This is a genomic window from Chryseobacterium sp. PMSZPI (assembly GCF_002835665.1).
Lineage (GTDB): Bacteria > Bacteroidota > Bacteroidia > Flavobacteriales > Weeksellaceae > Chryseobacterium.
Genome location: NZ_PIZV01000034.1, coordinates 57,672 through 98,309 on the forward strand (window position 1 = coordinate 57,672; position 40,638 = coordinate 98,309).

The 40,638-nt window shown below is 35.5% G+C and carries 29 protein-coding genes and 1 tRNA gene (1 of these 30 cut by a window edge); all 30 read right to left on the reverse strand.

The window, feature by feature from the left end; genetic code table 11:
* Positions 1-12,117: the 5' portion of a non-ribosomal peptide synthetase gene (locus CW752_RS07070; protein ID WP_101239055.1), read on the reverse strand. Its footprint begins 33,558 nt before the window's first position; the window shows 12,117 of its 45,675 coding nt (coding positions 1-12,117); it begins with the start codon at positions 12,115-12,117; its stop codon lies off the left edge, out of view.
* Positions 12,118-12,583: 466 nt separating this feature from the next.
* Positions 12,584-14,353: an FISUMP domain-containing protein gene (locus CW752_RS07075; RefSeq protein WP_101239056.1), complete on the reverse strand. Its 1,770-nt coding sequence runs from the start codon at positions 14,351-14,353 to the stop codon at positions 12,584-12,586.
* Positions 14,354-14,590: 237 nt separating this feature from the next.
* Positions 14,591-15,148, reverse strand: coding sequence for a hypothetical protein (locus tag CW752_RS07080; RefSeq protein WP_133121659.1), 558 nt, complete (start codon positions 15,146-15,148; stop codon positions 14,591-14,593).
* Positions 15,149-15,587: 439 nt separating this feature from the next.
* Positions 15,588-16,808: a cytochrome-c peroxidase gene (locus CW752_RS07085; RefSeq protein WP_101239058.1), complete on the reverse strand. Its 1,221-nt coding sequence runs from the start codon at positions 16,806-16,808 to the stop codon at positions 15,588-15,590.
* A gap of 40 nt (positions 16,809-16,848) precedes the next feature.
* Entirely contained in the window at positions 16,849-17,586 is a 738-nt protein-coding gene (locus CW752_RS07090) for a thioesterase II family protein (protein WP_133121660.1), read from the reverse strand.
* A gap of 4 nt (positions 17,587-17,590) precedes the next feature.
* On the reverse strand, positions 17,591-18,073 hold the full coding sequence (fabZ, locus tag CW752_RS07095; RefSeq protein WP_101239060.1) for a 3-hydroxyacyl-ACP dehydratase FabZ: 483 nt from the start codon (positions 18,071-18,073) through the stop codon (positions 17,591-17,593).
* 1 nt (position 18,074) lies between these two features.
* On the reverse strand, positions 18,075-19,121 hold the full coding sequence (locus CW752_RS07100; protein ID WP_101239061.1) for a beta-ketoacyl synthase N-terminal-like domain-containing protein: 1,047 nt from the start codon (positions 19,119-19,121) through the stop codon (positions 18,075-18,077).
* Positions 19,108-20,352, reverse strand: a complete 1,245-nt coding sequence (locus CW752_RS07105; protein WP_101239062.1) for a beta-ketoacyl-[acyl-carrier-protein] synthase family protein — start codon at positions 20,350-20,352, stop codon at positions 19,108-19,110. Before CW752_RS07105 ends, CW752_RS07100 begins: the two co-directional genes overlap by 14 nt.
* 26 nt (positions 20,353-20,378) lie before the next feature.
* Entirely contained in the window at positions 20,379-21,134 is a 756-nt protein-coding gene (gene fabG, locus CW752_RS07110; protein WP_101239063.1) for a 3-oxoacyl-ACP reductase FabG, read from the reverse strand.
* A gap of 43 nt (positions 21,135-21,177) precedes the next feature.
* Positions 21,178-22,194 carry a diiron oxygenase gene (locus CW752_RS07115; RefSeq protein ID WP_101239064.1) on the reverse strand — a complete coding sequence of 339 codons (1,017 nt, stop codon included), beginning with the start codon at positions 22,192-22,194 and terminating at the stop codon, positions 21,178-21,180.
* Positions 22,191-23,678: a phytoene desaturase family protein gene (locus CW752_RS07120; protein WP_101239065.1), complete on the reverse strand. Its 1,488-nt coding sequence runs from the start codon at positions 23,676-23,678 to the stop codon at positions 22,191-22,193. The genes CW752_RS07115 and CW752_RS07120 overlap by 4 nt, the downstream gene beginning before the upstream one ends.
* 95 nt (positions 23,679-23,773) lie before the next feature.
* Entirely contained in the window at positions 23,774-24,022 is a 249-nt protein-coding gene (locus tag CW752_RS07125) for an acyl carrier protein (protein WP_101239066.1), read from the reverse strand.
* A 462-nt stretch (positions 24,023-24,484) separates the two neighbouring features.
* Positions 24,485-24,558, reverse strand: a tRNA-Asp gene (locus CW752_RS07130).
* A 124-nt stretch (positions 24,559-24,682) separates the two neighbouring features.
* On the reverse strand, positions 24,683-25,000 hold the full coding sequence (gene trxA, locus CW752_RS07135) for a thioredoxin (protein WP_101239067.1): 318 nt from the start codon (positions 24,998-25,000) through the stop codon (positions 24,683-24,685).
* A gap of 85 nt (positions 25,001-25,085) precedes the next feature.
* Positions 25,086-26,261 carry a cysteine desulfurase family protein gene (locus CW752_RS07140; protein WP_101239068.1) on the reverse strand — a complete coding sequence of 392 codons (1,176 nt, stop codon included), beginning with the start codon at positions 26,259-26,261 and terminating at the stop codon, positions 25,086-25,088.
* 106 nt (positions 26,262-26,367) lie between these two features.
* The gene (locus CW752_RS07145; protein ID WP_101239069.1) at positions 26,368-26,955 is read right to left on the reverse strand and encodes an HAD-IB family hydrolase; all 588 of its coding nucleotides are present in this window, start codon (positions 26,953-26,955) and stop codon (positions 26,368-26,370) included.
* Between the two features lie 2 nt (positions 26,956-26,957).
* Entirely contained in the window at positions 26,958-27,683 is a 726-nt protein-coding gene (locus tag CW752_RS07150; protein WP_101239070.1) for an SDR family NAD(P)-dependent oxidoreductase, read from the reverse strand.
* Complete coding sequence (locus CW752_RS07155) at positions 27,683-29,002, reverse strand: FAD-dependent oxidoreductase (protein WP_101239071.1); 1,320 nt, start codon at positions 29,000-29,002, stop codon at positions 27,683-27,685. Before CW752_RS07155 ends, CW752_RS07150 begins: the two co-directional genes overlap by 1 nt.
* Positions 28,999-29,886, reverse strand: coding sequence for a decaprenyl-phosphate phosphoribosyltransferase (locus CW752_RS07160; RefSeq protein WP_101239072.1), 888 nt, complete (start codon positions 29,884-29,886; stop codon positions 28,999-29,001). The genes CW752_RS07155 and CW752_RS07160 overlap by 4 nt, the downstream gene beginning before the upstream one ends.
* A 190-nt stretch (positions 29,887-30,076) precedes the next feature.
* A complete protein-coding gene (locus tag CW752_RS07165) occupies positions 30,077-30,766 on the reverse strand; it encodes an OmpA family protein (protein ID WP_101239073.1) in 690 nt (229 codons plus the stop codon).
* Positions 30,767-30,790: 24 nt separating this feature from the next.
* Positions 30,791-31,282, reverse strand: a complete 492-nt coding sequence (locus CW752_RS07170; protein ID WP_101239074.1) for a lipocalin family protein — start codon at positions 31,280-31,282, stop codon at positions 30,791-30,793.
* 125 nt (positions 31,283-31,407) lie between these two features.
* Complete coding sequence (locus CW752_RS07175; protein WP_101239075.1) at positions 31,408-33,111, reverse strand: S8 family serine peptidase; 1,704 nt, start codon at positions 33,109-33,111, stop codon at positions 31,408-31,410.
* Between the two features lie 165 nt (positions 33,112-33,276).
* Positions 33,277-33,903: a WbqC family protein gene (locus CW752_RS07180; protein WP_410493637.1), complete on the reverse strand. Its 627-nt coding sequence runs from the start codon at positions 33,901-33,903 to the stop codon at positions 33,277-33,279.
* 57 nt (positions 33,904-33,960) lie between these two features.
* On the reverse strand, positions 33,961-35,607 hold the full coding sequence (gene lepB / locus CW752_RS07185) for a signal peptidase I (RefSeq protein WP_101239076.1): 1,647 nt from the start codon (positions 35,605-35,607) through the stop codon (positions 33,961-33,963).
* A 131-nt stretch (positions 35,608-35,738) separates the two neighbouring features.
* Positions 35,739-36,440, reverse strand: a complete 702-nt coding sequence (dapB, locus tag CW752_RS07190; protein ID WP_101239077.1) for a 4-hydroxy-tetrahydrodipicolinate reductase — start codon at positions 36,438-36,440, stop codon at positions 35,739-35,741.
* Between the two features lie 66 nt (positions 36,441-36,506).
* Positions 36,507-37,145, reverse strand: coding sequence for a DUF5683 domain-containing protein (locus tag CW752_RS07195; RefSeq protein WP_101239078.1), 639 nt, complete (start codon positions 37,143-37,145; stop codon positions 36,507-36,509).
* Positions 37,145-38,035 (reverse strand): ParB/RepB/Spo0J family partition protein, encoded by an 891-nt coding sequence (locus tag CW752_RS07200; RefSeq protein WP_101239079.1) that lies wholly within the window; start codon positions 38,033-38,035, stop codon positions 37,145-37,147. The genes CW752_RS07195 and CW752_RS07200 overlap by 1 nt, the downstream gene beginning before the upstream one ends.
* A 72-nt stretch (positions 38,036-38,107) precedes the next feature.
* Positions 38,108-38,881 (reverse strand): ParA family protein, encoded by a 774-nt coding sequence (locus CW752_RS07205; protein WP_101239080.1) that lies wholly within the window; start codon positions 38,879-38,881, stop codon positions 38,108-38,110.
* A 164-nt stretch (positions 38,882-39,045) separates the two neighbouring features.
* Positions 39,046-39,879: an energy transducer TonB gene (locus CW752_RS07210; RefSeq protein WP_101239081.1), complete on the reverse strand. Its 834-nt coding sequence runs from the start codon at positions 39,877-39,879 to the stop codon at positions 39,046-39,048.
* Between the two features lie 245 nt (positions 39,880-40,124).
* Positions 40,125-40,412 (reverse strand): hypothetical protein, encoded by a 288-nt coding sequence (locus CW752_RS07215; protein ID WP_101239082.1) that lies wholly within the window; start codon positions 40,410-40,412, stop codon positions 40,125-40,127.
* Positions 40,413-40,638 lie beyond the last annotated feature (226 nt).

Genomic DNA, 40,638 nt, shown 5'->3' on the forward strand with positions numbered 1-40,638 from the left:
CTGCATTCCCTCAATCATTTGACCCATCATTTCATGATCAAACAGAAACCCTTCATAGTTTAGGGTTAATGAAACTTCACTTCCTCTTTCAAAAGCAACAATTCCCAGCGGATAATCCAGCTTTTCCACGGCATCTCTGAAAACAAAACCGAGTTCATTCTGATCTTCTCCTTCTGGTACAGGATAGTTTTCATACACAAATAAGCTGCTGAAAATCCTGCGCCCATCATGATGCAGTTCTGCCAGGTTAATGTCACTATGGGTATTAATATCACTGATTCTATTCTGAATTTCTTTGATATGATCTACCACTCTTCCTTCTTCATGGCTAACGATTAATGGCAATGTGTTGATGTATAATCCTGCAGAAGACTCTATTCCATCTATTGGCAAGCTTCGTCCTGATACCGTTGTTCCTACAACTGTTGTACTTAACCCGCCATAGATTCTCAGCTGTTGATGCCACAGGTACTGTAATATAGCATTTACCGTTAATCCGTGAGTCTTTGTAAAGGCTTTAAGTAAATCATATTGATCCCCATCAATCGTCATTTTTACCTGTTGATGATCTTGGATATGGCGGTATGTTCCTAAGTCAATATGTCTTTGAGATGCTTTAATGAGCCCGCTTAAGTCTTCCTGATCTTCCAAAGACTTCATATAAGTATTCCAGAATCCTCTGGCTGTTTCTTTATGATCCCGAAGGTATCTTTGGGTATCTGTATAGGCCTGATCTGGTACAACAGTAATTTTCTCCCCTTTGGTAAGGTTCAGATAATGGGTATGGATACTGTTAAGAATTACCGGGATACTCCATCCATCCAAAATAGCATGATGGTTACTGAACAAACAGGTATACTGATCTTTCGAACGTTTAAACAAATATACTCTGAAGAGATCTCCTTTGGAAAGATCATACCCTTCAAAACGGTCTTTTGCTGTACTATCTTTAATGAATGTTTCCTGAACATCTTCAGTCATATCGCTGATATCCTGATAACGCCAGTCTACATTTCCATTTTTATTGATGACCTGAACAATCTCTCCATTCCAGTCGAATCTCATCCTCAATGAAGGATAAGCAGCCTGAGTAAGACTCCAGGCTTTTTTAAGGCTTTCTGCATCCAGAACAGCATTATAATCCCATAATAACTGCACCCTGTAGGCATCATCTTTTTCTCCCTGATTTAAAGCGTGGTATACAAACCCTTCCTGTAAACTGTTAGCAAGATATACGCCTTCTATTTCCGCTGTTTTTTGGATCTCTGTAAGCTGTTCAAAGTCTACCACATGGTCTACATCGGACGGAGTTAGATAACTTTGTGTTTCCTGAGAAAGAGTTTCAACGATAGTTTCAATATTGGCTTTAAAATCTTCTGTTAAAAGTTTAATCTGTTCTTCCGGCAGATATCCTGCAATTTCAAAGCGTAATTGTCCATCCACAACAGCACCATTCATGCTGATATAGTGACTGTCACGATTATTTTTTCCTATTCCCGATCCGGCATCTTCAGCTGCAATAAACCAGTTTTGCTCTCCTGTTTCCTGATCTAATTGTCCTAAATAATTGAAACTTACCTTTGGCAGCGCACGTTCAGTATATCCCACTAAACTTCCATAACCAATTCCATTATGAGGAACACTTCTCAAGGATTCTTTGGTCAAAATGATAGTCTCTGCCAATCCTTTTCCATTTTTCAGGAGTAAAGGGAACATTGTAGTGAACCATCCTACGGTTTCTGTAATATCAAGCTGCGGAAATACTTCTTCACGGCCATGGCTTTCTAAAAGAACAGCATGAGATTCCTCCCCTGTTAATTTTGTAAGCGAAATTGACAACGCTGAAAGCAATAGATCGTTAATCTGAGTCTGATAAACGTGATGCGTATTTCTGATTAAAGCTTCTGTTGTTTCTTTATTTAAAATCAGGCTACTGCGATAAGAATCTTTTATGATGAAACGATCCAGCACTTTATTATGAGCTTCTGTTGTCTCTGCGGATGTATTCCAGTATAGCAATTCTTTGATTCTGGATTCAGTATCTTCAGAGCGATAGTCTTTTACAGCATTTACCCATTGACGATAACTGCTTCCCTTCGTATGGGAAAGAACTTTTTCTCTATCTCCTTTTTCAAGAGACTGATAGATATTCTTTATGTCTTCTGTAATAATCCTCCAGCTTACTGCATCAATAATCAAATGATGAAAAGCGAAATAAAGTCTCGCGCTGCCATCTTCATATCCATTGATGTATCCTATCTGATACAACGGTCCTTGTTCAATATCAAAACCAGACTGCCATTCTGTAAGTATTTTTGATAATTCTTCTTTATTCAGAACGGAAGCATCCAAATACTTAAGAGACGGGAAATTCTGAGTATTTCCATAGGTTTGAGTATATCCACTCTCTCCTCTTTCAAATTTTAATCTGAATGCATCATGTCTTTCTATCAAATGCTGGATAGATTCTTCCAGTAATTCTTTATCAAGCTCTGGAACATTGACAAGGAAAGCCTGATTCCAATGATTGAAATCTGCAAGATATCCCTGTTCTTTCTTGCTAAAGAACCATTCCTGAACAGGAAGTAAGGAAACCTCTCCTGTAAGAAGCCCCTGTTCTGTTGCAATTTGTGTTTGCTCGTTCTGTTTTTTCTCTTCAATAAGTAAAGACAGTGCTGCTGCTGTTCGGGACGTGAAGACCTCTTTCACGCTTATTTTTACATCCAATTGCTGTCTGATTCTTCCTACCAGCTGAATACTTATGATACTGTCGCCTCCTAATCTGAAGAAATCATCATGAATACTGATCGTTTCAACATCAATTCCCAACACGCTGCCATAAATCTGACAAAGCTTAATCTGAATTTCGGTTTGTGGAGCAATATAGTCTTTGCTACCTGTAAATTCGGGTTCCGGAAGTTGTTTTCTATCCAGCTTTCCATTAATTGTGAGCGGTAAAGCCTCCAAATGAACAAAAACTGCGGGAACCATATATTCCGGCAAAGATTCTGATACATATTCAGATAGAAGGTGAGAATCTATTTCGGAATCGGAAACATAATATCCGGCCAGATATTTCAATCCAGCTTTATTTTCTTTAGCTAAAACCGCTGTCTGGCGAATTCCCGGATAACGTACTAATGTATTTTCAATTTCTCCTAATTCAATTCTATATCCTCGGATTTTTACCTGGAAATCATTTCTGCCCAGGTATTCCAGTTCTCCATTAGCAAGCCAGCGTACTAAATCCCCTGTTTTATATAATCGTCCGTTTTTACCATTTTCTTTATCTTCTAAGCTTTGGAAAGGATTGATAATAAAACGTTCTTCCGTAAGTTCAGGACGGTTCAGGTATCCTCTGGTAATACCTGCTCCGCCGATATACAATTCTCCTATTGCTCCAACGGGAACAGGACGAAGGGTTTCATCCAGAACATAAGAGGTCATATTTCCAATTGGACGCCCTATATTCAACGAATTATTATCTTCTTTGTAATAATGAAGAGTAGCACAAACGGTTCCTTCAGTAGGTCCATAGGCATTAATAATATCTACTCCTTCAGTCTGATAAAGAGCCATCAACTGTGGATTGGTTATGTCTCCTGCTACTATCAGTTTCTCTAAAGGTAAAATATAGTCCTTGGTAAGAAGTACAGGCGGAATGGTTGCGATCCGGATATTATTTTCATTGATATAATTTTGCAATGCTGCAATATCAGTCTGTTTTTCTTTATCCAGCAGATAGATGCTATGACCATGAGTAATGAAAGGGAAAAGCTCCGCAACATGGGCATCAAAGACATAGTTAGCATACCACAAACAGTTTTTATAGGTTGAATCCCCCGACACAAGAGACTGATGTTGTTTCGCCAGGTTTACCACTCCTCTATGTTCCACCATAACTCCTTTCGGAAGTCCTGTTGTTCCACTTGTGTAAATCACATAAGCTAGATTCTCAGATTTTGTTTTGGTAGCCGGATTGTTTGAATCTGCTATTTCCAGCTGTGCTTTATGTTGAACCTCATCCAGAGAAATAAGTTCTGCATTTTGATCTTTTAATTTCTCAACTGTACTTTCCTGACCTATTACTAACCTTGCCTGAGTATCTTCAAGAATATGTCTGATTCTGTCTGAAGGATATGATGGATCAACCGGCACATATGCTCCTCCTGATTTCAGAACTCCTAAAATAGCAATCAGCATATTTTCACTGCGTTCCAGACATAAAGGAATAATTTCGTCCGGTTGAATATTATATTTCCCGATCAGATAATGGGCTAACCGGTTTGACTTTTCATTTAATTCCTGATAGGAAAGTTGAATATCCTGATATACCAAAGCTATATGATCCGGAGTCTTTATCACCTGATCTTCAAAAAGCTGATGAATGGTTTTATTGGATGGATACTCTGTAACCGTGTCATTCCAGTCTTCTGTTACTTTCTTATACTCTGTATGAGTAAGGAACTGGAAATCATTAATTGTAGTATTCGCTGCATTTTCAGTACCTATCGCTGCAATCTGTTCTAAAAGCAGAACATAGGTATCTTTCATTTTCAGAATGGTATCTTTACTGAAAAGAGAAACTGAATAATTAAACATCCCTTTTATCTTCTCTTCACCATCATCAATCATCGTAGTCAAATCAAACTTCGCAGCCTGATAATCTATTTCGCCTTCAAAAAGTGAGAATACAGCGTCTTTTTGGGTCTCTCTTCCAAAGCTTTGAACGCCAAACATCACCTGAAATACAGGATGACGGGACATATCCTGTTCTACACCCAGTTCTTCCACCAATTTTTCAAATGGAAGATCCTGATGAGACTGTGCTTCTGCCACAGATTGAGATACCTGAAGAATAAAGTTTTTAAAATTCTGTCCGGAATTCACATTTTCTCTCAGTGCCAGCGTATTAACAAAGAAACCAACAATATCTTCAAGGCCGGCATGGTGACGATTGGAGATCGGGCTTCCCAGAATAATGTCTTTCTGTCCTGAATAAGCAGACAACATCAGATAATATCCACTTAACATCACGCTGTATAAGCTTACTCCAAGATCTCTGGAAATTTTTCTTAATCCTGAAGCTACTTCTGGAGCCAAATCAAAGTAAATGGCAGCTCCTTCATAAGAAATCTGAGCCGGACGTTTGAAATCCAGCGGTAAATTAAGAGACTCAAAGTCTTCTAATATTCCTTTCCAATACTTAATTTGCTTATCTAATACTTCTCCTTTCAGATAATTTCTCTGCCAAAGAGCAAAGTCTTTATATTGAACAGCAAGATCAGGAAGCTGATGAGCCGTTTTGTTAATTAAAGCTTCATATACTGCCTGAATTTCATTTAAAATAATGTCTACAGACCATCCGTCAAATGCGATATGATGGACGACAACAGATAAATAGTACTGATCGTTCAGTCTAAATAAAGTAATATCTACAGGAAGCTCTTCTTCCAGACGGAATACCTTATTAGCCACGGAGTTAATCGCAGTTTCCAGCTCTTCTTCAGTTTTTATATCCACCTTTTTGAATTCCGGCAGAGCCTCTGTAACAACCTGATATCCTATTCCTTCTGCTGTTGTTTTTATTACAGATCGAAGGACTTCGTGTCTTTTAATAACTGTTTCCAGAGATTTTTGAAGTTCCTCCAACTTTGCATCCGGACTCAAAGTGAGTACCATCGGAATATTATAAGCACTGCTTCCACCTTCATATGCTTCAATAAACCAAAGTCTTTCCTGTGCAAAAGATAAACGCTGGTCCTCTGGTGAGGAAACCACTACAGGCTCTATATGTATATTTTCTTCCTGGAATTCCGTTTCCAGAAAAGAAGCAAGAGAAGCAATGGTTTTATGATTAAATACAGAAGTTACCTGAATACGGAGATCCAAATAATTCTTAATCTTACTAATCAGCTTTATCGCCATAATACTGTTCCCTCCCAAACGGAAGAAATCATCATGAATACTGATCTCTCCTGTATCAAGGCCTAATATTTCACCATAAATACGGCAAAGCTTTTTCTGAAGCTCTGTTTGTGGAGCTGTATATTTTTGGATGCTTGTAAATTCAGGTTCCGGTAATGCTCTTCGGTCTAGTTTTCCGTTGATAGTTAAAGGAAGAGCTTCAAGCTGTACATAGACTGCAGGAATCATATATTCAGGCAATGTTTCCAATAAAAATGCAGTAAGTTTATCCTCAGCTACAACCTCATCAGAAACATAATATCCGGCAAGAAACTTCATTCCTGCCTTATTTTCTTTAGCAAGAACCACCGCTTGTTTTACTCCTGTGTATTCCTGAATTCTGGTTTCAATTTCACCTAATTCAATTCTATACCCACGGATTTTTACCTGGAAGTCGTTTCTGCCTATATACTCAATATTTCCATCAGGGTGAAGGCGTACCAAATCTCCTGTCTTATATATTTTTCCATTTTTTCCCCTAATTTCCTGTAGTGAAGTCTGGAAAGGATTCGAAATAAAACGTTCGGAAGTAAGATCCGGTCTGTTCAGATACCCTCTTGCAATGCCGTTTCCGCCAAGATAAAGTTCTCCAATAGCTCCCACAGGAACAGGACGATAATAGGCATCCAATACATATGCTAAAGTATTACCCACAGCACGCCCAATAAGGTGTACATCTCCATGTTCTACCTGTTTATAAGTTGCATAAATGGTTGCTTCTGTGGGTCCGTAAAGGTTGTAAAGATTAGTATATTCTGACCAGTATTTACCGGTTTCATAATCACAAGGTTCTCCAGCGTATAACATTCCTTTCAGAAAAGGATATTCTATTCTTGGCAATACTGAAAGCATCACCGGTGGCAGATAAGCATAGGCAATATCATGATCTAAGAGATATCGGCTTATAGAATCGGCATCTTTTTTAAGGGTTTCATCAAGGAGATGCAGCTCATTTCCGTATAACAGGGCATTAAAAAATTCTGATACAGATACATCAAAAACATAAGAGGTATAAGCGGTTATCTTTTCTCCTTCACTGAAACCATAAGCATCTCTGATCTGTGAAACCACATTAACTACATTCTGATGTTCAATCATTACCCCTTTAGGCATACCTGTAGTTCCGCTGGTATAAATTACATACGAAAGATTCTCCGAAGTAACTTTTGTAACAGGGTTATGAGAAGATGCTGTTTCAAGAATAGCTTTAAATACAAGACCATTTAAGGATATAATCTGTACATCCTTTGCTTCAATTTTATCTTTCGAAACCTCATCTGTAAGAACTACTTTCGCTTGGGTATCTTGAAGAATATGATGGATTCTGTCAGCCGGATATTGAGGATCCATTGGAACGTAAGCGGCTCCTGCTTTTAAGACACCCAAAATAGCTACAAGCATATTTTCCGAACGTTCTAAACATATAGGAATCAGATCATCAGGCTGTACATTATATGCATCAATGAGATGATTAGCCAAACGATTGGCTCTTTCATTCAGTTCTTGATAAGATAATCTGGTATTCTGATACACCAGAGCCGTAGCATCGGGTGTTTTTGCAGCCTGATCTTCAAATAACCTGTGAATGGTATGTCCTTCAGGATAATCATACTCAGTATGATTCAAGTCTTTTGTGATCTTCTGATAGTTTTCATCATTCAGAAGCTGGAGATTCTTAATGGTATTGTTTTTTGAGACTGTACTTCCTGTTTCAATCAATTGGTTCAGGATAAGCATATACGTCTCTTTCATACGGATAATCGTCTCGTCTTTGAAAAGAGCTACTGCATAATTGAATATTCCACGGATATTGTCTCCGTGAACATCAATCATCATGGTAAGATCGAATTTGGCAGACTTATAATCGATATCTCCATCAAAAGGAAGGAGTATTGCCTTGTTATTTTTATGGGAAACTTTTTCTTCAAAGCTTTGAATTCCAAACATCACCTGGAAAATCGGATTTCTCGAATTATCCTGTTCTACACCCATCTCCTCTACTAATTTTTCAAATGGAAGATCCTGATGAGACTGAGCATTGATGATAGATTCTGAAACCTGTACAATAAAATCTTTTATCTGCTGATCTGGATGTATTGTTTCTCTTAAAGCAAAAGTGTTAACAAAGAACCCTATGATATTTTCAAGACCAGCGTGGTGACGGTTGGCAACGGGGCTTCCTACAATAATATCGTCCTGTCCTGAATAAGCAGATAACATCAGATAATATCCGCTCAGCATCACACTGTATAAACTTACTCCAAGATCCCTTGAAAGGTGCTGCAATCCTGACGCAAGCTGTTCCGGAAGATCAAAATAGGTTGTTGCTCCGGTATAGGAAACGTGAGCGGGTCTCTTAAAATCTAAAGGGAGATCCAGGGTCTGAAATCCTTCCAGTTTATTTTTCCAATAAGAGGTCTGCTCGTTAAGTATATCTCCGGAAAGGTAATTTCTCTGCCATAATGCAAAGTCTTTATATTGAATAGATAATACCGGCAGCTGAGGAGCTTTACCCTCAAGTAACGCTTGATAAATTGCATTAAATTCATTGATAAATATTTCCGTAGACCATCCATCAAAAGCAATATGATGAATCACCACAGACAAGTAATCATGCTCCGCCATATTGAAAACAGAAGCACTTATCGGAAGTTCCTGATCCAGATGGAAAACTTTATTCGCCACATAATCTATGGCCTGATCAAGTTCTGTTCTGGTTTCTACCTGTCCGAAATGAATCTTAAGCTTATGGTCTGTTACCTTCTGGTATCCTACTCCATCTTCTGTTGTAAGGATGATACTTCGCAATACTTCATGGCGCTGCATCAACAGATCAAAAGCCTTCTGGAGAAGTTCCAGAGAAACATTTTCTCCCAACTTAAATACCATCGGAACATTGTAAACACTGCTGCTTCCTTCGTAGGATTCTATGAACCAAAGTCTTTCCTGTGCAAAAGACAAACGTTGTTCTTCGGGCTTCGAAACCGGTATTGCATTGATGATTATTGGTTCAGAAACAACATTATTTTCATCAAGTATATGAGATAATGAAGCCACCGTTTTATGTCCAAATACCATAGACACATTTACCGGAATTTCCAGCTCCTGCTTGATCTTACTGATGAGTTTAATAGCCATAATACTATTTCCTCCAAGACGGAAGAAATCATCATGAATACCAATGCTTGCAGGCTCAAGTCCTAAGATTTGGCCATAAATATTACATAATTTCTCTTGTAGGCCGTTTTCAGGACCTGTATACTCTCTTTCTCCACTGAATTCAGGTTCAGGCAGCTGTCTTCTGTCTAGTTTTCCATTAATTGTTAACGGTAAAGCTGTTAGCTGTACAAAAACACTTGGCACCATGTATTCAGGTAATGTTTCTGATAAGTATTCCGTTAGCTTTTCAGCATCCAGCTCTTCTTCAGCAACATAATATCCTGCCAGATATTTCATTCCTGTATTGTTTTCTTTGGCTAAAACTACAGACTGCTTGATATCAGGATGCTGAGATAATCTTTCCTCAATTTCTCCCAATTCTATTCTGTAACCTCTGATTTTTACCTGAAAATCGTTTCTGCCAATGTATTCTATATTTCCATCAGGAAGCCAGCGTACCAGGTCTCCGGTTTTATATAATCTCCCATTTACTCCTTTTTGTTTTTGAAGTTCCGTTTGGAAAGGATTTTTGATAAAACGTTCTTCAGTAAGATCAGGGCGGTTCAGGTATCCTCTTGCAATACCTATTCCTCCCAAATATAATTCTCCAACAGCTCCTACTGGTGACAGTTGTTGGCATGCATCCAGAATATATGCGGAACTGTTTCCTACAGGTTTACCAATCATATGGACATCTCCATGTTCTATCTGCTTGTAGATCGCATAAATAGTGGCTTCTGTAGGCCCGTACAGGTTATAAAGCACCTTTTTTCCCGACCAGTATTTTCCTGTTTCATAATCACACGGTTCTCCCGCATACAGTAATCCTTTTACTGAAGGGTAATCTATTCGTGGTAACACGGATAGCATTACCGGTGGTAAATAGGTATAAGCAATCTTATTTTCTAACAAATATTTACTGATAAGATCTGCATCTTTTTTAGTGCTTTCATCCAATACATGAAGCTCATTTCCGTATAATAAGGCATTGAAAAACTCGGATACGGAAACATCAAAGACATAAGAAGTATAAGCTGTTATTTTTTCTCCTTCAGCAAAACCATATGCTTCTCTTACTTTATCTACAACATTAATGACACTCTGGTGTTCTACCATTACGCCTTTTGGAAGTCCTGTAGTTCCACTGGTATAAATCACATATGCCAAATGATCTGCAGAAGCTTCAGTTACGGGATTTGATGGACTCTGTTCGTCCATCAAAATTTTGAAATTGGAATCATTTAAAGACAAATATTGTACAGGAAGATGATTAATCTTTTCTGCAGTATTCTTTTCTGCAAGAATCACTCTTGCTCCTGTATCTTTGAGAATATGCTCAATTCTGTCTGCAGGATATGAAGGGTCCATCGGAACATAGGCTGCTCCGGATTTCAAGACTGCCAAAATAGCAATCAACATATTTTCTGATCTTTCCAGGCACAATGGTACCAGTTCATCTGCCTTAAGATCAAAAGTATTGATTAAATAATGAGCTAAGCGGTTTGAGCGCTCATTCAGCTCTTTATAAGTGAGTTTAACATTCTGATAGACTAATGCAATATCCTCAGGAGTTTTTGAAACACGATCTTCAAATGCCTGATGAATTGTTTTACTATTCTCATGATCCCAATCTATTGTATTCCAATTACCTATAACTTTCTGATAAGAATCTTCATTTAAAAGCTGATATTGGGAGATCAGCTTGTCAGCGTTTCCTTCTAATAGATCTTCCAGTATTTCAATAAACAGTCTCTGGTAAATATCTACAAAACCGGAAACCAATTCAGCATCAAGCTTTTGATTGGCGTAACGAACCTTATAGTTAATCTGCCCATCTCTTACTTCCTGCTCAAATGAAAGTTTTCCAACCAAATCGACATTCAAATCACTGTTAATGATAACATTACTGGCACCTTCATAATGAATAACCACATCTTTAAGGCTGGTTTGAACAAATCCAAATTCTAATATATTGGAAGTTGGTGCATAACTGATAAGTTCCTCAATAGGTAAATATCGGGCCTTACTTGCCTTTAATTGATTGGTATATTCTATATTTTGATGGATAAGATCCTGAAGAGAAGACTTCTCCTCAAATCTGTATCCTTTTAAAATCGTATTAATATGGGCACCAAAAATAAAGTCCTGCCCTTCTGTAATCCCAACAGGATAATTGATTACCAAATCATTAACTCCTGAAATTCTATGAAGTAAAACGGCAAAAATCAACTGCCCGTAAGTATAGGGGGTTAGTTTATATTTTGAGATCAGCTGTCTTACTTTGAGCGATACCGATTCTGGAAAATGAAAACGAAGTTCACTTATCGGATTAGTCAAAATAAGTTCTTTTTCCTGGGAACCTAGAAGAATTGAGTCTGAGGTTTGTAAAAATTTAAAACCAATATTTTCAACTTCCTTCAAACTGGATTTCCAAAACTCTGACATTTCATTTTTCCCTTTTGCCAGTGTATCTTCAAGCTGATTTCTTAGTTTTTCATATCGAATTTCCTGTTCTGTAAGGCTGATAGGATTTACATAACTAAGATCATTGTAAAAAGTACTGAGCTCAGCATAAATACTATTTGCACTTAATCCGTCAACAAGAATATGGGAAAATATATGAATAATTCTATATCCGCCATTATTCAGTTTAATAGCATAGAACCTTGCCAGCTGCTCTTTTTCCAAATCAAAAGGTTGTAATGCGAGTTGCAAAACTTCATCAGGGCCGGGTTCTTCTGCAATAAATGTTACTATTTGTGCATCTTCAGAAAGCAAAGGTCTGCGTTTCCAAACTAAATTTTCTGACTCACTCACAACATTACTGTTCAACAGTAAGTTATTATTAACAAATCTGACTAAGCTTGAATTCAGTCTCTGGATATCTACATATCCGGACATAGACTGGTCAAAAATTATGTTATAGTCAGTGCGTAATGGGTGTAATACCCATTCATTATAAAATGTGGATTGGTAAGGTGTTAGCTTCATAAGAAATGTATCCCGAAGGATTATTACAGATTAGGTTTATGTGTTTTTTTATTATTCACTTATACTTTGAATACCTATCCAAAATTTCAGAACAACTATAAGCCATACCCTCCTATAGAAACCTGGATTGTCAAAAAGTGAATAAATAGGTCTTATTTATAAGAAGCTTTACATATGAAATGTTATATCGAATAAGTTTAAATTTCATCTAAATCATTATTGAAGCATAGCAGGCTATTTATAACTCTTTTAAATATAGGCTATAATAAGCTGCATAATCAATCCGACAGAATCTAAAACTCTTTTTAGAATGAGATAATTTTTATCTATCTATTTTGTGTTTTATTAAAAATAACATATTAATATGCAATTTTTCTTAAAATGCCTGATGCATTTTTTTCATTATTTAACAGCCACCAGCAAAACAATGCTGGCAGCTATTAAATATTATATTGTAAATGTTATACTATTCTTTTATACAACGGACTGATCTTCCTTCAGCTTTACTCGCACTAAAATCTGCAGAAGGGGAGCCAAATGTTGAAATTTGCATAGTTTGTGCTGCCGGATTTGCATCCATAGGCTCAGCACTTCCACTCCAATAATTTCCAAGAGTTCCTGTTGTGATAGTCGATATATCTCCGTTTGGCATAACTCGTGTACCTGCAGCCGGAAGTGCAAGCTTACTTGTAGCTGCTCCTGTAATTCCATTGGTTATATTGGCAGACGAAAGGTAATTTTTCAACTGAGTTTGAGATGGAACCTTAAATCCATTAGGACAAGGATTATTAGGAGAAATACTTGTTAACCATAGTGACTTGTTGGAAGTTAATCTCCAATCCCCTCCAAAAGGAATAAATCTTGCATCAGTAGGGTTATCAGCTCTTGGGCCATTTCCAGGGGTAACTGGCGCGCCACTATTTGAGGATGTCCATACGATAAGATCATGCCCGTCTGGTTTTCTTCCCCATTGGAATAAAGAACCATAAGCACGATAATCTGTGGCAGAGTTTGCCTGTTTTCCAATATTAAAATTAGGACTATTAATATTAGTATAATCAGCACCCAGATTATTATTCAGCCATACATTTCCATCTTCAGCAGTTACTGGAAGATAAAGGAAATTGTGACTGTAGTTTTTATTAATATCCGGTTCATTAAACATTCTATCTGGAATAGCAGCTATTATACGAACTTCATATCCTTTCTGAGCTCCTGAATTAGGTAACAAGAATTTTCCTAATAATACGCCAAGATAATCATTCCCTATTCCGGCATTTACATCCAACTTACGGGCATTTAATGGTCCAACTTCAGATTTCAGAGTTGCAGTAATTGATTTCGTCGAAGTATTATATGATTGAGAATCCCATGATAGAGTAATATTTCTGGAAATACCATCTTCCGTAAGATTTGCAGGTATATTAATAGTCTGGCTCCAAGCCCCAACAGTTCCGCTTCCTGTAGCTGTTGCAGGGATATAAACAGTGAGACCAGAAGTAGGAATCACTCCTTGCAAATCAACCAATGTTTCATTAATACCATCAGCAGCAACAGGTCTTGCTGTAGTAGCGGGTCCTGTAGGAATCGTAAATGGAGAATAATCCTGATCATAAATAGAAGCTATAAAATACCTTCCTTCTATTGTAATGTTTGTAGGGATAATCGGAGTTCCCGAATTTACAGGAAGAACAAGAGCCGGACATGTACTTCCATTCACCGTAATATTGAAGCTTGCACTTCCGGAGTTAATAGGAAAACCTGTCACAGATAATTGTAACGTTCCATTTCCAACAGCAAAAGTACCTGGTGCTAAAGTAGCTGTCAATCCATTAGACTGAAAGCTTTGCCCCTGATAACTGCTTCCGTCTCCTCCAGTATATGGAATAGTTAGTGTACCACTATAAGCTTGTCCCTGTGTTGCAACATTGGGAGTAAACACTGCAGAGCCACATGTTAAAGTAAAAGCAGGATTATCCTTCCAGAAACATTTTGACCATGCACCACCTTGAAATGCTTTCACGCATTGCTCGGACACATCATAGATCAGCATTCCATTAACAGGATTTGCGATAACCCCTGTATTAGGAACTCTGTTTAATAATAGGCTCTTATTTTTGGATCCTAATTCAAGGTCGGAACTTAGATGAGGATTGGGTTGATTAATCCCTATCTGAGCCATAACAAAAGAACCAATACCAAAAAACATTGGCAATAGAAATAAGTTTTTTTTCATGTCGATTTGTTGTTAATAAAAATTATTTATTGATTTTTTCTCATTGATTTATTATAAAAAAGTAATAGATAGAAAATTTGACGAGTAGATAAAATAAACTTATAATATTAAGTCAACATCAATACTTAATATCTTATACTATAATACTTTATCTCTATAAGAACAACTACTTTATAAAAATAAAATAGTATATCAAATAGACTTCAATTAAACCATTCACTGAAAGTATAAATTATATTATTTTACAGTTACTGAGCAAGTGTTTCCGGCAATATTTATATCAAATATCACATTCTTGGTTGTAGGATTACCGGTAACTGAATATTCCAAATTCCCATTTCCTGAAACAAATTTTCCTGAAGATAGAATAGCATTCAATCCATTACTTACAATAGATTGAGATTCATAAGTACTACCATCTCCTCCTGTATAAGGAATTGTCAGGATACCTTTATAGGCTTTCCCAGAAATTAAAGCAGGAGAAAAATTTGCTGAGCTACATAACAAAGATATAGGGTTGGTTGAACTTCGGCTATTTAAACCTTTTCCAAGGCATTTTGACCATTTATTGGCTTGATACGCTTTTACACATTCTTCCGATATGTCATAGATCATCATCCCGTCGGTAGGGTTTGCAATAGCTCCGGTATTGGGAACTCTATTTAAAATTAGGGTTTTATTGCTGGACCCTAATTCCAGATCAGTACTTAAATGAGGATTTTTTGTACCAATCCCCACCTGGGAAAAGCAAAAGAAACTAAAAAATGAACTAATTAGTAATACGTTTTTTTTCATTGTAAAATCATTTGTTGTTTTGTTGATAGGATAATCATTACAACTACCCTCTATATTAAATTATTATAAATATTATTTAGTATTTTTTACGAAATTATTTATTTAAAAATTCATCCTACTTTTATTCAAAATAAAACCTTTAAAAAACAGACAGATAAGTAAATCATATTTTTATAATTTTACATATCCAAGTTAAATTCAGCAACCAATAAGTCACTTTAAAGAGATTATTTTAATAAATCCGACAAATAATAAGTGTTTTTTTTCATAAAAAAAATCCATTTATTTTAATTATAATTAATATTCGTGAGCTAAAATACGAAATAATTATCAATAAAAATAATAAATTATAATAAAATCATTAATTAAGAAAAACCTAATCAAACACTATTATTGCTTCCGGATATCTTTTAAATTTCAATTATAAAAATATGTTCTATTAATTAATAAATGGATTCGACCATTTTTTATCTTTATAAATATTTTTTCCGGTGAGTGTTTTCATAAAGGCAATAATTGCTTTTTTTTCTTCCGGTGTAGCATTTAAACTTCTTAAACGAAGATTTATGTCTAATTTGTCTGTTCTGGATTCTTTGGGAATATTATTATAATGATCTATTACCTGTTCTAATGTAGAAAATACACCAGAATGCATCATTGGAGCATGTGGTTTACCATTAGAATTCACAAGATCACGCATAGAAGGAGAATTGGTTACAGTAAGATCTTTTTCAGTACTGCCTATTTTATCAATAACTCCATTATTACCGCTCAGGGCAGTCATTCCAAATTCAGGAGCCTGGTGACAAATTGCACAGCCTAATCCACCTCCCGTACGAGTTCCTCCTACCGCAACAGGGAATTCCATATAAAGTTTTTTACCAAAATTCTCTTCGGCAGTGAAGTTAGGAAAATCAAGAAACTCTGAAGCGATCTGCGCTCTTCCTTCATCATATTTTGAATCAAAAGATATAATACTACTTATAAACTGAGCTAATGCTTTTTGTATTTTTTCTTCGGTGATTTCAGGACTTCCATAAGCTTTCATAAAAAGTTCTTTATAGTAATCCAACTCCTGCAATTTGGTAATAAGATTATCAAATGTAGGATCTCCATTTTTGCCACTATATCCCATCTCAACATGGTCTTTGATTGGAATTGTAGTTTGGACATCCAAAGAAGGAGCTCTTTTATCCCAGAACACTTTAAACTCTTGATTATACCTTATATTGATTAATCTCATAGAATGTCTTCCGGTTTTTCCATTTACCCCCTGGCTGGCTATATTATCATCACCAAAAGCTAGTTCCTGTTTATGGCAACTGGAACAGGATACAGTATTATTGCTGGAAAGATTCTTATCATAAAATAAAACCCTTCCTAATGTTGCTCCCTCATTTGTAATACGGTTAACGAATGGAGTATTATCTCTGAAGACATACATAGGAATATTTTGGTTGGCATAATCGGGTAGATTAGTAAAGTCTATATTATTACCAAAATAAGCAGCTAATGATGACGATCTTCCGGACATTGATAATGCAGATACTTTTGCATTAGGTTCAGTAACAGGCTCTAATATTAAATTATCATTATAACATGAATAAGTAATGCTTAGCATTGAAATTGCTAATAAAAAAATTAATTTCTTTGATTTCATTTTTTGTTGTTTTTATCTTATATGATTTATTAAATTATGTCTATTGTTTTTTATTTAACATTTGAGTTAATATACTGGTGAGCAGTATAGCAGTTTCTCCAGGGTGTTGCATTGGAAAAAAATGTCCCCCTTTAATAGAAAATATTTCAAAGGTTTCAGAAGTGTGAAGTTTCCAATTTTCATAATAAGATTGATCAGGATATAAATCATCATCTTCCCCCATTATAGCTATGATAGTAGTAGCTACATAGATGTCCTTCCAATTTTCCATTTGATATTTTTCTAAAATTTCCACATCCTTTTCCATAATTTCGATCCGTTTTTTATAAATTTTTTGGAAAAGAGGAGCTTCTTTATTTTGTTCCTTCTTTACAGGCAGAAAGTTTGATAATAATTTATTTTTGGCCTTTTCAGATAGTATTTTATCGGATAATTGACAGGTAGGAGCTTTCATCCCCGAAACCAATAAACCTGGTACTTTAAATTGATGCTTATATAGTTTGAAAGAAAGCAGTAAAGCCAAAATTGCTCCCATGCTGTGACCCCATAAAAAAACAGGTCTTTGTAAGGAGTCAATATTTTCCTTTACTTGCAAATAAAGATCATCCACCGCCTCCTCCAAAGAAGACAAGAGCGGTTCTTTATGTCGTAAACCTCTTCCGGGAAGTTCAAGATTCTTGATTTCGATAGCATCAATATGAATACGATTTGTTATATTTAGAAATGACATTGATGATCCGCCTGCATAGGGAATACAAAATAGAATAGGACTATTCATTATCTTAAGGAAAAATTTTATTTTGATCAATCAGCATTACCGTTATTTTACCTTTTGCACAGACAGATTCTCCCACAGAAGCTTTCACATTTAGAGAAGTGGCCACACCTTTCTTCCAATCTATTTCAACATCAAGTTCCAATAAGCTTCCGGGCAATACTGATTTTAAGAAGTTGATCTGAACACTCCCCAATACCCCCATTGAAGTTTGTTCTTTTACAGAAACTTCATGATCTGGTTCCCAATTGGCTCCATCTAAAACAGTCATTAATGAAGACGCCTGAGCCAATCCCTCTGTAACGAGAACACCTGGCATGATCGGATAATCCGGAAAGTGTCCGGAAAAATAGGGCTCACCTATAGACACTGCTTTCAGTGCTTTCAATTTATGTCCTTTTTCATATTCTATTACCTTATCTATTAATAAAAAAGGATATCGATATTTCAATATTTGTAAAATTTGATAGGACTCTAAAATAGTCTTCATATTAAGATGTTATTTTTTCGACGATAGTATAGATAATTGTTCCTGAAGGGTCTAATGATAAAATCAATATATTCTTTCTGCTTATCCTGCAATGAGTATTTCCGTTGAATATTGAAATTGCATAGGCGATACCAAACATTCCTCCTGCATTATCAAAATTTCCGTATTGATTTTCAGGATATAATACAGATACTAATGGATAGCTTTCCTTTACCATAATTTCAAAAGCATCGCAATCTATCGCTGATAATCCTCCTGAAACAATGAGAATATCAACATCATACTGAGTGATTGCAGGTCTTATAACACTGTACAAATATGTTTCAAAAGAAACTTCATGATCTATAAATATTTCCGAATGCATCATAACAATTCCAGCCAAAGGACTTTTATTCTCCATATCCATAGACTCCCGGCGTTCCAGAATCATAGAAATTCCCAATTCAGGAGACATATTTCTGTCTCCAAAACTTTTCTGAATTGATTTTTGATAGTTATTCCGTACCTCTGTTGATGCAACTATTCCATAATCAGTAATACCCTGTTTTAAATGCAGGCAGGCGATATCCAAAGCTTGAATACTTCCTGCCATTCCGGCGCACACACTGAAATTAGGACCTTTTATCCCTGCTTGTATGGCCATTTGGCTCGCTGCAGCATTGGCTATTGTATTAGGAACCTTCATAGGACTTACTCTATCAGGTCCTTCATTTTTAGCTGTCAGGTCAAATGCAAAGCAATCTTCAAGATTTGAAAGTTCCGTTCCATTGTAAAGCCCAACCCTTTCAGGAGTATTTTGAATAAATCTCACTAATCCCCTGCTATGAATAGCCTGAAACGCTGTGCTGCAATAAAGTATTGTGGATTTGCTCAGAAATCGCTGACCTTTTGGTTTTAAAAACTTTTGAGGATCATAATCTTCAATAATAAAGGAAGATTCTTTAGGTTTTTCTGAAGAAGAGAAGTATTCATATATTTCCGTTCCATATGAACTATTAAAGCCAATAGCAGAAATTACAATTCTGTTTTTTGAATTAGTTGATATCATACTTACTAAATATTACGCTACAAATATTACCACCAAAGGCAAACGAATTACTTAAGACATGTTTCACGTTATGCTGAATATCCTGAGACGGCTGCAACTGGAAATTAAGATTAAAAGATTCATCAATTTTTTCTGTATTTCTATTTTGCGGAACTTGTTGATTATATAAAGATAATACTGCAGTGACAGCTTCAAACATACTGGCAGCACCCATACAATGTCCAAGCATAGATTTTATTCCATTTACATACAGAGTATCTATTTGTTTTCCAAAAACATTACTCATTGCTTTCACTTCATGAGCATCATTTGCTTTTGTTCCGGTACCATGAGCACTTACATAGGTTATATTCCGGATATCAATATTACTCGAACGTAAAGCATTTGCCATAGACAATGTCGCTCCAGAACCCTCAGGGTCCGGAGCTGTAGGATCATACGCATCACAGGCAAGCCCATATCCTTTAATTTCTCCATAAATTTTTGCACCTCTGGCTAGAGCGTGTTCAAGCTCTTCAAGAACCAAAACAGCTGCTCCCTCTCCTACAATCATCCCTGTTCTGTCTTGATCAAAAGGCTTACAACTATCTTTAGACATTGCACCCAATCTGTAAAAAACAGTATAACAAGATCTTGTAAATGGGTCTGCACCACCAGCGATAATAAGAGGAGTACGTTCATCCTGAATCATAGAAAAAGCTGTTCCTATGGCATAATTTCCGGCTGCGCAAGCCGTGGGAATTACCATATTGGGACCACCCAGATTAAAAAATTTTGCAATACTCGCACTCAACTCTACAGGTCTGAACATTCTTAAAGTTTCTGCTGCTGTTTGGTCTAGATCTTCGTGCTCCATCCCGAGGTTCCATTCATCTATAATACGTTCTATAATATCCTGGTTACCATTGGTGGTTCCTATAATGACTCCATAGTTATTTTTATTGGGTTGCCGGGTTTCCAGCCCTGCATCTCTTAATCCCATATCTACGGCGGCAGCGGTATAAGTAACAGCCATTCCATAGGAACGAAAATGATCTGTAATATTCTTATTCTTATAACCTTTTTCCAGTTCTACTTCTGCAGCTTTTGTTATCCCTTTATACTGTACGGGATCTAATTTGCTAAGATCTCCGACACCGGAATCTCCGTTCAGAATTTTTTTCCAGAAAGTCTCTGTCTCACAAGCCAAAGGGCTTACGACTCCCATTCCTGTAACAACAACTCTTTTCATCTTTATTTTTGTGTCTGTATTTATTTTTATAAAGTCAATCCGCCGTCAATAATGAAAGTCTGGCCGGTAATATAATTGCTATTTTCTGAACAGAGAAAAGTAACTAAATCTGCTACTTCATTAGGTGTTCCCATTCTTTTCATAGGAATCATCTGATCTATTTTTTTTTTATCCTGTTCATTCATTTTAGCAACCATTTCAGTATCTACAAATCCGGGAGCTATGGCATTTACCTGCATATTGAATTTTGCGAATTCTAAGGCCAGCGTTTTGGTAAGAGAATTGATGGCTGCCTTTGACGCTCCGTAATTAGCTTGTCCCATAGCTCCCCGTACACCTGAAACAGATGAAATATTAATTATTTTTGAATTCTTTTTCCGAATAAAAGACGTTACAACTGCTTTGGAAAGGAAATAAGTTCCATTTAAATTAGTATTGATAACATCTTTCCACATCTCATGGGTCATGCTAAAAAATGGGGCATCAGCAGTAATTCCGGCATTATTGATGAGCCCAAACAATGGACCTAATGACGATTCCTCAATGGTCTTAATCAAAGATTTTGACTGCTCTTCATTTTGAATATCTGCGTGATATAAAGCCACTTTATCAGGAAACTCTTCAATAAGCTCATTCAGATACTTTATTGCAGTTTCTTTATGATGATTGTAGGTAAATGATACAGAAGCTTTTGAGGTCAAAAGTTGCCTGACAATTGCTCTTCCAATTCCCCGGCCACCACCTGTTACCAAGAAATGTTTGTCTGCTAAATTAATATGCATATTTAAATTTTGATATGTGGGTAAAATTTAGATTATGATGAATTCAATCATAATTCTTATCCAGGATATTGTCTATATCATTTTCATGTACTGATTTTTTCCTGAAATAAGCAATAGCATCTTCAGCATCTTTATCGAAACCATTGTCTTTCCAAACTTTCATATTTTTCGGGGTACATATTCCTATCTCCACAAAATACCTCATCATGGGAGCCATAATTTTAGAGTTTATTCTTTTTCTGTTTTCGGAATTGAGTAAAGTCGGAATGAGTTCTTTATAATTTCTAAATGCTTTATCTTTAAATCCTACCCGGGAGTAGACCACTATACTGGATATAGACATATCCAACATACTTCGAAGCAAAGGAGCCGTAATTTCTTGTGCTTCCAATAAAAATTCAGGAACCACATCAATAAATTCCCGAATCATATTCTTCCCCCACTCTATATGTCTTGCTTCTTCTTTATGATGTTCTACTGCAACAGCTCTGGATAATCTGGAAATCTCTTTACTATTACAATCTTCCATAGCATTATTTTCTGCAAGCCATTCAATTAAAATAGTCAGATAAATTGCTTTAAGCGGAAATTCTGACATGGAAGCATTATGGCTATATATTTCCCTTAAATTCAATGGAACAGGGAACGGTGTAATATTAAAGTAGTTCATAGCTTTTCTGAACACCATGGCATGAACAATCTCTTCTTTACAAAAATGATGCATATACTTTACCACTTCCGGAAATTTTTTTAGAGAACCATGATTAACAATCTTCATATAATATTCCGAAACCAGATTCTCAAATACAATAAATGTATACCACCATGAACCTGTTTCATAGACAGATAAAAGTCTTCTTTCTTCTTCAGAAGCAAGGTCATAATATAAAGTTCCATAAATTGAAATATTTTCTCTCTTTTTAAGCCATACATTATCAACAGGCTCATCCCATGGATGATCCAGAAGCAAGCTCATCTGTTTTTTTTCAGAAGCTTCATTAAGTTTATGTAAGAGATTTAAAAATTTGGGACTTAATGTTTTTTTCTTTATTTGATTCATACTTTAGTGTTTTTACTCAATAATTTACCTTGTGTAAAGCCAAAACACATTGCGGTTTCATATCCCGGGCCTCCTGCCCAGGTACTGACCAATTTGATTTTATCATTGGGAAAGTTACTCAGCAGATTCAGATTGACTTTGGGAAGCATTTTATAAGCAAAGGCAGATCCTTTAGTAGCAAGGGTGAACTTATAGTTTGTCTTAGGAGTTGACGACTCTATATATATTAATTTACCTTCCAGCTTTGGAAATGTCGCAAGTACTCTTTTAATAAATTTATTCTGAATTTTTTGTTTTCGCTTTATATATTCATCTTCGGAAAGATGGAACCATCGATCGCCATGATCTAGCATAACAAGTTGTAAAACATAGCCTCCTTCTGGATCAAATCTATGATAATTACTCACACTCAATGTAAAAAGATCATAATATCTATCATTTTCAAAATCATTCTGAGTGAAGTTATCACCAGAGTCTGATACCAAAAGATATTCAGGGGAAAATATATCAACATCCTCAGGGGGCACTGATATGACAATGTATACACAAAAGTGCCCCCATCCTACTTCGAAATTCCTGATAATATCCTTGAAGTTGTCAACGTATTCTTCACTATTCAACATTTTCAAAACATCTTCCGGTGGGCATGTTGCAATGACCTGTTGAGCTTTAATAGTGTTTTTCCGGGTTTTGATAAGCATATGCTCACCATGATCTTCCATTTCATAAACCGGATTCTTTTTTAACAGAACCCCACCATGGTTTAGAAATTCTTCAAGTAAAAGATCAGAAAGACGCTGTCCTGTTCCTTTTACATAGGCCTGACCACCATAAAACATTGCGTACAAACAATGAAGAAAATAAAAAGCGTTAACCTCATTAGAGATAGAACCCGAATAGATAGCAATAGGACTAAGAACTTCAATAATATCTTTTCCCTTAAAGATGATTTCAAAATATTCCCTCGCTGTTATCTTTGATAAATTCCTGCTTTCCCTAAGAATATCTTTATTTATGGTATACTCATTAATCAATCTTCTAAAAAACATATAATGCTGATATCCATGGGTCTCTATATCTTTAAAAAGCCTTTCTATCCCCGAGATTTCATCAGGAAAACAAATCATAAGTGTCTCTTTAATTTCCGACGGCTCCGACGGAATCCTAATAAAGTCTCCTTTATACACAACTGTTCCAATTTCCTCATGAAATTTAAATTCATCCAATAATGAATGAAGTCCCAGCCTGTTTAACGTATTCCATAAGTTTCCTATCTCTTTCCTAAGTCCACTAACTTTATGCTGGCTACAGTCAAATACATATTTTCTTTTATTTCTATAAAAGTTGGTAGCATATCCCCCTACTTTATGGTGTGCTTCACTAATAACAACAGAACGGCCTTCCATAACGGCAGTCAGCCCATACATAAGACCACAAAGTCCCGCTCCTATTACAAGATCATCGGTATCGAAATTTTTAATCATCTGTTTGTGTCAGATTATAAGTATTGTCAAGTTCATTTGTCCCAATCCCTACCTATACTATTTTATTTTTTAAAAAAACTAGAAACTGTGTAGGATTAATAAGCTAATTCATTCTCCAGAATTTTAACAATATCTTTTGGAGTAGTCATATTAGCTAGAAGTTCTTCATCCAGACTAACCTGAAAATTCCTTTCCAATTCTACTAATACTTCCAGTCCCATTAGAGATGTCATACCCATATCGTGCAAAAGATTAGTATCTGGCTGTATATTTTTAGGATCACATTCTGTAATATCTCCTAGAATCTCGTATACTTTTTCAAATAATTTTTCTTGATTTTGCATAAATTGTAATTCTTTTTGTTAAACTAAAATATTTTTTGAACAACTGAATACTAAGGCAGTATTTATTTTTTTCCAAATATACAATTAAATACAATAAAAAAAATCAAATCCCCAAAATTAATCACCATACATTGAATTTATACACGAATATCCGTAATAAAATCTATAAAATCATAAAATCTACAAAATATTTTAATGAATATATTCAATTTTTATCAATTATTTTGGTAGTGAAAAGATTGTACAATGGATCTAAGAATAATTGAGGTAAAGTAGGAGTACATCTATCAACAGTGTGGAAGTACTACCTGTTTTAACCTGTCATAGGGAATAGATCAGAAAGAAATGTTCTAATTTCCAGGTTTTGAGTTTGATTTGTTTTTAGCTTTTTCAGAACCGCATAAAAACAAAAATTGCTGTAATATATATTACAGCAATTATACTATTATCATTTGATGATTGCGATCCGGACGGGACTCGAACCCGCGACCTCCGCCGTGACAGGGCGGCATTCTAACCAGCTGAACTACCGGATCATGATGTAAAGAACTTGTTTCTTTTTCGTGATGGCAAAATTACACCTTTTTTTGTTATCTACAAATTATTTTCAAAAAAAATGTCTCCCAATACCGGAAGACATTCATTATCAAACTTATTTTTTTATAAGTGAGCACTTAATTTTTCAGCGATTACATCTTTTGGAGCTACACCTACTAATTTATCTACTACTTCTCCATTTTTAAAAATAAGAACTGTAGGGATGTTTCTGATACCGTACTGCATTGAAATTTCCTGGTTGTTATCTACATCCACTTTTCCTACTACTGCTTTTCCTTCAAAATCTGATGCCACTTCTTCGATGATTGGTCCTAGTGTTCTACAAGGTCCACACCATACTGCCCAGAAGTCTACTAATACGGGTTTATCTGATTTTAAAACCGTATCCTGAAATGAGCTGTCCGTAATTTCTAAAGCCATTTTTGTTTCTTTTATTTTAATTAATATTATATTCTTGTTTCAATCGTTATTGAATGTTCAAAATTACGATTTTTACATCATAAGACTATCTATGCTCAACATTAGTTTTTTCTATAGTATAGTCCTTTGATATCTCTTTTAAAGCATCTACTAATGCGTCAATATCTGCCCTGGTTGTCATATGGCTGAAAGAAATACGTAACGGAGTACAATGATCCATTTCATCTTCAGAAAGAACCATCATCATAACCATTGAAGGTTTAGATGCTCCTGAAGAACATGCACTTCCCTGAGAAATGGCAATTCCTTTCATATCCAATTGAAGACCAATGAGTGGATTTTTATATGGCAATAATGCACTTAGTACTGTATAAAGACTATTTTCTTTTTCAGCACTTCTTCCGTTGAATTTTATCCCTTCAATTTCGGCAGTAAGTCTTTCAATAGCATAATCTTTGATTTCCTGCATATGGTTGGTATATTCTTCCATATGATTCAGAGAAAGTTCTAGTGCCTTCCCAAGTCCTACAATACCGCAAACATTTTCAGTCCCCGCTCTCAGACTTCTTTCTTGCGGGCCTCCTGTAATGATCCCCTTTAATCCGGTCGCTTTTCTGATAAAAGCAAAACCTGACCCCTTCGGACCATGGAATTTATGAGCACTGCAAGAAGCAAAATCTACAGGAATATCAGATAAATCAAGGTTCATATGAGCCATCGTTTGTACTGTATCCGAATGGAAAAGAGCGTTATGTTCTTTACAAAGCTCGGCCACTTTTTTAAGATTGATAATGTTTCCGATTTCGTTGTTGGCATGCATTAAGCTCACCAACGTTTTTTTATCTGAAGCTTTTAATAATTCTTCTAATTTAGCAAGATCAATATCTCCTTTTTCATTAGGACGGATGTAATTCACTTCTACGCCTTTCCTACTTTTCATATCCAAAATACTCTCTGAAACGCATTTATGTTCCAAAGGAGAGCTTATGATCCTTTCCACTCCAAGGTGTTCTACTGAGGACTTGATGATCATATTATTTGATTCTGTACCACAGGAAGTAAAAATGATTTCAGCAGGAGTTACATGAAGATAGTCTGCAACCTGTCTTCTTACGTTTTCGATAAGGATTTTGGCTTCCTGACCAAAGCTATGAGTTGAAGACGGATTTCCGAAATTCATCTTCATCGTACCAACCATTGCATCTATAACTTCTTCTGCAAGAGGAGTAGTTGCGGCATTATCTAAATATATTTTATCCATTGTTATTTTGAATATTTTAATTCTACGGAGGTAAACTGATAATCTGAGGGAACTGTTAAAAAAAGATTAGCAGCCTTTTCATTTTTTATACTTTTATGAGCCAAAATTAATGAAAAAATTGGTAATGTCCCTCATTTGCCCACTTCAACATCGGTCGATCTCCCGAAGTATCGCCAAATGCAATAATTTTATCGTACTTAGAATCGTTAATTTGTTCTTTTATTCTCACCAGTTTTTCTTTCCCATTGCAGTTTTTACCTATAAAATTTCCTGTAAAAATGCCGTTTTTAAACTCTGCACGGGTAGAAACCAACTGCATTTTCAATTCTTCGGCAAAAGGTTTTACCCAGATATCTAATGAAGCTGTAACCAATAAACTTTGTGTATTACTCCTATCGATATTTTTTATAAAGTCTAAAGCATTCTCCCTCACAATTTTAGGATAATGATGCTCAAAGAATTGTTTAGATTTTAATTCAATTTTTTCCTGAGTCTGCCCTTTCAGAATAGATCCTATAAAACTCTTTTTAACCTTTTCAGTTTCAGCCAATTTTAGCTTTAATAGAATAAAAAGTGGTACGTGCTTTAAAAATTGTATCCGGTATTTTGTGGAATCGTAGAATTTAAGATACATAAACATAGTATCCTTATACGTCAAGGTTCCGTCAAAATCAAAACAATACAACTTTTTCATTTTTAAAGCTTTAATTTTTTAAATATAAATTCAGGAATATTCCTGATAATCATCATAATAAGACTCCAAACAGGCAAAACATACGCCACATTCTTTTGCTTTTTGAATGCTTTATAAATACAAGCTGCCGCTTGTTTTGGTGTTGCAGTCAATTTCCGATTTAAAGGCAGTCCTTCTGTCATTTTAGTAGCCATGAATCCCGGTTTTACCGTCATAACATGAACTTTCTTATCAAAAAGATAATTTCTAAGACCGCTTAGATAAGCTGTAAAAGCTGCTTTAGCACTCCCATAAATAAAATTACTTTGCCTTCCCCGATCTCCAGCTACTGAGGAAAGTCCAATAATGGTACCCGATCTTCTGTTTTCAAACTTATGTGCAAAATAATTCATGACCGGAATCAACTTTGAATAGTTTATATTGATAATACGTTCTGTATTTTTATTATCATAAAGACCTTCTTCCGTTCCTTCACCCAAATATCCTACGGCACAAAATAATACATTTGAATTGATATAATCAAATCTATTGTAATCTATTTCTTTCATCAGATCCAGCTCAATGACTTCAGATTGTTGTAAAAACTTCACATCAATATGTGTTGCAAACCTTTCTGTAGTTTCTTTGTTTGAGGTAAAAAGATAAATTTTTTCAAATTTCTCGCCTTCCTGAAGTGCCTTTTCCACAAAAGCCTGTGCTACTTCAGATGTACTTCCCAGAACTATCATTATGAGTTGTTATTTATGATTCTTTTGTGCTGTAAAGACACAAATTTAGGACTTTGAATATTTTTAAGGTAGTTCGTTAATGAAGATCTGCTCATACTGTCTTTCGTAAGGTAAATTCTTCCACCAAATTCCTGAACGATGCTATCAAGCTGATCTACTAATTTTTTCAGTTTTGAATTCACTTTAAAATCAAGTGCCAGTGTATAACCTTCAATAGGAAACGAGTTGTAAGCCTGATGATTATTTTTACCGAAAAGCTTTAAAACAGCCAGGAACGAACCATTACCACTTGCAGCAATTGTTTCAAGAATTTTTTTCATTCCTTCTTTTCCACTCTCCTTAGGAATTACCATTTGATATTGAATAAATCCGGACTTCCCGTAAATTTTATTCCAATCATTAATGGCATCCAGCGGATAAAAGAATGTTTCATAATCAATAAAATTCTTCACCTCTTTTTTAGACTGTTTTTTATAGTATAACCAATTGAAAATTTTTACTGTCAGAGAATTCAGGACAAACCCAGGAAAATAGAAAGGAACTGTAGGCTCTAATTTTTTCTTTAGTCTTAAAGGAGTTCTCCCCAGATTTTGAGGCAGCTCATGTTGAAAGGCATGCTCTCCTCGCATCAAAATACTTCTTCCGATATTTTTCCCTTTTTGAAGACAATCAATCCAGGCTACCGTATAAGTCCAGTTTTCACTTTCATCAAACAATCTGAAGATTTCATCAAGATTATCAGCCTTAATACTTTCCTGACGAATGTAGGCCGATTCTATATTTTTAAGTTTAAATTTTGCAGTAAGAATAATTCCTGTAAGTCCCATTCCACCAATGGTAGCCCAAAATTTCTCCGAATGTTCTTCTCTGGAACAGGTAATAATTTCACCGTTCTCAGTCATTAATTTAAACTCAATAACATATTCTGAAAAGCAACCTTCTGCATGATGATTTTTCCCATGTACATCTGAAGCAATCGCTCCTCCTACAGAAATAAATTTCGTTCCCGGAGTTACATATAAGAAGTATCCCTGAGGAACCACCACTTCAAGTACATCCGAAAGTAAAACTCCGGACTCACATTCTATCACTCCGTTTAAACGATCAAAACTGATGAATTTATTTAATTTTTTGGTAGAAAATATAGATTCTCCCAACGAAGCATCCCCATAACATCTACCATTCCCTCTTGCAATGACCTCGTTATGATTGAGTACAAATTCTTTTATCTTTTTGAAGCTGTCCTCAGATCTCATTTCTTTTTCTACTACCGGGAAATTACCCCAGTTTGTAACTTTCTGTGTGAAATTCGGCTTCATTTTTTAAAGTAAATTTGAATTAAAAATGCGGCAACCCAAAGTAATAGAGTAACCTGAATATAGCGATCTCTATATACAATTTTAGTAGGAGATTCTGTTCTGTTGTACACCAATGTCTGTTGTAAATACCTCAAAAGAGCAAATACTACAAAAACTACGGTATAAAATACTCTTTCATGAAATCTTGCCTGAACTTCAGGAGATAACGTAAACATCAGATAACAAACAATGGCAAGCGTTATGGAAATAGACAATGCTATATCTGCAAACTGTACATTATATCCGTCTAACGCCCTTCTCGTTTTGCCGGAAACCTGAGCATTAATAAGCTCTCCTCTCCTTTTTCCGATAGCCAGTACCAAAGCCAGTACAAAAGTCAGCAAAATAGCCCATTGCGAGATGCTGATTCCGGTGATATATCCGCCAGCCAATACTCTAAGTACAAATCCTATCGCAATAATAAAGATATCGATAATGGGAACATGTTTTAATCTGAAGGTATAAGCCAGGTTCATCACAATATAAAAAGCGACAATAGATCCAAACTTCCATAAAAACTGATGAAAATAAAGTTGGGCAAAGAATACAAGCGCAATATCCGCAACAGTAAGCCCAATAAGGATTCCTATCGCTTTTGATTTGGAAATGGCTCCACTTGCCAAAGGTCTTCTTCTTTTCTCCGGATGCTTTCTATCCGCTTCAATATCGTTATAATCATTTAGAATGTAAACAACACTTGCAGCAAGTGAAAAAATAATAAATGCAAAAATACTTTTAGCAAGTAGGTCTAAGTTGGTAATATTACCTGAAAAAAATAGAGGGACAAATACAAAAAGGTTTTTCACCCATTGCTCTACACGGAGCAGTTTTAAATATTTCTTCATTTGTTATTTCTTCCGAAATTTATATTTGTTTTTAATGATTATCTGAAATCTTCATACCTTTTTGTGCTATGAGATAACTTTTAAATCATGAAGGTTCCTACAAAAGTAATGAATTCAAAGTTTACAGCATAAAAATACAAAAAAAACCGCCGAAGCGGTCTTTTACGAAAATATTTATATGTTAAATTAATTATTGCCCTTGTTTGGCATCATTAATCATTTTTTCATTAGCAGTAATCGCGAACTCTACTCTTCTGTTTTTAGCTCTTCCTTCATCAGTATCGTTGCTGGCAACCGGCATATTTTTACCTTCTCCTTTGGTAAACATTCTGCTACCTGAAATTCCGCTTTTTACTAAATAAGCTTTTACAGCATCAGCTCTTCTTTGAGAAAGTGCCAGGTTGTAAGCATCTTTACCTACGCTATCTGTATATCCGTAAATATTGATATTCGTATCCGGGTTATCACTTAATACTTTAGCTAATTTATCCAAGTTACCTTGTGCTACAGAAGTAAGGTTTGAAGAATCGAAAGCAAAGTTTACAATACTTTCGTTCATCGTAACTTTAATACCGTCTCCTACTCTTTCTACCTGAGCTCCTGGTAAAGTTTCTTTAATATCTCTGGCTTGCTTATCCATTTTGTTACCAATAACGTTACCTGCAACACCACCGATGATACCACCTAGTACTGCACCGATAGCTCCGTTTCCACCTCTACCTACGTTATTTCCTAAGATACCTCCAAGTACAGCTCCTGAAGCTACACCTACTGCAGTACCTCTTTGTTGGTGATTTGAGTTTTGAACCGCCTCACAGCTTGTCAATAATAATGCTGATGACAAGAAAAGGGCTCCTACATATGTTTTAGTAAATTTCATTTTTTTATCTTTTATGTTATTAAATTATTTCATTCCTGTTCTTTGGAAGTTGTAAACAACTTTTACATTTCCTCCTTCAAACGGAACATCTTGCTGAAGTGAAAACTGATCTGTAGTCTGGTTGATTAATATAAGTGTATAACCTGCGATATTTTGTTTTGCCTTTGTACCTTCTGCAATTTTTTTAAACATAAACGTATTACCGTTTTTTACTTCAAATTTAATTGGTTGTGTAATTGCCGGGCAATTTCCACCTCCATTCAAAGTATAAGCTCCTGTCCAGTTGTTAGGAATCAGTCTCCAGTGACTTCCTACAAAACATTGAGCGTCTGCACCTTCATCAAAAGGCTTAATTTTATATCCTTTCTCATAATCCACGCTCACAATCTGCCAGTCTCCTTTTAATTTAAGGAATTCTGCTTTTTGATTTTGAGATGTAGCTGCGTTATTCACAGAGGAACAAGACACTGCAAAAAGTGATGTTCCAAACATCCCTGCAAGTAGTAACTTTTTCATTTTGTTGTTTATTATTTTGTTACTATAAAGTTACAAAAAACCGTGCCAAAATTGAAAATAAAAAATAAAAAAGTCCGAAAAAATTCGGACTTTTTATGGTTTCTCCTTAAATACAGGAAGATAAACTATTTTTTAACAGCCTTTTTTACGGATTTGACTTCGTTAAGCTTACGTTTCGAAGGTTTAGTCACAGTGGAAGACTTTCCGTTATAAAAGTTGTTATAAGCGTATTCTGCTGCTTTTGCCACATCAATCACACCTCCGGCTTGAGAATAGCCACTAAATCCGTTTTCAGTACTTGGATTGCTGGATTTCACAAGGGCTTCAATCACCTGATAAGGTTTAAGATCCGGCATATACGCTAGCAATACTGCTGCAGCTCCTGCAACAACAGGTGACGCCATTGAGGTACCCTGAAGGTATTTGTATTCGTTTTTAGGTACAGTAGAGTAGATTTCTTCTCCTGGTGCAAAAACGTTTACCATTTTTTTGTTATAATTAGAGAAGCTAGCTCTTAGTGCATTATTCTGATTTGTACTTGCTCCTACTACCAAAACATTGCTTACGAAAGGTTTCTCATCCGTAACGTTTTTAAAGTTGGTAGGATAAGCTAAATGCTCTGCTACGTCCTCATTTTCGTTACCGGCTGCTTTCACTAAAAGAACACCTTTGTCTTCTGCATATTTGAAAGCATCCCAAACCACATTTTTACCTGGTGAAACAGGTTTTCCAAAGCTCATGTTCAATACTTTCGCACCATTATCTACGGCGTATCTGATTGCATTTGCAACGTCTTTATCTCTTTCATCACCATTAGGAACGGTTCTCACAGACATAATCTTAGCTACTCTTGAAGCAATACCATACTGAACCTCTTTTCCTTGTGGAAGTCCTGCAATAATACCCGCTACGTGTGTTCCGTGCTCTGCATCAGGTCCTTCATAATGATTGTTTCCATAATTTTTCTCAGAATAGTCATCATAGTTATCTCCTACGATTTCTTTTCTTGTATCATAGCTTAAATCATATTGTTTAGCTTGAGGAGTAAAATAATCAAGAGCTTCTTTCATTTGATCTTTCATTCCTTTCTCAAATTCAGCAGAAGATTTTCCCTGGAATTCAGCATTCTGAGAAACCTGAGTCAGAATTTGCAATGCGACAGCATCCTTTTGGTCTGTAGGTGCTTTAATAGCAGCAATATTTTGAGCCGTTACCGATTTCCCACCTAATAACTTTACCATATTAGGAATCAGTTCATTGATCATGGAATAGGTCTTGAAGTTTTGTTTTGCCTCTATGCTTTTTTTATTGAAAAGCTCTTTGGCTTTCATATACATGGCAAATTCTTCCGGCATTTTAGCCTGATTGGCTTTATTTTTTGTAGAATCGTCTCCTTCAAAAATTGATTGATATTTGGCAACAACTCTTGTTACTTCCATATTATCAATATCAACATCTCCATTTTTTCCACCTATAAAATTCCATCCATGCACATCATCGATGTAACCGTTTCCATCATCATCTTTTCCATTTCCCGGAATTTCGTTAGGATTTGTCCATAGATTTTTCACTAACCCCGGATGATCTACCTGTACTCCACTGTCTAAAACTCCTACTACTACAGTTTTAGGTTTTAGACCTTTAGATTCTAAATATTTATATGCATTGGCTGTATTTACACCATATACTTTAGAAGTTGAAAAGTCTTTATGATACCAAGTCATCAGATCTTTATCTTCTTTCGGATCAATGCTCTTTCCTTTAGACTCCTGAGCATAAGAGAAACTAAAACCTGCTAAAAAAACAGCAGCTAATAATACCTTTTTCATTCGTATACTTTTATTATTTTTTACTGATCGAAGGAACGCCTCAACTTCTATTTCTATGTATTAAAACCTACCAGAGGCGTTTCATATATTAATATTTATTTTTCTCAGATCATATGCAATTACCCTTTTTATGAATAATGAAACTTGGTGAGTGGTAATTTCATATTAATATGATTGTTTAACATTTTTAATATAAGTAAGAGATTCCGGTCCTTTGTTACATACAAGGTCTAAAATCGACAGGTCCTCCAAAAATCCGAATTTATCTGAGAATGTCTGATAATATTCTTCCATTCCAAATTCCGAAGGTAGCTTTGCAGAGAACTTTTCTCTGTAATTGATAGTCCCTTCAGGATTTTTGATATATTCTTCATTCAAAGACTGTGCCTTTTCTGTTTTAAGTACCTGTTGGATGATTTCTAACCCTTTAAGGTTAAAATCAAGGAGAAACTTTTCTTTTAAATCAAATATTTTTCTGAATTTATCTTCGTAGTATTCGAAATAAGGAGAGCTTTGATAGGCTGTTTTGATTGATTTCCAGTGAAGGGTTCTCCAGTCTTCTCTATAAGAAATTTCAATATCTTTCATTTCTCTTTTCCCGTTATGATTAATGGGAATAATCAATGACAGCTTTCCATTGGCACCATAGATATTCGCTCTGTTTCTATAGGTTTGTTTTGGAAAGTTTTCAAACTGTTCAAATATAATTTCATTCTCAGCATCCAGAAATACTGAAAACCAGGAAATTGGTGGCATATAAAAAGCCGGCAATAATACATTCTTCATATTCATAATACAAAAATGAAGTATTTTTTCAAATACTTCATTCTATTTTAAATTTTATTTTATTTATAATTCGTCTTCAGTTTTTTTCTTTCTGAATAATTTCACGAAGTACTCCCATCCGAAGAATAATATCAAGATCATTGCAGCAATCCACCAATAAGAGGTTTTGTTAGCTTCTCCGGTATTGGTCGCTTTAAACATTCTATCCCAACGAATTTTAAAAGGAGCCTGGTAAGTAGAACCGCTATCTGCAAAAGCTCCCTGAAGGCTCATCCATGTAAACATTGGTTTTCCTACAATATTTTCTTCCGGAACAAAACCAAAGAATCTTGCGTCTAAAGATGCATCTCTATTGTCTCCAACCATCATATAGTAGTCCTGTTGGATCGTGTATTGATTAGCTTCTTTTCCGTTGATAAAGATTTTTCCGTTTTTCTTTTCTAAGCTGTTATGCTCATATTCGGAAATAATCCACTGATACATTGGAAGTGTTTCATTATTGATCGCTACTACATCTCCTTTTTTAGGAATTCTAACCGGACCATACCAGTCTTGATTCCATGGTTTGTTAATTGGGAATATAGATTGTGTTGTATCAATTTTTGTTTTGGCTTCGTCTCTATAATATACTGCAGCTTCTCCTTTTGGCGAAATTTCTTCTTTCATATCGATTACCTGAGGAAGTGCTTTAATTTCTTTAGCTGTTTTATCCGTCAGCCCCTGGAATGCATAAAGGTATCCTTTTTCAGTCTGTACTTCCTGAACCGGTAAAAATCCGTAAGTATTATATAATGAAGGGATATCTAATTGGCTTCCTGTATTAACAATATATCTGTGTTGTACTTCCTGGTCTCCTAAAACAGTTTCCGGTTTTCCATTCACAAAAAGTCTTCCGGCTCTCATCTCAAAGGTATCTCCTGCTGTTGCCACACATCTTTTCACATAAGGATCTTTTCTATCGATTGCTGTATGCACGGAATCCTGAGGATAGTTGAAAACCACTACATCATTTTTTTGTGGCTTATTAAATTGTAAAATTCTTGTATAAGGCAATTTTACTCCATCTACATAAGATTTCGGATCGTCTTTCGGGTTACCTTTTTGTCCTGTATCCATAATTGTTCCCTGAAGAAAAGGAATTGCCAGAGGTCGCATTGGAAGTCTGTATCCATAGCTCCATTTATTAACAAAAAGGAAATCTCCTACTAATAAAGTTCTCTCCATGGACCCTGTAGGAATTCCAAAAGGCTGGGTTACAAAAACGTGAATGATCGTTGCAAAAACTACGGCAAAGGTAATAGATCCCAAGAATGTATCTTTTTTCTTTGCGTTTTTCTCTTCATCCGTAAGGAAAAGATCATTAGTGCTTTCATCTTCCAATTCCACATCTTTAGAATAGTTCACTACCGCCATGTAAATAAATGGCAGAATTACTGTAAGAATCTGATCTTTGAAAAGAGTTTTTCCAAATTTTTTCATTAAATAAAGATGGAAAACAGACATCATGATTGGTCCTACGATCGGAAGATACGACAGGATCGCCCACCATTTCGGATGTTTTGTTTCTTTCAGGATAATGAAATAATTATAGAAAGGTATAAATGCAAATAAAGGGCTATAGCCCATTTTCTTGAACAGCTTCCAAGTTGAAATCCCCATCAATATGGATAAAATGAGGACATATACTGTATAAGTTAAAAAATAATTCATAAATTTTTTGTGCCTATTCTAAATATATAAATAATAAATGATGAGCAATAAATGATTACAGCATTCTGCTATTTACAATTACTATTCATCATTTCTGTTATTGGTATGCAATTTAAAGAATTTGTTACAAATTAAAGCCCCAAAACGTCTTTCATTCCGAAGTTCCCTTTCTTATCTTTAATCCATTCTGCTGCGACTACAGCTCCTAATGCGAAACCATTTCTATTGAAAGCGGTATGTTTGATTTCGATTTCGTCCACTTCACTTCTGTAGAAAACACTATGAGTTCCTGGAACTTCATCTTCACGTACGGCAAAAATTCCTAGTTGAGTTCCTTCGGTTTCTTCCAACTTCCATGCATTGAATTTCGGATTATTCTGAATGATTCCTTCTGCTATGGAAATAGCCGTTCCACTTGGCGCATCTTTCTTGTGAATGTGATGAATTTCTTCTAATTGACAAGAGTATTCATCAACGTTTTTCATTAGATCCGCAAGCTTTTCATTTAAAGCGAAAAATAAATTCACTCCTAAGCTAAAGTTGGAGCCATATAAGAATGCCGTATCGTTTTCAACAGCTAACCTTTCTATTTCTTCTTTTTTCTCCAACCAACCTGTAGTTCCACAGATCACCGGAATTTTATTTTCAAGACAAGCTTTAATATTATCAAATGCAACTTCCGGTAATGAGAATTCAATAACAACATCCGGATTATTAAGATTTTCAGCAGTTGGAGTTTCCTTCAGACGGGCAACAACTTCATGACCTCTTTTCTGAGCGATTTCATCAATGATTTTGCCCATTTTGCCGTAGCCAACTAATGCTATTTTCATATGCTGTATAAGTATTTCTTATCCTATGTGATTTTAGAAATTCACAGGATATTTTTTATTTTTTATTTAAAATCTGTAGCTTAAACTTAAACCTGTTTTTGGGGGATCATAACCAAATTGATCCTGAATAACCGTGGGTTTGAAAGTCAGGTCCGGATCGTGACGACTTTCATAAAGATGGGCATCTACTACTGCGTCTACGATATTCAAAATATAGATTAACCCAGTAATGGCAATAGCATAGTCTCTTTGCCTTTTTGCTCTGTCTTGTGCATTTCCTAATGCTCTTTTATCCAACCATGGATGGCTGTCTACAAATTCATTTGGAGTACCGTTAAGTTTTGCGACATAATATTCACGGTATTTTTTGTATTGATTATCATTCCATACAGCAATACCTACTCCTGCCCCTACGGCTCCCCATACGATTGGAATTTTCCAATATTTTTTATTGTAGAATTGGCCTAACCCCGGCAATACCGCTGAATATAAACCGGCTCTGGTCGGATTCAACTTTATAGTCATTTTAGTAGGGCCGTTGGCTTTTTCAAGGTCTGAAATGATTTTCGCTTCCGTTTTTCCCGGTTTTACTACAGGAGCATCCTGTTTCGGAGAAGTTTGTACCCGAACAGTATCAATAGGAGCGACTTGTGAATATGCCACTACAGCAATGCACAAGAAAAATGTGAAAAATATTTTCTTCATTATTTAATATGGGATAAAATATATTCCAGCTCTTCTTCATTTTTGAAGTCCAGAACAATTTTACCTTTTTTACCATTTCCAGAAGTTTTGATCTCGACTTTTACATCCAAGATATCTGCAATCGTCTTCTGGGCTCTTTTATAATTATTGGAAAGCTCTGCGCTTGCTTTTTTAGCTGCCGGAGATTTCGGATTTTTCAGTGCTGTAGCAGCTTGTTCCGCCTGACGAACGTTTAATTTTTCTTTGATAATCAGATCAAATAAAATTTGCTGATCTTCTTCAGTTTCAAGGCTGATAATTGCTCTACCATGTCCTGCAGAAATCTCACCGCTTCGGATAGCGTTCTGTATATCCGGATTCAGTCTTAATAATCTGATTGAATTGGTAATGGTACTTCTATCCTTTCCTATTCTGTAACTCAGATTTTCCTGAGTAAGGCCTATTTCATCTAAAAGTCTTTGATACGTCAAAGCGATTTCAATGGCATCAAGGTCTTCTCTCTGGATATTTTCAACAAGAGCCATCTCAAGAAGCTCCTGATCATTTACTAAACGAATATATGCAGGAATAGTCGTTAATCCCGCAATTTTAGTTGCTCTGTAACGTCTTTCCCCGGATATAATTTCAAACTTTTCGCCATCTTTTCTTAAGGTGATCGGTTGAATTACGCCTAAGTTTTTAATAGACTGCGCAAGTTCATTTAATGCTTTTTCATCAAAATAAGTTCTCGGCTGCGTCGGATTCGGATAAATATCTTCAAGTGCTACTTCTACAATATTCCCTACAAACTTATCCGCCCCTTCATCTGTCGCTGAATTGATGCTCGCTTTCGATTCTGCACTTAAAATGGCTCCCAGGCCGCGTCCCATAGCTCTTTTTTTGTCCTTCATAGATATAATTGATAAATGATGTTTGATGAGTGATGACTGGCATTCACCCGTATTGGCCATTTATTTATTAATTTAGTTCTTTACTAAGTTTTCGTTCTTTAACAGAACTTCTTCCGCTAACTGAATATACTGAACTGCTCCTTTACTTTCAGCGTCATAATTCAGGATACTTTCTCCGAAGCTTGGTGCTTCGCTTAATCTTACGTTTCTGCTGATGATGGTTTCAAAAACCATTTCAGGGAAGTGTAAGTTAACTTCTTCCACTACCTGATTTGATAACCTTAACCTGCTATCATACATTGTAAGAAGAAGACCTTCTATTCCCAGATCTTTGTTGTGAATCTTCTGAACGTTTTTCACTGTATTCAAAAGTTTTCCCAGTCCTTCTAATGCAAAATATTCGCACTGAATAGGGATAATTACAGAATCTGCAGCGGTAAGAGCATTTACTGTAATAAGACCTAAACTCGGTGCACAATCGATAATGATATAATCATAATCATCTTTCACGCTTGCCAATGCTTTTTTCAGCATATACTCACGATCTTCTTTGTCTACCAATTCGATTTCTGCTGCTACCAGGTCAATATGTGACGGAATAATATCCAGATTTGGCGTCGCAGTCCTTTTGATACAAACTCTTGTATCTGCACTGTGCTCCAGTAGATTATAGGTAGAATATTGAACGTCTTCCACTCCCAAACCCGATGTAGCATTTGCCTGAGGGTCAGCGTCAATAATTAATATTCTTTTTTCCAATACTCCTAATGCTGCTGCCAAGTTTACAGCTGTGGTAGTTTTTCCAACTCCTCCTTTTTGATTAGCAATACCTATGATTTTTGCCATTATTAGAACTTTAAGTTTCAAAAATACACTTTTTTCTTTGCTCTCGGTGAGTGACGAAATTCAAAATTGAGTTAAAATATTGTTAATAAGCATTTTAACGATAAAAAAAATTATCCACAAAAAAAAATCTTTGTGGATAACTATTTGAAATTGACGATTCAGTATTAATTATCAAACTTCATGGAAATTGGAAATTTGAAGTAACTTCTTACAAATTCCCCTTTTTTATTTTTGGCAGGAATCCACTTTCCTTTGATTGATCTGATTGTTCTCATCGCCTCATTATTAAAATCAGCGTTGGTTCCATTAGCTTTTACCCCTGAAATTGTTCCGTCCATTTCTACAATAAATGTAATAGTAGTTTTCATGACATCATCCGATTCGAATCCTGAACCGTCAAAACTGTTCATCACTTTATTTCTGAAAGAGTCTATCCCTCCTGCAAAAGTAGCTTCTACACTAGGGTCTTTATCAATTACTGAAGGATCAGTTTTCTCAACTACGGGATCTGCCTTTACAGCAGGTGGTCCATCCCCTCCGATAACCCTTGGAACAATCGGAATATAGGTAGTATTCGGAACATCTTTACCTTCTGAGGTTTGTGTACTTGCTACTGCATTTGTTTTATCCTCAATCTGTTTTTCATTGGTAACAATTGCTTTAGGTTCCGGCAATCTGTCATCATAAGTCTTTACAGCAGGGGCCAAAGTAACTGGCTTTACAATTTGCGCAGGTGGGTCTTTTGGCGTATCAACATCCTGAATTTGAATTGGAGGTGGAAGTACATAAGGTGGTGGTATTACATCCGGGCTTTTAAAAGCAGAGATCACAAATGGTGTAATGGATACAGCAGCCATTAAGCTTGCTCCTATAAAAAGTGCCTTAGTTAGTATTCTATCAGATTCGTTTCTTAATACATAAGCACCGTATTCTTTGTTGCGGTGCTCAAAAAGAACTTCGTTAAAACGAAATTCATGGTTTTGGTTCTGGTGTTTCATCACTATTATTATTTAAACTGTTAAAAAGTGATTATTAGTTTTATTAGTTCTTATCGATAAGCAATGTTTCAATATCAAAATATTTGCCAGAATTTTACCAAAACAACATAATATTATAAAATTTTATGAAAATGTTTTAATTTTAACATTTGTATATTTAAAATAATTCTTGAAAAACACTTTATTTTTCAGAATACGGAGAACCTCAATGGAAACTTATACCCTCTGAATCTGAGAATATTAAATTAAGTGAACATCATCAGTAAAAGAGCAAGAGGAATCAACAATCCCAAAGAATTAATAACGATCAGAATAATTGAGCTTACTTTTGCTCTTTTATAACTTTTGCCGGCAAAATAAATAGCTGCAATACTAAATAACAAGCTGCAAACAATAAATAATTTCAGCAGAAAATTACTATGAATATTTATCGGCAGTCCTAAATAAATAATCAGTAAAACAGCATATGCAATTGTAAAATAAAGACTGATTATAATATTGCTCATTCCTTGAGGTACTTTACTATTTTCCATGTGATTATATGTAAGATTTAAATATAAGGATTTTCATCAATATCAATATTTTGAGAATATATTACGATCCATATCAAGGTTTAAAACCTTGACATGGATAACAAAAAAAAGAGACGATCAAACTTGACCGCCTCTTTTTATTTATGTTTTGTCTCGTCCTAATATAGCGTTACACAAAAAAAAGTAATGTTATGGAATCATTTAAAAATCAGTATGTAAAACGGAG

What these genes read in the sequence shown, in the direction of transcription:
- CW752_RS07075 (WP_101239056.1), bottom strand. Translation starts at nt 14,353, where the DNA reads ATGAAAAAAAACTTATTTCTATTGCCAATGTTTTTTGGTATTGGTTCT.
- CW752_RS07080 (WP_133121659.1), bottom strand. Translation starts at nt 15,148, where the DNA reads ATGAAAAAAAACGTATTACTAATTAGTTCATTTTTTAGTTTCTTTTGC.
- CW752_RS07085 (WP_101239058.1), bottom strand. Translation starts at nt 16,808, where the DNA reads ATGAAATCAAAGAAATTAATTTTTTTATTAGCAATTTCAATGCTAAGC.
- CW752_RS07090 (WP_133121660.1), bottom strand. Translation starts at nt 17,586, where the DNA reads ATGAATAGTCCTATTCTATTTTGTATTCCCTATGCAGGCGGATCATCA.
- fabZ (WP_101239060.1), bottom strand. Translation starts at nt 18,073, where the DNA reads ATGAAGACTATTTTAGAGTCCTATCAAATTTTACAAATATTGAAATAT.
- CW752_RS07100 (WP_101239061.1), bottom strand. Translation starts at nt 19,121, where the DNA reads ATGATATCAACTAATTCAAAAAACAGAATTGTAATTTCTGCTATTGGC.
- CW752_RS07105 (WP_101239062.1), bottom strand. Translation starts at nt 20,352, where the DNA reads ATGAAAAGAGTTGTTGTTACAGGAATGGGAGTCGTAAGCCCTTTGGCT.
- fabG (WP_101239063.1), bottom strand. Translation starts at nt 21,134, where the DNA reads ATGCATATTAATTTAGCAGACAAACATTTCTTGGTAACAGGTGGTGGC.
- CW752_RS07115 (WP_101239064.1), bottom strand. Translation starts at nt 22,194, where the DNA reads ATGAATCAAATAAAGAAAAAAACATTAAGTCCCAAATTTTTAAATCTC.
- CW752_RS07120 (WP_101239065.1), bottom strand. Translation starts at nt 23,678, where the DNA reads ATGATTAAAAATTTCGATACCGATGATCTTGTAATAGGAGCGGGACTT.
- CW752_RS07125 (WP_101239066.1), bottom strand. Translation starts at nt 24,022, where the DNA reads ATGCAAAATCAAGAAAAATTATTTGAAAAAGTATACGAGATTCTAGGA.
- trxA (WP_101239067.1), bottom strand. Translation starts at nt 25,000, where the DNA reads ATGGCTTTAGAAATTACGGACAGCTCATTTCAGGATACGGTTTTAAAA.
- CW752_RS07140 (WP_101239068.1), bottom strand. Translation starts at nt 26,261, where the DNA reads ATGGATAAAATATATTTAGATAATGCCGCAACTACTCCTCTTGCAGAA.
- CW752_RS07145 (WP_101239069.1), bottom strand. Translation starts at nt 26,955, where the DNA reads ATGAAAAAGTTGTATTGTTTTGATTTTGACGGAACCTTGACGTATAAG.
- CW752_RS07150 (WP_101239070.1), bottom strand. Translation starts at nt 27,683, where the DNA reads ATGATAGTTCTGGGAAGTACATCTGAAGTAGCACAGGCTTTTGTGGAA.
- CW752_RS07155 (WP_101239071.1), bottom strand. Translation starts at nt 29,002, where the DNA reads ATGAAGCCGAATTTCACACAGAAAGTTACAAACTGGGGTAATTTCCCG.
- CW752_RS07160 (WP_101239072.1), bottom strand. Translation starts at nt 29,886, where the DNA reads ATGAAGAAATATTTAAAACTGCTCCGTGTAGAGCAATGGGTGAAAAAC.
- CW752_RS07165 (WP_101239073.1), bottom strand. Translation starts at nt 30,766, where the DNA reads ATGAAATTTACTAAAACATATGTAGGAGCCCTTTTCTTGTCATCAGCA.
- CW752_RS07170 (WP_101239074.1), bottom strand. Translation starts at nt 31,282, where the DNA reads ATGAAAAAGTTACTACTTGCAGGGATGTTTGGAACATCACTTTTTGCA.
- CW752_RS07175 (WP_101239075.1), bottom strand. Translation starts at nt 33,111, where the DNA reads ATGAAAAAGGTATTATTAGCTGCTGTTTTTTTAGCAGGTTTTAGTTTC.
- CW752_RS07180 (WP_410493637.1), bottom strand. Translation starts at nt 33,903, where the DNA reads ATGAATATGAAGAATGTATTATTGCCGGCTTTTTATATGCCACCAATT.
- lepB (WP_101239076.1), bottom strand. Translation starts at nt 35,607, where the DNA reads ATGAATTATTTTTTAACTTATACAGTATATGTCCTCATTTTATCCATA.
- dapB (WP_101239077.1), bottom strand. Translation starts at nt 36,440, where the DNA reads ATGAAAATAGCATTAGTTGGCTACGGCAAAATGGGCAAAATCATTGAT.
- CW752_RS07195 (WP_101239078.1), bottom strand. Translation starts at nt 37,145, where the DNA reads ATGAAGAAAATATTTTTCACATTTTTCTTGTGCATTGCTGTAGTGGCA.
- CW752_RS07200 (WP_101239079.1), bottom strand. Translation starts at nt 38,035, where the DNA reads ATGAAGGACAAAAAAAGAGCTATGGGACGCGGCCTGGGAGCCATTTTA.
- CW752_RS07205 (WP_101239080.1), bottom strand. Translation starts at nt 38,881, where the DNA reads ATGGCAAAAATCATAGGTATTGCTAATCAAAAAGGAGGAGTTGGAAAA.
- CW752_RS07210 (WP_101239081.1), bottom strand. Translation starts at nt 39,879, where the DNA reads ATGAAACACCAGAACCAAAACCATGAATTTCGTTTTAACGAAGTTCTT.
- CW752_RS07215 (WP_101239082.1), bottom strand. Translation starts at nt 40,412, where the DNA reads ATGGAAAATAGTAAAGTACCTCAAGGAATGAGCAATATTATAATCAGT.